The following is a 55,367-nucleotide window of genomic DNA, read 5'->3' as shown; positions in this document are numbered from 1 at the left end:
TGTTGGCCACGAGCGTCTTGTCATCCAGCCCGTAAGCATCGATTTTGTAGGCCTTCCTGTTCAGGGTCATAGAGGTGAAGTGAATAATGACGCCATCGCCTGAGAGCTTCGCGCCTTCAGGCGCCTTAAGCACCGCCCCTGTATACGGACCCGTTTTAATACAGCCCAGCACCGGCGTGGCGCCGTTATCTGAGTCAACACCCGTACAGATTTCCCCGGGCCCTCGCCAGTAAGGTTCCACTACCACGGATGCCGGCGGAGCATTCAGAGTGTCCTGCCGGCTGCGCGCGGCGGCCAGCTGAACTTCGCTTTCGGGCAGCGAATCGCGCCAGGCGGCCCAGCTGCTTTCCTTTCCACCAAGTAACTCCGCCCCCGGCAGCTCGCCCGTTTCAGGCGGCTGCTGCATTTTCGCCAGCAGTGTGCCCAGCGCTTTCTGCCGGGCTTCTGCCAGCGCCTTCTGCTGCTCCTGCGTGCGGCCAATGCCTGTATTTTGCGGTGGCGGTATAACCTTCGGTTTATCCTGAGCCGGCCTCACCTTAACTTCCGCAGGTTTTATAACGTCCTGCTCCAGCGGAATGCTGCTAATAAAGCTCTGATTGCTCGCTGAGGCGTCATGCGCACCCCTCGCATTGTTTTCACGGATAAGATCGCGATAGGCCTGCTGCTCCTGCGCATTATTCTGAGCTGTGGCACCGAGGTTGTTCATGTCTATGCTGGATGGCGCGGGCGGAGGCGCTGCAAGCCATGTCCATAACAGGTAACCTCCACCTATCAGCACAACTGCGCCAAGCGCTATCATCCCCATCATCAGGCGGACACTGCGCCCGCCGGTATTTTGTTGATCGCTCATGATTACTCCAGGGCAATGCTGAGGGCCTCAGTACGCCCGTCAACGGAAAATGCGACGCGCGGCGTCAGCGGCAGTTTCCACAAATGAGTGCCATCTGCAGAGGACAGCGTGGTATCGAACTCGTCCCGGATATCTGCCCGCGAGCGGATATACAGGTCATCGCCCTGCTGCCACACCACCGTGTCCGGCACACTGCCTGTAGTCTTCAGGCGTTTTGCACCGGAAGGCGGCACCCCGTCCAGAAACGCCTGCAGAACATCATCGTGAAGCCCGATGCGTGAAGGCGATGGCGCGTCGGCCACAGCGTCCGGCCCGCGGCGGGGCACGCGCAGATCGAGCCGCGCGTCAACCGTCCAGGTCTTTTTCGCTGTGTCTGGCTCACCGCTCATCACGCTAATCTGGAGCGGAACGGAAAGCCCCTTCAGGCCCACGGTAACGAGCGTGCTCACGAAGTCGCGCTTCGCCGTGATAATCATGAAGGAGGTTCCGGGCATCCATTTCACCTTGATATCCGGCGACCCGCTGACCGGATCACCGAGCAGACTCCAGGGAGCACCGGTACTGTCAATAAAGCTGACTGTCGCGGGCCAGTTCACGGCTGTACGCACCAGAGGAAGGCTCGCACCCGGCTGCAGGCTCAAGGTTTGCGCTGTAATACGCGGCACGGCCGTGATGCCCGGCGTGGCTATTGCCCGATCCTGTTCAGCCTGCTGCGCGCGTAACTGCCGGATTTCATCAGCCGACAGTGGTGACAGCGTTGCCTGCGCCTCATCGTATGCGGCAGACGTTGGCAGCGGGAGCGCCTGCCCGGGCAGTGGCCCCGCCGTACTGCTGCCGGCCGGCGTCTCACCCGTCGTTGCAGCGCCCACGCTGCCACACAGCCCCAGACACAGAGCCAGTACCAGAGTGCGAATGTTGCTCATAAACCGTCCTTATCCTGCATTGTTGGTGATAGTCTGCGTGACCTCCAGACCGCGCGGCTTCAGTCGCACATCGGCCTGCTGAATGCGCAGCGTAAATATGTAGCGCAGCGGCGGGCTGCTGCTGTTCTGTCCCTGAAGGCGCATCGTAACCGGGTACTGGAACTCCCAGGTGTATCGGTCACCAATCACACCCCGGCGCGCTATTACACCCGGCTCAACGGTATTGGTGAGGTTCATTCGCTTGTCCCTGACGAGCGACAGAATGTTGGAGCCCGTCGTCAGCGCCTGGTTATAACCGGCAAAACCCTCCTCTGAGAAATCAGGTGAGACGGCGGTCATCTGATCGCGGTAATGCACGAAGTCGAGCGTAAAGGCTTTACTGATCGTGTCAGCACCAAACTGCCTTACGTCGCTTTCGCTCCAGACCGGTTTGTCCGTCGGGTAGAAAGGTGTAATGCGGCCGTTTTCCGTCGCGACGTAATGCTGCGGCAGATGTATGTAGGCCCAAAAGAGCAAACCGATAGTGATTGCCTGGATAACGTTGAGTACCTGACTCCAGCCTAAATTTTTCAGGCATTTGCGGGCGAACTCAGCGCCCAGCGTGCGCTCATGCTGAGCCTGAACGGCATGCTCATAAATATCCGGATTGATCTGGACAGGAGCGGAAACATCAGGCGGCTGAGCCGCTGCAGGGGTTCGCATGTGTTACTCCTTACATGCCGTAGGACTGCCACGGATCGATATTGTCCGGCAGGTAGCTGTTGATTTTGTCGGTCATTGCACTGCAGACCTTCTCTGACGCCTGATTCATGATGTCCTGCAGGCTGGGGAAGTGCGGCAGGCTCACGGAAATATCCCGAATGCCTGAAAGACAGTTCTGCATTTGATCTGACATCTGACTTTCACGTTGTGACCAGGCATCGCTGGCCTTCTTCGCGGCGTTATAGCCTGCCTCACTGCCAGCCTGTGCTGCAGTGGCAGCGCGACAGCTGGCCGCACTGGTCGTAAAAGAGGCGAAGCATAAAAAGACCGCCATAAAGGCGGTCGGGATTTTTTTCATGTGAATACTCCAGTGGGATCGATTACTGCGCCGGCCGCGGCGGCGTGACCGGTGCTGCCTGTGGTGCTGCTGCCGGCTGCTCCTTTGGGTAAACAGTTTCGGCCTTGTAACGTTCGTCATAACCCAGGCGGGCATGCAGTGCCGGCGGGATGCTGGCAGGCTCATGCAGTTTCGCAATTCGCTGCTTCTCATCCCCGGTCACGCGGAAGACCACGTGCTCACGCGGCACCGGCTTACCGTCGGACCGGTTAATGCCGTTGCCGCTGCCGATGGGCTGCGCACCGTCAGGCGTCAGAAGGTTGATAACCATCCTTGGCGCCTCTTTACTATCCGGCAGGCTGACCAGCACATGCTGATAGCTGTCGTTCTGACGCACAACGCCCTGCAGATAGTTACCGTCGCCCTGTACCAGATATAAATCTGGTTTGCCGTCATCGCCCCATGCGGTCATGACCGGCTTACCCGCATCCTCATTGTGAGGTGGTCTTGGCGCTGAAAGCGCATCGCCGGCGCTGGCGCTGCCCTGCCCGTCAGGCCGGATCCAGAAAAGGCCGTCGGCGGGTTTTGGCGGGGCGTCAATGCTGATGCCGAGCTGGCTGACCAGTGCATGCTGCACCTGCGTATAACGGTTCGCGCTGAAGGCTGAGAGCTTAATCATTTCATCGCCGCCGGTCTGTACGCGGTTTCCACGCGCAGAGGTCAGCGCCCATTGGTTCCGTTTGGTCTGTATTTCCTCATAATGGCCAGTAAAATTTCCTTGTATATCTTTTACCGGCTTATTAACCGTCACGGGCTGCTGCCCCATCCACTGCAGCGTCACCATCTGGCCCTCTCGCAGACGTGTTTCACGTATTAAACCCGCAAGTTCTTTCCCCCAAAAGGTCTGCGAGCCTTCACGGGTGCGCAACGTGATGAAAGTGCTTAATTGCTCTTCTTTCTCAAATCGGAAAGGCGCCTGTCCGCAGGCCGTGACCTTGCCCGTAACGGGCTCGCGCGCTTTTTCAGCGGGGGTGTGGATGTCAGGACGAATGGCCGGTTTTTCTGGATTCACCGGTAATGAGGATTCCGGTGCCGGCGTCATATTTCGGGAAGCGGGAGCTTCAGCCATCGCTGGCGCAGCAGCTGCCGGAGTAACAGGCGGTGCCGTGCTGGTTGCAACGGCTGCAGACGCGGTGACTGGCGCAACCGGATCCCCGCGAACTGCGTCCGGTGTTGCGACTGACTGACCCGCTGCAAGCCTTGCCTCTTCAAGTGCCAGCTGCTGACTCGGGTTTTTCATGCTCACCTGCAGCCCGTTATTCACAATAACGCTGATGGCAAACGCCTTAAATTCATCACTGCCGGTCAGCTCAATTTTGCCGTGATAGAACTTCGCAGCGGTCAGCAGTGCAGCCAAAACCTTTTCTTCGTGTGCGCTGGCGCCTTCGGCCATGACCAGACGGTTTCCGCGATCAATAAACGCCGGCTCACTATCGAGACGATAAATTACGCTTTTGCCATCAGGGTGATCTTCATGTGAGACCCGGCTCAGCAGCTTATCCTGGTCGGTTCGCGCGGCGTTTGCCGCCGGGGTATCTTCAGGCTGCGGCGCCACACGGCGGGCTTCTACCAGAATGGCATTCTCTTCTCCGAAGGCAGCTGTGAGTGGCGTTGCCGGGAGTGCCGGGCTGCTGTCCGGTTCTGTACTGCGTTCTGCTGCCGGAACTTGACTCATCAGGCGCGCTTCTGCAGCAGGAGCCGTCGGCTCTGAAGGAATCGCATCATGTACCTCTTCTGCCTGTACTGGCGACGTGGACGTCGCATCCGGTGTTGGTACAGATGTTTCAGGCTCAGCAGAAATCACAGGCTGTGCGGCAGACGCTGCTGGCGCAGCATCCTGTACCGTCTCTGCTACCGCCGGCGCGGATTCCGCGGCAGAGGTGATAACCTCCGGTGCCGGTCCGGATTTATCAGGCTCAGCAAAGCTGGCAGTCTCTTCTGGAGCTGGATCGCGCGCTGCCGGCGCGCCATCAGCGGTTGCTGCAGCCGCATTTACTGGTGCGGATTCAGCTGGCATGACGGGCTGCGCTGCTGCAGACTGAGATATTACGTCAGAGGCAGCTGCCGTCGCAGAAAACGCACTCAGGCTTGCAAAAACACCTTCTGCGGCCACTAATGCCTCTGGGCTCACTCGTCCGCTTTCTGTCTGACGCACAACTTCGTTGCGCAGAACTGCCAGATTTTCCTCAAACTGTGCGCGACTGACGTCGCCGCGGATTAGCATTGCATACTGAGCTTCAACACGCGCCGGCACTGTGGCGACATCGAGCGAGGCTGATGCCGGATAGCGCGAAGCAAAATCACCGAGTGGCGCCGCTGAATCCTGAGCAGGCATGCCTGCGAGACCGTTTTGCGTAACCCTGTCAAACGCGCCCTGAATCTCATTCAGATGGCTTTCTGCATAAACCCCTTGCGCTTTAGCCTCATCGAGTTTTGCCTGAAGCCGCGCTACATTTTCTGTCAGCAACGACGCTGACGATTCGCCGCGAGCCAGCGACACGAACCCGTCGCGTAATTCATTCTGGAGCCGGTATAACGCCGTTGAGTTCAGATCTTCCGCTGATGCCGGAGGAAGCTGAGTCATGCTGACCGCTGTTACCGCCGTAAATTGTGCCGCACGCTCGGAGCTCTGAAGCGCTGCCATGCGATCAAAGACCGCGCGGGTTTCTGCATGACGGCTGCCGGTAAAGCGCTCCGGTTCGGCCCGGGTAAATTCGCCGTAAAGCATCCGCACTTCGCGATCAAACTGCGCCCGCGTAATGTCTCCCTTGGCGAGCAAGGCATATTGCTGCGCCACCTTCGCCGGTATGGTATTAACGTCAAGGCTGCCGCTGGTAGGATGCAGTGAGTTCCATGTATCACGCTGACCTATCAGGCTACGCAGGCGGCTGACTGCACCTTTATCCATCACATCTGCGCCAGCCATCCCGCCCTGCGTCAGACGATTAAATACCTGCTGCATTTCTTTCATGTGCTCGCGTGAGTAGACGCTGGCAATCCCCGCGCTGTCTACCCGCACGCGAAGCGAGTTAATGTCCCTGAGCAACGCCGCCGGTGAAGTCTCACCCGTAGTCAGCGCAGCCAGCCGATCCCGCAATTCCGCCCCCGTCCCATAAAGTCCCATGTAGTTGTCATAGGGGCCTGAGGGAGCTGGCGACGCCTGCATAGCGGTTGATGCCGGTACGGCGATCGTTTCAGTCTCGGCCAGCTGAGGTGCAGGCTGGGAAACATTAACATCCGGCTGAACGGTAGCAGGCTCGGGATCGGCGATTGCTTTATCCGGTGCCTGAGGGGAAACGGTTTGAGGCTCAGCGGGGGGCTGTTCTGGTTCCGGCACGGCCCGGATAGCCGTTTCGCTGTTCGATACCTCCTGCACAGAAGGTGTGATTTCATCCGCTTCTGCTTTTTGCGATTTCAGAATACGGTACACACTGGTCTGCCCGATGCCGAGTTCTTTAGCTATCTGTCCGGCCTTCATTCCCTGCGCGCTCAGCGCCAGTATTTCCTCTGACTTCGCCAACGCGCTCCCCGAATTACGGACCGCTTTAGTGTCTGCACGTTCAGCGGCCAACTCCGTGCCTGCTGCATGTGTTTCCGGTGCTCTGTCAGGCTTTGCCGCAGGAGAGACGTTCGGCTCATCAACCGGTAGCGATGCCACAGCAGAATTTGCCGCCGGCTGTAATGCAGCTAAAGGTTCCGGAGTGTTTTCTTGCGCAGGGTTCATGTCGTCAGGAGTAGCCATAACTGTTTCCTTGTAGTTGAGCTTATAAAGAGCATCATTAAGTCGAGGAATAAGGGTGGCGCGTAATACTTCTGCGCCGCGGGCCTGGTGAATATCGTTAAAGTCGGTCATTCCGGCCTGCCGCTCAGCCTCAGAAAGCTCCGGCATCAGCACCATTCCGGCGGTAGTAAAGGCAGCCTGGTCGGCCATAACCTTGCCCGTGTTAACCGGTTTCTGGTGATCGTCATCCGCCATAAAGATGTGAGGACTGTTCGGATATTTGGCAAAAAGAACGTCTGCAACGTTCAGCATGTTGCCGGCATCTACTGTCATTACGACCGGAAGCCCGGTTAACTGATTAATACTCCTCGCAGTGGCATACCCCTCAGCATAAAGAACAGGTTCACCGTTGCGCAGCTCGCCCCCAACCACGTTGAAATGGCCAGCTTTGGGTGCTTCTTTGTAAAGGTATTTTTCGCCGTCTGGGGGGATGTACTGCAGTGTGCGGAATTGGCCGTCAACGTCATAAAGCGGTATGGTCAGCGCACCGTTACGCGTCTGCCGAATATCATCATCGGCTGTCACGCCCTTACGGATGAAATAAGCGTGCGCTGGATCAGCAGGCGGCAGCATGTCATAAAGCGCGTGCGCCTTCGCTGTCTGACGGGCATGCGTTGCAGCAAGCGCCCGGGCAGAGTCATCCCTGGACTGTCGGGCAACGGCTTGCATGTGGAGGCGGGCGACAGGATCTGATTCTCCCCCTGACGCTTTCCATTTTGTGATGTCCTTATGTGTTTTAGCAGTCCAGTAGTTGATAAACCAACCGCCAGGAACTTTCCCGTTAAGAAACCCTTTGTAGACGCCGTCACCGTTGCCCTTCGGTCCGTCTGTAACGGATACGCGGTGTATCTCACCATCCATAATCGGCAGACCATCGATAATCAGTCCTGCGTCGGTTAAGGCGTCCAGGAATTCGGTTTCCGGATCGCCTCCACCACTGCGTCTGGCCGGATCCGGCATCCATGCCTTTAGCCGGTCCAGGTCGGCCCCCGGGCGGGCATACCAGAGCTTATCTTCTGGGCTCCACTTTATTGCGTTTCCCCCGTCCGGATGTTTTCCGGCGTCGGCACGCGCGGCGTCACGCTGATCCGGCAGCACGGCAAGCCAGACCGGGTAATCAACGGTTTTCATACTGCCTCCTTACGATGTATCGGGAAATGGCTACTCGCCATCGGTAAAACGGCGATACCACCATGGGCGCCCGCTCAGTGACGTTCCGCGGAGCAGACGTACAAGCCGTGTGAGCATCTCTACCAGGCCCCAGCCAAACATTTTCAGCAGGCGAAAAACCGCTATAACGCCGGAGACGATATAAATCGTCTCCATACAGGGGAAACGGAACCAGAAGAGATAAAGCAGAAATAACCAGGCGGGGATGCCTATGAACGTCAGGCTTTTGCCTGAATTGCGCCAGAAACCGGGGGGATAGTCTTCTTTCCTGAGGTCATTCATGCCGCCACCTCAAATTCGCGGCGCTGGCTTGGAGACATCACCATATTGAGTTCCGCGGGAGCAATACGGCCCTCAACACAGAGCCGCCAGGCCTGATCCACGATGCGGCGTTTTTCCAGCCGGATAATGCTGTTTACGTGTGCGCCCCATTGTGGCCAGGGCATGCCGCCCAGCTTTTCACGCAGGGCATGGTCAATAACGATGTATTCACGGACGGCCGTGCGCTTTCCATCAGTCGTACGCAATAGCGTTTGCACCACCACATACTGCAGCACACCCAGCAGCGCCCACGCCATGGCATCACGACTTTCATGCGGGAACTCCATAAGCAGGCGAGCAAATACCTCGCCAGGTGAGTCGATATGAGTTGTGGAAAGGCATAAGTGACCAAGCTGTCCGGCGCGGATACCGGCATCGATAGTTTCGCGGTCGCGCATTTCCCCCACGCCCATAACCGATGGGGCGCGGCGCAGGTCAGCGCGGATACCGGTTGCAAAATCCGGAATGTCTTCACCTACCTGTGACTGCAGCGGCGGCAAAACATCGTTCGGGCGCCCGAGGATGAACTCAATCGGATCTTCTTTCGTTGTGACTTTACGGTCCGGAAAGGTGTCCAGGCAGTACCGGTACGTTGAAGCAAGCGCCGTGCTTTTTCCGGATCCGGTAATGCCACCCCATAAGGCAAGGCCTTTTTCCGGCAGAATGTGTTCCATCAGTTCCGGCTCAAGTCCCATGCCCTCAAGAGGCGGGATTTCTGACGGGATAACCCGCATCGTCCAGCCTATCGTTTTCTGACGCCCAGCCGTACCCTGCAGCAGGTTCACGCGAAAGCGGACTCGCTCACCGCGATCCAGGCCCCAGCGATTATTTGCATCGCCGTCGAACTGCAGCGCACGGTCTATTGATATTCCCCCGCGCACTTTAGGGCGCATCTCCGGAGAAAATATGTCATCCATCAGCTTGGACATAGTGTCATCAGCCACGGAAAACGGGCTTGCGCGTAGCAGCCGCCCGTAACGGCCAACCACAAAATGATTGTCGCCCTGCAGGTGAATGTCGCTTACATGATTGCGTGCGCACCAGACCATAAAGCTGCGCAACGTGTCGGCGTTCAGGCCACTACTGAAGTTAAAAGGGGTGAATTCTGCTGACATTAACGTTTCTCCGTATTAATAACCGGTTTCCATTTCGATTTGTCAGTAATGAAGCCTGCACGGGCTTCCAGACGACGCTCGCGGTCGCCGGTAGTGAGCTTGTTACTATTGCCGGTAACAGTCTGCTGTCGCTCCGTAACTACCGGCGCAGTGATGAGGTTCTGCCGGCGCAGCAGGATGTAAGTAAGCATCCCGTTATAGTCACGAGTAAGCCGGTTGACGTTGGCCTCCAGCGTCTCGTCAGCGCTCTGGCGCCCCTCCGCCCAGCCTTCATTCACTGCAGCCTGCCATATGTCCCGCTGCACACCGTTTTCAGGCACAAGCCCGCCCGTCGGTTCGTCCGGAGGAACGGTACTCAGCCCGGCCATGAGCCAGCTGCGCCACGTTGGCGGGTTACTGACAAAGCGTTCAGGCTGGATAATTTCGTACACGCGACTCGCGGTGCGTATTTGATCGGGCGTGACGTGCGCTACGTCCGTGGCTTCCGTAATAACTGGCGGAAGCCATCCGCGGCTGCTGATAAGCGGGCGAAAGTCATAAGTGGCATCGAGTTGCTTAGCGCGCGCGTCAAGATCGCGGCGCAGCTCCCACGCACGCTGCGCTTTTCCTCCACGAAAACCGGTGGTACGTCCGCCCTCTGTCAACATCTCCCTGCGGTTATCAGAGACGTCAGCCGTGTCCCGTTTTTGGGGCGACAGATAAGCCTCGGGTCCGGGCGGCGGTGCGCCGTCAGGGCCATAAGCCGGGGTCGGCTTTGACAGGTGAAATCCCGCACAACCGGCCAGCAACGCAGGCAGTAGCAGGACACAGAGTCGGGCTTTCATTGTCTGCCCCCTTTTTTATGGCGGGCCGGTTCAGAAGGAAGTGAAGGCATAAACTGCAGAACCATCTGACCGGGATAGGTCACCAGCTCCGCGCGCCAGGCAGTCTGCATCTGAATGATGCGCAGCAGGTTTGCGTAAGTGATGCTTTGCACATCAATGTCGAGCGGGAGCGGCAGTCGCACGCCGGTGTAGCTGAATGTCTGCCCACGAGCGCGGGCCAGCGCACTCAGCAGCTCTACCGCGTCGCCGTTCCAGCTAAGCGTTATGCGATCGCTGTCGGCACGGATAGCAGCAAAAGGCAGCGATGAGGCACCATTCATATCGCCTTCAAGCCATAATTGTTGCAGCTGGAGATTAACCCGTTTTTTTGCATCAGCATCCGGATGAGGCTGTTCCGCTTGCTTAACATCTCTGCCATTGTAATTACCGGTAGCGGACTGACAGCCAGACAACAAAAAAGCGCACAGGCAGGCTGAGAAAATTGATAATTTCATGTTGATTCCGGAGAGGTTAGATTTGCGCGAGGCGCATTCGCCGTAGTAGAACTCAGCGGCAGTGCAGGAAATGATTTAGATGAATGCCAGGAAGGCATGTCAGTTGGCCGATTTACTCACAAATGGCATAACTGGTTGAACGAATCATTTGCTCTTTTGTGGAGTCACAATATGCAAACCAGGACGCGTCACCCGATGGTATCGATGTTACAAGCCACACGGTTCCCTGATTGGTAATGCTTTCGCAATTTCCGCCGCCACCCACAACTTTCTTTGGTGCCGGACATGTTGCTGTTGCCGCTGAAAATCGTTTGGTTATGGTTGATGCTGAGACAATATCTTTTGAAGTGACTGAGCTCTGCCAGATACCCGACTGGCAGGCCAGAAGCGCACCCGTTGCATCATGACTTATTGCCCCTAACTGCCCACAGCCCGCCCCCACTGTATTCACCTGATCCTGACTCAGGACGCCACCTGCAGAAACATCGCCGTCGGAGCGCAGACTGCCGGCCCTCATCTGTCCGCCGGTGTAAATATTTTTGTTATTTACCGACCTAACCCAATCGTTGTCGGACATATAAAACCCGCCGCCATGGGACTCGTTAAGCCAGCCTTTATCTCCACGAGTGATTATCCAGCCGTTATTGCTCCGAATGTCGTTATTGGCATTTATGCCATTGTTGGCATTAACGTTATTTCCAGCATTAACATCGCCGTTAGCGATGACATTTCCACTGGCGGTTACCGAGCCGCCAGCGGTCACGTTGCTGCCTGCAGATACCTGCCCGGTAAAGGCACCTGTTGCCGCATTCACTGTGCCGCCGCTGTTAATGTTGTTGCCATTCATATCGATGGCAGTATGCATGCGGTTCAGATCCGGACGACCTGTCACCTGATAACGGTATAGCCTGTCGCTTTCGTCAGCGTCAGTACCCAGAGCATCAGCCGAGAGGAATGCAGCGAGACGCCCTTGCTGCGCGCTCAACCCGTAGTCACCGAGTTTTGCCTGCCAGCCACCGTCAGCACCAACCGCGTTGTTTGCCGGCCATACATAGCCGCCCATGCCATCAGCATCTGTTGCTATCTGACGCAGACCTTTATAAGGGATTTCGCTGCCGCCAGTTGTCAGCACAAACGCGACCAGTTGGCCTGCCTGCCCTGGGTCTCTCGCCACTGCCAATTGGTAAGTCTGGCCGCTGTCATTTGTCAGCGAAAATCCAGCAGGCAGATAACCTTGCGAGCGTAATGTGGCGCCACTAACGATGACCGGGCCGCCAGCGACCTGCGTCAGCAGCTTGTCGCGGTTATCGCGCACGTAGCGCTTGCCAGCCTGCGCCACGAAACTCAGGTGAGAGGCCGTCCCGGTCCAGATTTTTTCCTGCTGCATGCCGGCATAGCGATCCATGGCACCCGGTGCGATAAAAAGGATGATGGCCATCACGATGCCGAGCTGAAGCAGCATGTTGCCGCGGTGTACCGCGCGCGGCTTACGTTTCAGTAATTTCATCAGAGCACTCCCGCCAGTTGTTGGGGAAAGAAAAGGCTAATGCCACACAGGTAACCAAACAGTGCCGGTGCAAATGGTTTTGATGTCTGGCGAGTCAGCGCGGCACACAGACAACACAGCAGCAGTCCGCCGGCAGCGGCGTAACACGCGCTCCGCCAGGGCAGCCAGGCACAAAGACCGGCCATCAGGTAAACATCACCCAGCCCCATACGTTCCTCATCCTGACGGAAGTTGGCCATCCAGCGTACGACGCTGGAAAATGCAAACGCTAACAGACTGGCCGACACTGCATCCCTAAGCGATAGCACCGCATCAGGCAGCGCGGCAGAGGCCAGCCCGCCGAGCCAGAACATCACCGTGTAGCGCATCGGGAGCCACTGGCAGCGCAGGTCTGTGAGGGTGAGCGGCACCGCCAGCACAAGCAGTGCGACACTTCTAAGTACGGAGCTGAAAGGCAAACCTGGAGGAAGCGCCAGCAGCCAGCCAGCTGTAAGCAGGTAAATCAGGGCAACCGGCGCCAGAAGCTGCCAGGTTAGGGGCGGACCATCGTGCATCCGCAGAAAGCGGCTGGCCTGATGTGCCTGCAGGGAAAACAGCCCAGCGCAGCAGGCAAGCCACACAGCAGTAGCCGGACCGTCAGTAAAAGAAGTCATGAATTATTCCGTGTAGGAGGTCAGCGGCGCGCCATGTAATCGGCGTAAACCTTGCGCGCATAGAGCATGCGGCGGGCGGTGTTGTCGTCGGCAAAGCCGGCGTTATAGCTGCCGAGACACTCCCATGTCACACCGCAAACCTGAAGGTGCTTGGCCAGAATCCAGGCTCCGACCATAACGTTCAGGCAGGGTTTGGTCAGCAGGTCCTGCTCGCTCTGCAGCACGCCCATGGCACGCAGCTGCGGCACGTGCGTGGAGTTAATCTGCATCAGGCCAAAATCCCGGCTGGTAACCAGTCCCTTTTTATTGCGGTTATAACCGATTGCACCGGCATTAAAGCCACTTTCCACCTTGCTGATGGAGCGCAGCAGCTGTGGATCAACGTGGTAACGCGCGCCCGCCTCGTTGTAACAATATGCCAGCGCAGAGCGGGAGGCGCACAGCATCAATCCGCTGGCCAGCAGCAGGGTGAAAAGTTTCTTCATGATGCATACCGTGAAAAGAACAAATATCAGTAAGAAGGCGCAGGCCGGGGTTTCCCCCGGCCTTCCTGTCATGTGCTGCTGGTAAAGACCAGCGTGTTGGTGCCGGTTGAGCCACTGTCAGCCTTACATTGTGCGGCAGCTACCGACGCGCTGACCGCACCGCTTGTCGCGCTTCCGTTGATGCTGGTTGACGCTACGTTATTAGCGCCACTCATTTTCTGAGCCAGCTGCGCGCAGGCTTCCTGCGGCACCTGCGTATAGGTCAGGGAAAAGGCGGTATTCTGCCCGCCGGAGGTTGCGACCGGCTGCACCGTGACGCTGCCACCCCAGCGATTATTCAGTGATGCACTGCCGGATGATTTGGTCCCGATCACCGCCATGCTGCCCGGCGCACCGCCGAACTGCACCAGTGCGCCGGTCATGGTGGCGGCCGAGCTGAACTGATACGTGCCGCTGGTTTTGAGCATGCCGCGGGTGTTTGTCATCAGCTCACCGGCGTTTGACATCTCCTCCGTGTAGTCAGACCGGCTGAACAATCCGTTACCGGATGCCAGCACATATACAAGTACGAGAAGCGCAGCAATGCCCACAATCACCGCTTCCTGCAGGTTAAGGGCGCCGCGGTGGACGGCAGATCGTTTTAAAGGTTGTGACATGATAAAGACCTCATTGGATGAAAAGTTAACGGTTGCCGATTAGCGAGCCCAGATCCTGGGTTGCAATAAACGTGAGCATAAGATAACCGGCGGTGACGAGCATGCCGAGAAGCTGCAAAAGCCGGGAAATCCGCTTGATGCGGTTGATAGATTTGGTGAGCCACATGCGCGCGAAGTTCTCGATATTATCTTCGCCACCCTGATTGGAGGTAAGCAGTAGCAGCCTGTCGATAGCCTCGCGCGAAGGAAACGCATAGCCACTGTCGGCCAGCGCCTGGCCGAGATGTTTGCCTCGGGCCACCTGACGCCGTGTCGCTGTCAGCCGTTCATACAGCCAGGGCGTCGCGTTGCGGCTGAGCATATCGAGCGCCTCCTCCGTGCGCACGTTCGCACGCAGCAGTGCGCTGAGATTTAGCAGAAACGATACACCCTGCATCTCCCGGTAAAGACTCCACGGAAGCAGCCTGTCCAGCACGTGTTGTCTGATTTTCCCGGTAAGCCGGGGCAGCGACCAGATAACCCATATGCAAAAGGCCGCAAGACCCGCTGCAAGCACGTACCTGTTACCGATAAAGAAGTGGGTAATGGCGCCAAGCCACCACAGCGGGCCGGTCCAGAGATTGGGCGGAGCAAGCTGTTCCAGCCGCGGCAGAAAGCGATCGTAAACCATCTGCATCATGTAAAACGTTCCGGCCAGCAGCATCACCGGATAGGTCAGGTTTACTACCGCCGTGGCTTTCATCTCGCCAATGCCTTTCACTACCTCAATTGCCCGCAGCAGGGCCCCGCGCAGGTCTTTCGCCGCGCGACCTGCGCGCAGGATGGTTGCCTCCTGAGAAGGGATCCAGCCGGCAAGCCCCACATCAAGACCGCGGCCGCGGGTAAGCGCGTGCCTGATGTCAGCCAGACAAAGTGATACGGCATCGTTACGCCGGCGCCGGGTGCGCTGCATACCCGCAATTGCGTCCTCCGTCTTCTGGTTGTTCTCCAGAAGAAATGCCAGGTCTTCATACAGCGTCATGCGGTCAGCTGTGCTGAAGGTTTTCTGTCCTATCCAGCGGCCCAGCCCTTCAGAACGCGCGCTGCCTTTCGCAAACGACCCCTGAAGCCGCTCACACCACTGGCGAATAAAGTCATTCATGACCACCTCCGGCCCCGTAAAGCGCCAGGGCTTCCGGCGGTAGAAGGTTCAGGGCGTCTTCATCGAGCGGACTGAGCTTATCTGCATCGATGGGGTCAGCCTCCCCGGCCGCGATATAACGCATAAGGTGTGCTCCGCGCGTAATACCGCCCATGTGATGTACCCAATAGCTTCGCGCCGCGAGCTTGCCATGATCGCGATAGAGCTGCATAAAGCGGGCGTCAGGACGGATGACTTCCGCAATAACTTTGCGCCCGGTGATTCCGCGCCAGCAGCCCGGTGCGCTACAGCCTTCATGGTTGCGAAACGCAACGGTTTCAGTGTCGCATTGGGTCTCAACCAGCTCGCGATCGTCTTCGGAAAGGGTATCTCTGACGTCTGCCCACCCTTTTTTGCAGGATGGGCAAAGCATCTGTACCAGGCGCTGCGCGATGAGGCCAATAACTACCTGTGGATCCAAGACCATCCCCGGCGCTATGCCCAGCGTATCGGTCAGGCGATCAATGATGCCGGTTCCGTCATTGGCGTGCGTCGTTGTCTTGACCAGCGTTCCACTCTTTGCTTCGCTGATGCTGGCATTAGCAGACCAGGTATCACGTATCTCCCCGATCACCGCAGCGTTGTAGTCCAGTCGCTTTAGTGCAGAAAGGCGACGCTGCCAGGCGCGGGTTACAGATTCAGGATCGTTACGGTCGGCTATGATCGTTGTCTGTATAGCTCCCGGCACCTTACCTTCAACCGGGTCTTCCACAGTTATCAGCCTGCGCTTGCCACCGGTCATCTCTACATACATCTGACAAAAGGTTCGCATTGTGGTGCTTTTGCCTGATCCAGTGGGGCCAGCCGTGATGATGATGCCCTCAGGACGCTTAAGCATTCGACGGATCAGCTTCTGCTGTTCTGGCAGGTAGCCCAGCGTATCCAGCGAGGGAATGTCCTGACTTTCATCAAGAATGACGCGCAACACGACGTAAAGCCCGGACTCTGTAGGCACAGCTGAGTAGCGCGCCGCATAAAGGTCCAGAGCCGACACGAACTCATTACGCAGGCGTCCGTCCTGTTCATCGGTTTCACTGAAAGCCTGAGGCGCAACGTCACACATAGACATGACAATGGTTGAGGCAAGGCTCATGCCCTCCTCAACGTCCAGCTCAGCTTGCAGTTCAAGATCACCGTGGATGCGGAATACTACCGACGTGATGTTATCGGCTCCGATGAGGATATGGATGTCAGAAGCGTGAAGTTCCCCTGCGCGACGCATGAAACTCACCACTTGTCTCTGCTCCGGCGACCAGTCGCCTGCGGTGGCGGTGCCAGCGCGACCAGTCTGCTGTCGGCGCAACTCGCTCAGGTGAACAGGTTGTATATCGAGACCCGGGATCTGGCGCCGGGCGCGGGCAATTTCTGACTGCACAGCCGGACTGGCGCGGTGTTCGGTTGAAACGTACAGTCTCGCCTGCTCCGGATTTCTGTCGTCCAGGTGAAGCAGATTCACAGTTTCTTCGCTGAATTCCATGCGCTACCCCGCGAATGCCAGTGACACGAGGCCTTTGTCAGGGCTGCTGACCGTCACCTCACCGAATGTGATTTTAGCTACCGTCCAGGCAGTACCAGGAATGCGGCTGCCTGCCTGCACGCGAACCTGATTTCCGCCGTCAAGCTGAAGTGTCGCGGAAAGCAGCTGTCCGCCGGATATCTCCACAATCAGCGGCAGCGCGCGACTTTCCTCCGCCGGTTTTGCAGCGGCACTATCCTTCGTCGGTGTTGCCGGCTGCGGATTGAAGGGTCCACCCAGCACCGCGTCATAACCGTTTTTTTGTAGTTCATTGAGCGCCTTAGCCTGTGCAAGCTGGAACTCATACAGCACCGTTTTGGTCTGAATATCCTCAAGACGTCCGAAGCTGTTGTCCTGCGCCACGGGATCAGCTGGCCTCACGGCTTCAGCTGGGGATGCAGGAATGCCAGCACCGGTCAGGGCATTCTCCTTTTTAACCTCATTCTGCGCGGCCGGCGGCACTGATACCGTCGGGCTGGCAGCAGCCAGCTGGCTGATGAAAACCGCGGGCAGCAGCAGTGGGTGCCACTTATTTCTCTGCATAGAGCATTCCTTCCAGGGTATAGGTCAGCCGGCTGCTGTGCAGCTCGGCCTTTACGGAACTCAGCCGCAGTCCGTTGCCCGGGAAACGCGAGGCGTCAAACAGCCGGTCCGGCGGGATATCGGTAATGAACGTAAAGCTGTAACGCTTCCAGGGCAGCGGGATCTGGTCCTGGCCGACAGTCTGAGTCAGCAGGGTTGGTTCACTGAAGCGCAGGTTCGCCCGCAGGCGTTGCGCATAGCTGGTCATGCGTCGCAGCTGCTCGTCACCAGGCAACAGCGCCTCAGGCAAGACCGGAGTGAAACGCACAGATTCTTTGAAGGAAGCGTCATCAGAGGGGCCGGGCATGTTGAAAATAGCCTGCATACCTGGACCGTAAAGTTGTGGCAGCCGGGCGGCAAAGTCACCGACCGTTCCGCCATCCGGCAGAGCATAGTGAAGCGTGAGCTGTCCCGTTGACTCGCAGATAACCTGGCTGAATACCCAGCCGGCAATCGACAGCGGCGCCTGGCGCCACTGCTTCACGCACCCGCTGAGCATGCCTGAGAAGTCCGGCTGACCGCCCCAAGGCTTAGCCAAGGTGGCGGGCTTGAGTGCTGCCGCCTCACGGGCGCGGGTCAGTTCAGCCTGTACCCACGCGTCATGCTGCGCTTTCTTTCTGACTTCAAGCCAGTGGTTGCCATACCAGGCTGCCACCACACACACCACGCCCAGTAGCAGTAAACGGGATGTTGTACGACTGTCAGTTTTATTCAGCAGTGCTCGGGACGGCACAGTTGCTGGAAGCAGAGCTGCAAGCGGATCACGGCGCGCATCCGGCATCTCCAGCATTGAATCCGGGTCGAATACTACCCAGCCCGCAGAAGGCGCTGGCGCCGCGTCTCGGAATTGTTCAGCTGCCCGGAGAACGGTTGCAGCATCGCCCGTCACATCGCCATAGGGCGAGGGGTGACCGCCGGTAACTGCCATAAACCAGTAATTTCCGCCGGGAAGCAGAAAAATGCCCCAGCAGTCGGCAGGTATGCTCCCGAGCACCGCTGCCGTAAGCGAGGCCGGGCGTTTACCCTTTGGCAGGCCCGCCGCGTCGTCGGCAAGCGCGCCGAGCCAGGTCGCCGGCTCATCAGCCGTACCCGCAGGTAGAGCCAGCCAGTAGCTCGCCAGTTGATCCCGGGCCTCAATTCTCATGCGCCGGCTACCCCGCGCAGCTACCCACTGCCAGTGCAGGCCAGCAATCAGCGCGTATTTCCCCGACGGGACTACGCTGATCGTCGGCTGCGTTAGTTCAGAAGCCATAACGTCTCCTTATCCCAGCACCACAGGCGTCACGAGAATGATGAACATGCGTCGCCCGCCGTCGCCGCGCGCGCCGCCGCCCAGGCCAAAGAAGCTGTAGCTGCCTGCTCCCTGCCGGTTAGCGGAGTCACTTAACTGTTCATAGCCACTCAGTACCAGCGTCTGGCCGGACTGAATGATCACTCGCTGAACAATGGTTTTAGGGGTTGTTTTGGCCAGCTGCGCGTTCTGGCCACCGGAAGTAAATGCCGTGAATGTCGGGTCGTCCGACATGCTGATGGAGAATTCCAGCTGCATCTTCGGTGAGTTAGGGAACAACAACGGCAATGCGGTCATGTTAAAGCCGGTGGTGATCGTTGCTGTGGTAATTGAGGTACTGGTCCCGACGTTCGCTGTCTGGCTTGTGCTGATATTTGGTACGTAATCCTGTTGAATGGCGTTCTGTACCGGCACGGCAGACAGGTTAGTGGTCAGCGCCGAGGCGGAGGTAACCACGCTGAGCTTTGCCTGCTCGTCGAGGGCTTTAAGAAACGTCTGCGTGCCCTGGCCTTTGCCGTCCAGAATGGCCACACCGCCGCTCAGCGCATCCGCTGCAGCACCGGTAAACGGGCTGGTCAGTGACATTCCGACACTGCCGGTGTTCAGTACCGCATTCCAGTCAATGCCCAGCTGGTTCTGATGACGATTCTCGATGCTGAAGACCTTCACCGAAATCATCACCTGGCGGTTAAGCTCGCGGTTGCGATCGTCTATGTAGCGGCCAATGGCATCGAGCACGCGCGGCGTATCGGTAACAGTAAGGACGCCGGCTGACAAGTTGAGACGCCCGGAGCCCGGCGTCAGCATCGACTTCACCGTATTTTCCACATCCTTAAAGATGTTAGATTTGATGGTCGCCGTAGTAGTCTGACTGGTGCTGTTGTCTCCTGTGTTACCGCCACCTCCGCCGCTGGTCCCAGTAGACGTCGTTGTGCCGCTCACCGTTTTCGACACGAAACTCGCGTCGCTGTCCATAAAGTTGATGGCGAAGTTTCGGGTATCAAGCCAGAAGATAGCGATATGTCCGTACTCGTAGCGCCAGGACAGACCGAGACGCGTGGTTACGTTGTCCAGCAGGCCGCTGAGCGAGCCATTCCAGCTGACGCCACGCAGACCGCCCTCGCCCTGAGGCACAGCAACCGGCTGACTGCTGGTCTGTCCCATAGATGCCAGCGGCACCATGCCGCTGGCATCTGGAGCCGGCAACGGGCCGGAAATTTTTTCTGTTTTGCCGCCACTTCCACTGCCAGCCATCGCTGCCTGGGCGTCTGGCGTTACAACAACAGGAATGCGGCACTGGTCAGTAATGAAGGAGCTGACGTAGGCAAGTGACACCATGCCAGGGCGGTTGATTTTGATCGCGCACGGAGGGAGCTCAGAGCGCTGCCCGGCAACTCCGCTGATGGGGACCGGATTAATCCACTGTGATGTCAGATCGCGCACAACCTGCCCGCTTTCAAGCGCGCGTTTATGGGCATCGGCCTGCGCCTCGGCGGCGCCCGCCCGTTTTTCAGTGGCATCCACGCGATCAAGCGTGCTGCAGCCGCTGGCCAGCAGGCAGAGCGCCGCCGCCGCGGTCAGCCGGTGAGGTAATTTCATTGCTGTGTCCTGTAAGAAAGGGAAAGTCAGTTAACCCATACCACGCTGCCGTCGGGGATGACGGAGGGAACGGTCAGCTGCATATCGGTGCCACTATTGTCGAGAAGGCGGCGAGAGACTACGTGTCCTGCGAGGGCGGATTGACGGGTCTGCGTCAGCAGCGCCGCCATCAGCCCGGGTTCTCCGGCGCGCCACACGTATGTTCTGCCGCCGGCGATCACGTTACTGAGGCCCGAAACGCTCTTCCAGCCTGTGAGCTGCGCATCACTGACGCTGACGTTATCCGCCGTGGGGTTAAGATAGCGCCAGTCGTTGATGCGGTTCATATAGCGCACCATCTGTGTAGCCTGGAGACTTTGCGTCTGGTCCTGCAGCTGCCCTGCCTCATGCACGGCCCGCTGGTCAGTGGAAAGTCCGTCCAGCAGCAATCCTGCAAAGATAACCAGCAGCCAGTACATGAACATTACTGAACCTCCTTATCGTCCACCGACACCACGCACTGTGCGGCACGTACGCCGGCATAGAGAGGCACCTTTGCCGTACCGTAGAGGGTGAAAAGTCGGTTCAGCATTTCCCGGAAACTGCCGTCAAAAGTGAGAGGTGCATCAATCCGGTAGTTGGTCGGCGTCAGCCAGGCGACGGTCCAGTTTTTAATACCGGGCACGGTACACGTCTCTGTAGCGGCCTGACTGTAAAGCCAGTCCTTCACTGTGCTGCCGGTTTCAATGCGCCAGTGTCGCACCTGAACTACTGGTAACGGGGTAACCGGCACGACGGGAGCGCGTATTGCGGCAGGTAAAACCGGCACGCTCGCGGCGCCGGCGGCTTTTGCGGTGGCATCGTCGCGGAACGGGTTACGTCCGGTTCCCGTCCGGGTAGCTGTTTTTGCTGGCGCCGACGTGGCCGGATTATTGGGCACAGTAGCTGGCACTGGCTTAATGGGCCCCACCGCTGGCACGGGCGATGATGTTCCCTGACCGGGTGCGCGCGTTTTCTGCGCGCGCTGCGCAGGCTCAACGGTAACCGTTCCCGTTTTCTCGTTCACAGTCGCTTTCATGCCGCGCGTGGCCAGCAGCTTATTGATGACGAACGGCCAGCGATCGTTACCCGTCCATTGCCATAACTCCGGCGCGTCTGCTGAAACAGCCTTATCAAACACGACGGTATGCCCGGGTGGGACGATTTTGCGTAGAGCTGCCCGGAGCGTTGGCGCCACGCCACTCTGCCGCACAAAGCCGTCTGCAGGCCCCGCTCCAACAGCTGACGATGGCGAAAGCGTGCCCGATGTTTTCAGAAGTGAAGCATGGGCGACAGCCGGACGTGATAACAATGGAACAGGTGATTTCACACTTGCCTGCGACACGGGGCGCTGAGCTGAGGGGCTGCTCTGGTGTATGCGGTACTGCATGGCGCTGATGTCGGCCGCGCTACGCGAGAGCATGCCGTCCACCACACCGCCCGACGGCGGCCCTGTGATGACCGCCTGCTGAGCACAGCCAGTCAGAAACAGGGCCGGAAACAGCCCTGCCCGTTCAATAAGTGACATAGAGAAGACTCCGGATAGCTCATGGCCGGCACTGTCTGCCCGGTGGCCTCAGGCTGCCCGGCATTGACTGTGCAAAAAGCGGGATACCCGCCATTCAGAAGGGATGTTGCGGCGCCGGGTGCCTCCCGGTGCTCTGGCCAGACTGACAGACGCCAGAGCGGCGTTATTTAGACTCTACGCATCGTATTAAAAAAATTTAAGCCGATGTCAGTCTGACCGCGTGCGCTGGCCGCAGGTCCGCCGCAACGAAAAGCGCACTGGCCGGTCAGGGCAAGTGCGCTTTTCAATGGGGCGTCATGTTTAGAAGTGACAATGCCGGTTGTGCGCCCGGCATCATCAGGTTCATTTTCCGGACTGTATGAGCCAGATAATGCTCCCCGCGGTGTTGTGCTGTACCAGCAGTAATGCACCGCCTGAAGGCAATCTAACCCGCCCTGGGTTAAAGGATTTATCATCAAGCGATTTACTTTCACGTAGAGGCGTCGCGGAGCTCAGCTCATAACTAACTATGCGAGGGCCATTTTCTTTGAACTGAGGATAAGGGATAACCACAGCGTTCAATTCTTCGGAAGCATTATTTACGCTTACCGGCAGCGGCTGCATATCTTTAGTCCATGCGGTTGACGATGTTATGAATTCAGCCCGTTTATTCAGTAGCACCTTGGTTGCATCTACCTGACTGGGCCTGATGACGCGTAAAGATCCTGAATTCAGCGACGGAATGACAGAATCTGAAGGTATTTTCAGTAACTCTTCAGGACTGGTGCTCTGCGATGAGGTGAAGCGCCATGCACTCACGCTAATGTTAACGCCGCTGCCACACTGCTTGCTGCAGGACGATTTTTCTGGCTGCGACACATCTTTTTGAACGCATGAAGTTAAAACCAAAGGAGAGACAAGTGCGAGAACAATGCAGGTGCGCTGAAGAGAATTCATAATCATGTTTTCCCGGGTTTGAGTAAAGCGCTGAGGTTAGGCCAGCGGGCTGTTAAGGAAGGCAGAGGCTGTATAAGGGTGCGTAGTCATAGATTGTGATCTCTGCTGACGTTCAAACCAGAACTGCACCGGCTCTTTAACCTTACAGACCAGGCCAAAGCGTAAAGCTGTGCGAAAGTTGATGCTGCTGCGCTGCGCCCGTTCAACCTGCTCTGCCAGGATGGCTCTGAAAGCCTCAGGTGTTGCATTGCCTTTGGTAACACGGCAGTCTCGGCAAACCGCTGCAAGCCCGCCGCTGATATATTCCTCGCCAATAAGTTCTGCATGCCAGCCTCGATCGGGCAGCTGTTCACCGCAATAAGCGCAGCAGCCACCAAACTGGTTCCTCAGAGCTTCGCGTTTGTTTTTAGATAGATTCACGATTCACCCCAAAATTCTGCCCGTAATCCGGGCATCAGCTATCAACAAAAATTCAGTAGTTCCGGACTTGCCCACTCATTTGAGTGGGCAAGCACAGACTTCTAAGTGTCACTGTGCGTTATGTGGATTGATACCGTCAGGGATGCCCGTTCACGACCGCACTCTGGTGCAGGGCTAATCTTCTCCAGATACAGGGAGCCCGACGGATCGCCCCGGGGCCTGAAATGAATACATCGCATTTGTACGTAGGGGTATAACGGTAACGCGCCACAATTCCGACTTTGCACTGTCCCGGCCAGTGAAATGAGTACAGTAGCTCCTTTCACTGCCCCGCCTCCCGGCAGGTTCCCCTGATGTGTTGCAGGCCATGACGTAGCCTCCGGACATCTTCCGCGCACCTGTATTGCATGCCGGCAAGAGAGGACCTTGAGATCAGGGTAATAACGGGCACGTTGTTAAAGAGCTGGACCCCGAAAAAAGATAATGGGATGCCCTGCGCGATTGCGCATAATTGACAAAATAAGAGAGCCGGTATTAAAGATACCGGCAGGATTACTTATTTAATCTTTGCCGTTATCTTCGGCAGTAAAACGTTGCCCTGGTGAGGCGAGTGAATCATAAAGCTTCAGATGATCTTCCAGCCGAAATAGTGCTTCTGTTGTTTTTGCTCGACCTGACCTTTTAGCAGAGGCTGTCAGAAGATCATTAAGTTCAGACGGCATGTACAGCATCATAGCGATGCCTTTCTGAGGTTTGCTTGCCGCCATATGTACTCCGAGTTCGAATTTTGTAAGGATTAAGTAAGTGATGCGTATTAGATAAGATTGGTCCTAAAATTCAAACTACCTTAAAAGATACTGGATAGACAAACAGTATCAATGAGGGTAGTCATAAAGAATAAAAAACGTTAATTATCAGATATTTAATCAAAAAAAAGGCGCAAAAATTAATTTGCACCCTGAATTAAAAAACCTTACAGAAGCTTAACTGTCCTTAACTAACACAAATCCAGAATAAACCGGCTTGTAATTAACATCCTGAGCAGGATCTCGGATGCAACCCCCATAGCTGCCATTGCTTCAGCAAGAAGTTGCTCAATCTGAGCAACAGAGAAACGACCTTTGACAGCTATCTCAGCTGCAGGAAACCCAACTGAGTAGAGAATCGCACCCAGCATTTGGTTTTTGTTAAGCTCGGGGAAAAACGGTTTAAGAGAGGTAAGGGCTTCAGTGCGTAATGAAGTAAACACTTCATCACAGTTAATACTGTACTTTGCGCAAATCTGCCGGAAAGTGAAGCCAGCCCAAAACACAGTTTTGAGCTCAGGAAGGGAATCAGTATTGAAATGCTTCTGTACAGACTCCAGAGACTTTTTGACGGTGACAGGAGCAGTTTCAAGAAGGCTTGAGATGTCCTGATGGTTTGCCCCCATAGAATAGAAACAAACGTTTGTAGCCTGCTTTGGGGTTAACGCAGGAAAATACTTGCACAATTGTGCATATACAATAGGATCCACGGCAGCCATAGCAGCCTCCTAGTCAGGTTGATGTGGTTAGCTGGTTGTACAGGGGTCCAGCCTGTGCAATCAGCGACATAGAACTTTAATTTGAGTTATGTCTTAGTTTTTAATCTCCTCACGGTCGTGGTAAATCTATATTCACAGGGCGCAATTCATCATCGTTGCTGAACTTAACCTGAGCCTGTTTCTGCTCTGGCTGCACTCCAGATTGGCTTAAACTCATCTCGGTAGAGCGCACGCTGGCCATCTGTTCTGGATCGCTGACTTTGAATATTTTACCGTCTCGCTTATTCAGGTTCCTTAATACACCAGAATACAGCACACGATTTACAGCCTTCTGCTCACCGCTAAGCGTTGTACTATCACCACTGCGCCATGCGGTAAGCTCAGCGGCTAAATCATTATTATAACGATCAGATTTACTATCAGGCGCTGCATAGACTTCTACTCTGTCACCAAAATCAGTCACAGCAGGTTTACCGTCTCGCAGATAGCTCACAGTGCCGTTACACAGCAGACGCGTCTCATGCTCGCTTGATTTAAAGGTTGGGACATCGTCACTAGGCCCATAATGAATAACGGCAACAGGTTCAGGCCAGACTTTACTGTGCTGCGCATCCTTACGTTTTTCACGATAGGCCCAGCCACGCATCTGGCTAATGGCCGCAACGTTGCCCTGAAGTGCTTCACGTTCTACCCATGACTTCCAGCTGAGAGGTCGATTCGTACCGGCATCACTTAGCGCCTGACGTTCTGAGCGCAGCTGAATACGCAACTCCGCAACAGCTTTCATCTTCTCGAACTCTGCAACGCGGTACATCAGTTTGCGCATCAGCGGATCACGAACTGTTTCCCGCACATGCGCTTTCATAGCAATGCAATGGGCAGAGATCTGACGGAAACGCTCACCGGCACGCAGGTCTGGCTTCTCCCAGCCGGCACGGTAAGCATCATATCGTGCACGAAGAATTTCACGTGCAATTGCGCGCGCCTCTCGACGCTCGCGACGTGCTTCCTGATCGCGTACATGCATCTGCGGCATGTAAAATTTATCAATTAGCAGAATACCATCTTCATCGCTATCAGGATTGGTTACAGGAGGAGCGGGCTGGAATGAACCATGCTGAGATTTCATTGCCTGCAGACTGATTGCCGGATGAATGTCAGAAGCCTTAACGCCAACACCATCAGGATTAAGCAGGTCAAACACGGCAAGGCCACCGTTCTGCTCACGCACACCAAGTCCGCGGGTATACATCAGGTTGTGCAGTAATGGCCAGTCGAGACATTCCTGCTCATGAAAGTCGTTTATCATCTGACGGGTTTCACGAACAGCATAGCCATGGAGGCTTTCTTTATCCGAGAATATTTCTCGCTTGGCCGCGCCGCGTGGAACTGCAGGCATGTCACGGCGAGTGCGGTGCAGCTCGCCATCATTATCCATTTCCCAGCTGCCGTTATCGACTTTGAAGCCCAGCTTCCGTTCAAGCACACGGCAGGATTTCTGCAGGGTATCTGCATCGTTCCAGATGTTCTGTGCACGGAACGTTTCAGGATGAACACGATTAGCTGAGACGTGGCAATGCACATTATCAGTATCGCGATGAATAGCAGCAACGTACTGATGATCCGCCATCCCCAGCTCCTTAAGCGTGTGGTGCACTGAAGTAAAGATGGCATCAGGAGTTGGATCTTCATCAGCTTGCCAGGAAAGGATGTAGTGATAAACCGCATCTTTACAGCGACGGTTCTGCATCGCCGTCATGTTCATCTCAGATGCAGCGGAATCAAGTGAAAAGCAGTTGGTTTCACACAGTACTTCACCAGAAAGCACGCGCTGAATGCCCTCTGGTGAAATGCTGACGATCTGATTTGAGCTCTCAGAATTTTTGCGACCAACGTAATCAACCAGCTGACCAAATCCGGGAGTTGATACATTGGCAGCTGATGAAGTATGCGCTTCATTATCAGACATGACCACCTCAGTAGCTTTCTTATCATCGCGCGTACTCAGGTAGTTAACCAGCTTCTTAAAGCTGGTTTTCTTATCGCGGCGCTTTGGTGGAATGATGACGTTCATCAGTCTTTGATTTCCTTTGCATCTACTGGCGTCATATCCAGTGCGTTAAGTGCTCTTGCAATCTCTACAAGCACCTCCGAAAACTGACGGCTTAGTTCAGTCGTCATGCCTTCCTGCATCTGCGTGTAGAGGTGCTTTTGTAAACCGCCGAGGCATTTAATCTCATTCATCATTCGGATGTCTGTACGCACCTGAATGCGGCGGTTGAGTGCGGTACGCCTGAGATACTCTGACGTCGTCAGCCCGGCCACTATCGCTTTATTCTTGATGGCCTCTGCTTCAGCTTCAGTACAGCGAAGCTGAATGAGTGTGTTCTTCTGACGCTTCTCGCTTTTTGACATAACTCAACCTTGGCACATTACCCGGGTCTCGGGGCGGAGCCCTGAGCAGGTCGTTTTGGCGTTACCGTCTGCGTGCAGGCGGTAATGACAAAACATTTCCTGTCCCTTTATTTAATCAACGTTCGTTATTTTGCCATTTAGCTGTTTAGAAGTAAACCGACGTCATGTAGGAATGGGTATGGAAATTGCCACTGAAATCGAGCAAAATCATGCTTTCACCAATATGAGAGAATGAATGACATGGCGACAGGTAATTTTTTTACACAAGAGCAACTTGATGAGGCTCGCAGGAAGCTTGAAAATCTTCCAGATTTGACACCTCAGCGCATTACACGAGATGGTGCACTGGAAAATCTGAAAGATACCATTCTTGTACTGGCAAAAGAGAAGGGTTACACAGTGGCGGATATTAAATCGGCATTGGATGCGATGGAGTTCCGATTCAGTGAAAAAGCGATCTCCGGTGTGATAAACGAAGGTGGTGGTAAGAAAAGGCGACAACCTCGCAAGGCAGAACCGGCCCAGATTAAAACTAGTTCGCATGACAGCCAGACAGCATAAAGAAAATATCCGGCAGGAATTATATTTCCTTGCCGGATAGTTTTATATCAGTAAGTAGGCGGGTTTTTATTCAGCCTATCAAAGTGTCAGTCGAAGACCTTTCGGTTATAAACAACTTTAAAATCGCTGTACTCCGGTCCATCACGCAGCGGTTCCAGCCGCACAACATTTTCCGCAATGCCGTTCATGGTCAGAACACGTTCGATTCCTGTATGCCAGTCTTCTGCATCGTTTAGGGGAAACCAGAGGTTATTGTTGATCCCGCTCAATAATGGGTCACAACAGATATGAATGCCGCGCCCGTGGCGGGCATTACCGCTGCATGTAACAATCAGTTCGCCACGCACTTCACGCGTTAGTGATGTGTTAACTAATTTTTCTACCACATCATTCCAGTTCCAATCCTCATCGTCAGGCACCGGAAGTTCGACGAATCGCAGTGATTTACATCCCGCACGCGCCATGCTCTTCGCGAGATCTAAAACTGAAGGTTCACCACATGAAGCATCTGCGCCGCTGATCCAGTTACCGTGATGGAAAAAGGCTTCATCGCCATTATCCAGACGAATAAACGTGTACTCGCCCAGCACACGAATGATGTCATTCTGTGTCACGCGTGACGGTGTGACGGAAAAGTTTAGAGGGGTTGTACTACTCATGCATTTTTCTCCAGAGCAGCATTAACGGTCGTGATAAATTGCTGCCACATAGCAAACGGCATCGCCGGAACGTGGGCCATCTGACCAGAGCGTAAAGCATTTACAAACAGCATTGCATGTGCGACGATTTGCGGATCAAAAATCATATAACTCTCCTGAGAGTCTGGTTTTGATAAGGCAACCAGGTAGGACTGATTGCCGTGGAATAAGCAGGGGTAACCCTGCTTTTTTTACGCCTGTATGTTGCCGTTCTGCTCCAGTTCTGAGGTCAGCCATTGACTGGCGCTGAACCATGCTTTTTCATCCTTAAGCCCGAAATGTGCCAGCGCGATACGCCCCGCATCTGCCCAAACTTCTGACACGTCAGCCGGAAGCACAACCGAATTTTCAGGAACTCGCTGCACGACCGCACTGGCTAAGTCATTCAGGATTTGAGCCATTAAATCCCGGCGCTGTGTAAGCGTCATCGGAACTTCATTGAGATCCGTCAGTGCCTTTAGCTGCTGATTCAGCGGCTGACATACGCCACGGCTGTTGATGTACTTACGCAGCCTGTAGCCCGCATCATGTTCAAAGCTGAATGCACGCCAGATAAGTGCACCCGACGACTCACGCACGACCAGGCGAAAGTGACTGCCCTGATCGTCTTCAATGAAGACGTTGCTGAAAGCAGCCGTAATGTTAACAGCCTGTTCGCGTGTAAACGCGCCGTCGCCCAGCGCCGCTACGCAGCGCATTTCGGTAGTGGTGCCCGTCGGGGTTGAAGTCATGATGTGCTCCTGTCTGAAATTAATGATCCGGCTGACCGCCGCGCGGTGCCCGAAAAGCCCTTCTCTGACGCGGTCTTTTTCTTTCCGGTCTGGCCTTTCGCGGCAAGGGCAAAGGAGCAACGACGAAGTGAAGGCATAAAGGGGCGACGGCAAAAAGTTTTTGAGGCCTTTCGCAAAAAGTTTTTGTCGGCGTGTACTTCACCCCTTTTTGCCTGAACCGGCGGTGCTACGACCAGCCCTCCGCGCAAGGGCTGGCCGGAAGGCAGGGAAGCGTCAGAAGGGAAGTTTCAGACCGCCCCGCGGGCTGGCCTTAAAGTCCCGGCAGGGTTTGCCGGGACGGTGAAAGCGTCGGCGCAGCCGGCAGCGGCTTTTGACTCTGGACATCAGCCCGAAACCGCTTGCGGCCGAAACCCGCAGGGGTTCGGTGGCGCTTGCCGGCTTGCCGGTTAGCGACATAGGGCTCGACGACCCGGCTTGCCGGGGAGCCGAAGGGGGCCCACGTTGTTGCTGTTGCTGTTGCTGTTGCTGTTGCTGTTAATGCGACTTTATTGACGACGGAAAGAAATAGTTGATCTCAGAATTAGCGGTACAGATTGGGGGAGACGTACGAGGGATATAAGCAGCCTGACGGGAACGGCCGGTGCGGCAGCACCGCCTATTCCCTGCCCGCAGGGCGGCGGTGTTGCCGTTCCGATGCCGGCATACAATGCATAGAAAAACCGCGCCATAAGGCGCGGTCTATGAGTTGCGTTGCGGTGTTTACTTGCCCGGCCGTTCTTCTGCGTAAGCGGCCAGCACGCCCGGATGCAGATGCACGCCGGAAACGTCCGTATTTTCACGGGCTTTGTGCAGATCGCAGGCAGCCTGCATGGATAACCAGAGGCGCGCCGCAATACCTAGCCCCGCCTCCAGTCTCACCGCCATTTCCGGGCTGACCGATGCCTTACCGCTGGCGACCTTGCTAAGCGCCGAAGCTGATACGCCCAGCTCTTTCGCCAGCACGCGCAGACCAATGTTATTATCTTCTATGTACTCGGTGATCAGGCCGCCGGGATGCGGCGGATTAAACATGGCCATCAGTGATAGTCCTCCAGGTTGAGAATGTAAGCATCACCGTCTTTAAATTCGAACGTAATGCGCCAGTTAGCTCTTACCGTAATTGAATAAAGATTCTTTCGATCCCCTTTCAGAGGATGGAAGTGAAAGCCCGGATAGTTTTTAAATTCATCCGTCGATACCGCTTCATCAATCACCAGCAGGCGAAGCCTGATGCGTTCAGCATCTTTCGACTGTACACCGCTCACATCACCTTTCTCAAAAAGTTTCTGTAAACCCTTATGCTTCCAGCTCTTTATCACGATAGTGCTCCGTGTTTCGTCTTGAGAAACATTATAGCATGCGTTTCGCATGAGGAAACAGTTTTATCTTCATTTTTCGCACTTGGTCGTTGTAATTTGTTTGGTATCAGCCATCGATTTAATTCGTGCTGCATGGTGCCGATATGCGGCACACGCTGTTGTATCTCCCAGGCTACGTCACATGCTGCATCCGGAGAGTACAACTGAAGAGTTTCAAGTCCGACAAGTGATGGAAACCGGCGCGACCAGACCCTGATCATATTTTTCAGATCGTGTTCTGGCACGAAGTTACACCAGGCGGTAAACCAGCCGCGCAGCGTATCAGGCGTGCGGAAAGCCAACTCTATTTCTGCCTGGCAGATGCGATTTTCCAGCTGGCGCGCCCGGTAGTCCTCCGCCTGCCTTTCACGCCGCACTATACGGCTCACACTTTTTTGTGCTGCATGTTCAGCACGTTCTGAGCGGCGGAAAGCGGCTTCAGGAAACAATATCGTCGCAAGTTCTCCCGGCAGTGGCAGCGGACATACATCACCTGCCGTTCTGAGAAACGTATCCAGGGCGCTTTCCCATTCCGGCAGCGGCGCACGCTTCTCACGCGACCGCAGATAAATTCCTCTGATACGGTTCAGCCCCTGAACGCTGATGCGGCTCACGCCGCTCAGCTGCTTCATAAACGCGGCCGCGTAGGGATGGCGGGCAAGTCGTGTCCCCCGCTGCTGTGCGTGCTCAACGATTGCGATTGCCTTAAGTGCGGCCTGTCGTTCTGGTAACAGCGGCACCAGGGCCAGAGAGGATGGGATCATGCGGCGTGTCCTCCCATCTTCATCGCGGCAACAAGCTCACCAGCGCCGGTAAAGCCTGCCCGCGTGTACTCAGCAATTACTGACAGTTTTTCCTGTAGTGCCATCGGATCAAGCTGGTCGCTGACGTACAGGCGCAGACGGCTGCGGGTGCGACTGTCTGCCACTACCGCACACCATGCGGGCCAGCAAGCTGACGGGCTGACCAGCTCAACGGCGATCTCTTCCATTTCAGGCTGCGTCAGTCGCAGATGGATGGGATAGGCTCCGCCCCATTCGCCGCGCATCTCGCAATCCATGCGCCAGTTGTCTGGCAGCTTCAGCGCGCTGTGTACCAGGCCGCACATGCGAAGGCGCGCGGCTTCTCCGTGTTCGCTCAGTTCTTCAAGATCGCAGCCTGAAAACGTCCGCAACGCATTCAGGGTAAATTGTTCATCTCGGATCATTATATTTTGCTCTGTTTCGCGGTTCGTGGCTCCGGCCCGGTTATCGGGCCGGAGAGGTATCCGGCAGGGGTCCACCCTGCCAGCCGGGCTGGATGGTTATTCCGGCTTGTACGCCATCAGGCGAACCACACGAACCCCGGTTCCCGCAAACATGCCCTCAATCGGCGCAGACCAGTTGCAGTCCCAGCCTGGCAGCAGGTCTTTGCGGTCACTGCCTGCGGGCAGAATGGCCGCCAGGCGCCCGCCGTCCTTGACCAGTGCCGCCGCTGCGTTAAGGTGCGCTACTGCCCTGCCTTCGCTATATGGCGGATTCATCACTACTACGTCAAAACGTTGCGGGGTCATCTGAGACCATTGCAGGAAATCGGCTTCGATCACGTTGTGTCCTTTTGCCTCCAGTACGCGGCAGTGCAGCGGCGAAATCTCTACGCAGGCGGTCTGCATTTTCGGCATCAGGTCGGCAAGTCCGCCCATACCCGCGCTCGGTTCCAGGCAGGTTTCCCCCTCGCGGATATCCGCCTCGTTAAGCAGCTGCGCGGCGAGTTCGCCCGTGGTCGGGTAAAACTGGTGTGTTTTCTGGTCCGGCAGCGCGCCGGAAAGCTGGACATCTTCAAGCGCCGTTGTCGGGTCGTAATCAAACTCGAACCAGGTAGAAGCATTGATATTCATTTTTACTCCGCCCAGGCTCATAAGCACTTTTTCTGCTTCTGCGCGTGCGGCCTTGTTCTCATCCGAATAACCTTTTAAACGGCGGTTAAAGGGGTTCGTAGTGACAGGCGGGCGCGGTTCTTCCCAGCGGTTGCGCTTTAAGGGTTCGGTGCGTTCTGTTTCCAGCTCACTGAGTACGCTCAGGACAGAAAAAGGCAGCAGATTCGAATGCAGATCAAAACTTTTTACCTTTGTGCGCGGCTTCTGACGGTGCTCCGCAGGGATAGCCGCCGGATGCAAGAAGGCCAGAATGTCATTAAGGCGCCAGGCCATGTCCGGATGTATTTCAAGGTGAATAGTGCCTTTCATAAAGGCTTTTACGCGCAGTGCTCCGCCGTCGATAGCAACCCACTCACCCGAACGGGCGCGCGCGATGTTCAGAATTTTATTAGTCGTGTTCAGGCCGGTAGCATCACGGCCCATGAACTTCGCAATGACTTTGCGCAGGTCATCTACGTAGCCGGTGCGCTCGTAATTGCACATTCCCCACTGATCGAACATGCATTCGATAATCATGCGTTTGCTGAAGCCTTCCGGGCGGTTGGTCACGTGGCTGCGTGACAGGCTGCGGAAAATACCGTCAACGCGCTCGGAGAAAAATTTCTGACGTGAGAAAAGCAGCTCGGAAAGCGTTGCGCGCACGGCATTTTCCTCAAAATCCGGTGCTTTCATCTCATGGATCTGATTGTTCCACTCGTTGCGGCGATCGTTGGGCATATACTCGTAAACGTCAGTCAGGTTTAGCGCCTGTTGCCAGAAATCAGCGTTAAGGGAAGCTATCGCACCAGGCAAGTCAAACACCACGCGCACAGGCGGCATGTGCAGTCGGGAATTACGCACATTGCCACGCATGAAATACTCAACCGCATCGGCATTCTCACCTTCGCGTACAGTGGCCGAAATATTTTTTAATTTTACGTACATCAAGCCATAGCGGCCTAACAGGCCGTCAATAACGTCAGTTTCAACGGGTGCAAAAAAGGTATCTGAAATGACTTCCCCGGCGTTGATTGGGGCGCGGTCGGTTGTCGCATCAGGGGTGACGTTTACGAGTGTGTTTTGCATGGCATAGCTCCTTAAATCCGGCTGAGTGGGTGCAGCACGCGCTGCGGACCCGAAAAAGACCTTCTCTGACGCGGGTTTTATCTTTCCGGTCTGGCCTTTCGCGGCGAAGGGCAAAGGAGCAACGGCAGACGACCGGAGTATGGGCGTCACCGGAGGCCGCAGCGCAAGCGAGCCGGGTTTATGGCGAGTGCGAACGGGCGAGGAACGGCGAAGCGAACCTATACGGCAGGGCGGATGACGGTGCTACGAAAAGCCCTCCGCGAAAGACCGGGCCGGAAGGCAGTAAAAGCCGTCAGGGACCGCCCGGCGGTCCTCCCTGGAGCCGCGGCGGCCCCTCTGCCGGGGCGGTAAAAGCACCGGCGCTAGCCGGTTGCAGGGGTTGATCTTAGCCATCAGACTCTAGCCGTCAGGCACGAAACCGCTCGCGGGTTCGGCGGAGCTTACCGGCTTTGCCGGTTAGCGGAGTGAGGCTAGACGAGCCGGCGAAGCCGGGGAGCCGAAGGGGGCCTCTTCAGGAATTAACTGGATATTTATTTTTTTAATTTCTTTACCTTCCATAGCATCAGTCTTAAAAATGTAATAACCATTACTAAGCTGATGATTTTCTATTTTTTTTGCAAGAATATTATCTGCCGAATAATTCACTATCGCGAAGTAATCTTTATCGAAAAAAACCTCATAAACTATTTTATTATGATAAGTAATGTATGACATAACAAATGCAGCAGGAAAAACAGCAATCAAAATTAAAACAGTGAAGAAAACCCTGTAATGTATAATCACATCGATAATTCCACGGCCATTATCTTCATCATAATGCCATGATTTCCCATTAAAAACATCAGAATAGTGCTTTCTCTTTTTTACAATAAAAGTAATTTCAGCCCATAAAATTAACACCGAAAAAACCACTGCATAAGTTTTGTTAAAACCCATAACCAAATAGTATGCAATAGCAGGGAAGTATATAAAAATCCCTATCATAAGGAGCCTTAAAAGGTTACGACTTCTTTTTCTTTTAAATAAATAGTAGAACCATGAAAAAAGAGCAAGCACTATAAAGCCTGATACAAAATACAATGATGCCCATGCAACCCTCATAACATCTAAAGTCATTAACTCAAGAGGTATTTGGTAAAAATTAGCCTGTGCAAGTATCCCTATAAATGCCTGAAAATATAACGATCCGGTTACGGCTGCTAATATGTAAGTATCTTTATTAAGTATTTTCATTTTAATCACATGAAATGTAATAGTATCTTTATTTTACATGATTGGAATAAAAGACGCAGGATTTGCTTTTAGATTTGCCGTCCTAGGTAGCTAAGTTTTCGTCCGGCAAAATCGTCTCCGGGCATCCCTGCCCTGCTCTCCTTTCTTTACTCGTTAATAGAGAGGTATATGCGCCTGAGTACTCTCTGAACCGCGCCCACGTCCCCGCTACCGCTTGTCGCCGGCATTCTGCCCGCCGCCTGCACCAGTATTTCAAGACCGCCGGTTGAAAGGGTCACCAGCCGGTTACGCTGTCCGGCGGCGTAGCGGATATTATCAGCCAGTACGCGGATAGTTTCGGCTCCCACGCCAGCCTCATGCTGCGCATCCCTGTCCCACGTGGCGAGGTCGCAGACGATTTCGGCGGCGGTTTCCGACGTTACGTGCTCACCCCCCATTACCCTCATCACATCTTCTTTACGCCAGATAATCAGCGTGATCTTCTGCTCGCCCTGAAACTGCGCTTTCAGGCGGTTACACAGTTGGCTTACGGTTCCGTACATGGCTTTCTCCTTACCGGGGCGGCCCTGCCGCTCCGTGCTGTCAGATTCGTGTTTATTCGCCGCTCTGCTCTCTCAGCAGCGCGCTAATCCGAAAGAGTGCCGCCGTTTCCGCCGGGAAGCGGCGGGCAGATGCGCCTTCACCGTTCTGCGCATCCTCAAGCCGCATAAAGTCCCACGCTACTTTAAGCGCCGACTCAAGCGCGGCGGCGGGCACGGTCGCCACGCGGGCCTGTTTTTCCTCCTCGCGGATGTTCTCCAGCACAGCCTGAAGGGTTTCCAGGCTCACGCCATAATCGTGCTGCGCGTCCAGCCCGCTGATTTGCTGCACAATATCAGCGGCGGTTTCTTCCGTTACGCTTTCGTCGTCGAGAACAGCCAGCACGTCCTCTTTTGTCCAGATAATCAGCGTCATAAGCTCGTCAGATTTGTAACGCTGTAATAATCGGGCGCAGAGTTCATTAACGGTTCCGTACATGGTTTTTTTCCTTTTAAACAGGGGCGGTCTCGCCGCCCCGCTGGTTATCAGTTAAGGGCGCAGAAAATAGCGGCGGATTCGGGATGGGTTTTCACACATTCCATCAGCTGGCGGTGCCGCTGGCAGAAGTGCGCACTCAGTTCTTCGTCGTCGTGGCGGTCGTACAGCCAGCTGCGATGGTTAAGAACCAGCGCCGTGATGATGATCCCCGCAGCGTCGGCGCTAATTTCCAGCTCCGTCCAGTGATACGGATTGGAATACATGTATCGTTCCTCACCTTCGCTTCATATATCCGCCGCCGCCCGGCAGCGGTACGAAATCCCAGACCGTGCCGTCATAGTTCGCCAGGTAGCGGCTGGCGTAGAGGTACACGTTGTTTTCGGCCTGCACGTAATCGTGACCAAACAGGGAAGGCAGAAAACGCAGGCTGACAAAATCGGCCAGAACAGACGCTGGCTGTAAAACGTAGGGTTGTGTATTCATCAGACATCTCCGCAGTCAGAGGGGGTTAAAGTTCCGGCCTGTGCCGTGACTGAATGACAGCCCGGCGGAAAGCGGAGTGTTCAGGAGCGACACCGCAGGCCGCAGCGCAAGCGAGCGGGAGACGGGATTACGCACGGCGCTGGCGCGAATATTTGAGCGGTGGCGCGACGGAAGTAAGCACGGCGGAGCGAGTGCGAACGGGCGAGGATGGCGAGCGAAGCGATCTCTTGAACACGCAGCGGCCGGGCTAAAGTGAAGTCACGGCACCGGCTGCAGTCCGCACGGACCGGGTTTTATGCCCTGTCCCGCCGTATGGCGGAATATAGCGGCGCGCAGCAACTTCCTTATTTCATTCTGTCCACAACCCGGGTGCATAGCCTGGCTATAACCCTGTGGACAAAAGCGCGGCGGCCGCAGTATCTGCATATAAACAGAAGGCGGTCATAAAATGACCGCCCTTTCCGTTATTTCAGATGACCGCGCATTTCGGCAGCGCGCCGGTACAGCGCCACCAGTTCTGTATCAATCTGTTCGATCAGTATCCCGGCCATTTTCTGGGCCGGCGCCGCGCCGCGGAAAAGATGGCGTTTTGTCATGTCCCGTAACCGCAGGTGAAACTCGTAAAGCGATTCTTCCAGGTCGTTAATGTCGTCGGTAAGCTGCGTGTTTTCGGTCGTTTGTATCTGGTCTGTCATGGTGCTGTCCTTATGGTCTGGTTACGGAAAATACGTTATGCGGCACGGGCGGCACGCAGCTCACCCAGGCGGCGCAGGCCGGCCGTGTGGTACTGCTCAAGCAGTTCGATACCGATCCAGCGGCGGCCGCACTGGTCCGCAGCGACACAGGTCGAGCCGGAGCCTGCAAACGGGTCTAAAACGAGATCGCCGGGCTTCGTGAAGGTTTCGATAAGCGGCTGTAATACGCTCACCGGCTTTTCGGTCGGGTGGTGCCGGTTGCCCGTGTACTGCCAGGGCATCACGTCGGGTAAAGGCTTTGCCGGCAGTGGCGGGCGCCCTTTGGCCAGCAGGTAGGCGCTTTCATGCTGATACCCGACAAATGCCGATTTCGATGCATAGGTTTTGGTGAACACAAGGTGCCCGACAACGCGGAAGCCCGCCGCTTTCCATGCCTGCATGAAGACGTCCACACGGTTCCAGCCGTAGAAACTCACTGCCAGGCTGTTGTTTTTGAGCACGCGGAACATTTCACGGCTGGCCGGCAACACCCACTCGTCACTCACGTCGTTAGCGATTGAACGGCCGGACCGGTCCTTAAAGCCGACGAGGTACGGGGGATCTGTCAGAATAAAGTCGATGCTGTTATCCGGAAAGCCGGCCATGATCTCTACACTGTCGCCACGCATGAATCGGGACATAGTTATGCTCCTAAGTGTCGGGGGGCACCCCTGTGGTGCCGTGACCACCACAAAGACGGGCGTAAAGCGGAGCAGGCAGGGGCGGACGCGCAAGCCGCACGCGCCGCCGGAGCGGACTGAATGTCCCGCGCACGGCGGGGAACGGGTGAGCAGGACGGCGAAGCTTCCCTTGAATGCGAAGCGGCCCGGCTACCGTGAGGGCACGGCACTTTATCCCTGCCGGTTTCCGGCCGCAGGACGGGAAGCGGCAAAAGGAACGGAGCGAAGCGACATCCTTGTATTGTCGGCCACACAGAATAAATTGATTCTGTACGTTAACGCCAATGTTCAGGGCAAAGCAGGCCGGCGACATCCTGCGGCGAAAAGCCTGATGATAAGATGACTACCGCTTTGCCTTTTCAATGTCAGACCGAAGGGTATCTGAGGCCCCGTACATGGTGAGCCTGTATTTGCAAGGTTGGTCAGTATTGAACTCATGAGGATATGACATGACTGTTTATCTCGGAATTGATATTGCCAGTAAGAAGTTTGATGCGGCGCTGCTCTGTGACGGCTCTTATAAATGTAAAGCGTTCGCTAATACTCCAGTAGGTTTTTCAGAACTGATCAAATGGACTCAAGGAACCGATGCCACTGAAATACATGCTTGTCTGGAAGCTACCGGTGATTACGGTACAGCTCTCGCTACATTTCTGTACGAGAGGAAAATGAAAGTAAGTGTGGTAAATCCAACCCGAATTAAGGGGTTTGGTGCAGCCGAACTGTCACGGACGAAAACAGATAAAGCTGATTCAAAACTGATTGCCCGGTTCTGCAAAGCAACTGAGCCCACACAGTGGAAACCCATACCGGCACCCGTCCGAAAACTTCGGGCTATGGTTCGACGGGTAGATGCCCTGAACGGTATGTTACGAATGGAACGTAATCGCAGTGAGAATGCCGAAGCAAGCATCCGGGACTCACTGAAACGTATTGCAGAACATTTAAAAGAAGAAATCGAAATAATCCGCCAGGAAATAAGAAAGCACATCAGCAACGATGTCGAGCTTCAAAACCAGGATGCACTTATTTGTTCAATTCCGGGCATCGGAAGCGTGACATCCGCAGTAATTTTGTCATTCATGGCGGGTAGAAAATTCAGTAAGGCTAAAGAAGTTGCTGCTTTTCTCGGGCTTAATCCACGACAGCATCAGTCCGGAAGCTCGGTGCGTGGCAAAACGCGGCTGTCCAAGACAGGAAATGCCTTCCTGCGGAGTGCATTGTATATGCCGGCACTAACTTCCCTGAAACATAATCCAGATATAAGGGCATTCGGGCAACGCCTCCGGCTCGCGGGAAAACCTGGCATGGTCGTTGTTGCAGCAGTTATGAGAAAGCTCATTCATGTTATTTTTGGAGTGCTTCATTCCCGTACCGTCTATAGCCCCCAGACAGCAGGTGGATCGCTTAACATCTGAATTATTTGATCTGTAGACAGTCAGTTTTCCGGGCAGCTTTCTAATCCTGTGAGAGACTATATGGCCAGCGGGAGGAAAACTCGTTGTCCCAAATAAACCAGCTGGATGACCCCTAGGGTTCATTGTCCGCTTTGTGCCAAAAGCGGACGTTGCTAACATCGGGATGTACTAATCTGCGGGGAGCAGGCCAATACCTCCCTGTTAATTCATTCTTAATGACCAGCCGTTGTGAAGCATCCTCATTTTCTACTCATTTGAGGGTAAGGTCCGCAACGATCTTACCCGGTGGATGGCCGGTACGGTTGCGCTCAATCGCTAAGGGCAAATCGCCGAGACTAATCACCTCTGCAATTGTTGACCGTATTGTTCCGGCGGCGACATGCTTAGCAATTAAAGCCAGGCGTGCGGTGTCCGGCTTGTTCGACAAAAAGACACTCCGGCGGCCTGGCGGGGCGCGAGAAGTTACGTCCGGAGCAGCAATGCTTACTAAAAGTCCGCCAGGAGTCAGTAGGTCCCAGCACTGATCTAGTACCACGCCGCCGACCAAGTCGATAACTAGGTCGATCTGGCAAGTCAGATGTTCAAGGGTTTGCTGCCGATAATCAATAACGTCATCTGCACCCAGTGCTCGTACGTGCTGAAGGCTCGTGGTCGATGCTGTAGCGTAAACAGCTGCGCCGGCCATTTTCGCGAACTGAACCGCAAAGCCACCCACACCGCCAGCCGCGCCCTGAATCAAAACCCGACGTCCGGACAGGTTAAAATCTGCTGCCTGAGTGACATGCCAGGCCGTCATTGCGGCTACAGGAATAGCTGCCGCCTCGACATCTGACAGCCCTTCCGGCGTCAGGACGAGCTTCCCGGCGTCAATAATCAGAAAGTCTGTGTAGGCTCCCAGGTCACCAAGTGCCGCCATAACACGATCTCCCGGTTTGACGTTCGTGACTTCGTGGCCAGTACGAAGCACAACGCCAGCCATTTCGATGCCAAGCGTCGCAGGCAGGGACAATTTGAAGCGATTACTCAAGTGGCCTTCGCGAATTTTCCAGTCGATTCCGTTTACCCCAGCGGCCTTGACGGACACCAGTACCTCGCCCGGGCCCGGTTCACGCGAGGTAATTCGCTCAACCCTGAGAGCTTCCGGTCCGCCGTAAGTATGCAACATTAAGGCACGGCCACTGTGTTGCGATTTACTAACATTGTCATTCATTCCCGTATCCTTATGGCCAGACGCTGATGCAGTGTGCGGTCCGGCTGACATATAGTGTTTTATTAAACAATGGAGTTTTATCGCGACATTGCTTGATTTGTGTCCCTGCGTTTTAGGTAATGAGCTGCTGATTACGTGCCCATCGAGTGATCGCTTCGTGTGCTGTCGGAGCAGGTCCAAAAAAGCGCTCGTGCCCGGATGTCTCTGAGACATAGAGCCCTGTTCTGAAGAACAGGAACATCTGGATTAGATCGTAACCCAATTCTGAAAATAGCCTGACCGGACGAGCGGCCACCCGAACCACCCACCAAGGAATGATTTGGATCTTCAGGCGCTTGTTGATGACATTAGAGATGATATCGGCCAGTTCCTGCTGATTCTTCGGACCGTCACTCCAGCCAACATCGATTGTCTGATTGACTATATCAGTGCCGCTATAGGTCGCCGCCTTAGCAAGATAGGATGCAAGGTCATCCGTCAGTACGTAGGACCATCGTGTTGCCTTGTCGCCAATGCCCTGAAACTTTCCGGCTTTCACTGCCTTTGCGATAAAGTCTGTACTCTGGTCTAAAAAAGAAGGCGCGCGGACAAATACGTAGGGTACGCCTGACTTTTTGATCAGATCCTCAGCCACTTTTTTGGCGTGGAAATGAGGTACAGCGGACGCAGCTTCGCAGTTCACGATACTGAGAAAAACAAATCTGCTCACTTTTGCCCGCGCTGCGGCCTCAATCAGGTTCTTATTCCCTTGAAAGTCGGTATCAAGGCTGCCCTTCATGTAACTGTTTGCCGTGCTGACAACGACGTCAACGCCCTGCAATACCCGATCCAGCGAAGCCGGATCCATCATATCGCCGCGAACCCATTCTATGATGGCGTCCCCACCTGAGGGGGAGCCCTTTCGCGACATGGCTACGACGGACGCGTCTTTCTCGAGCGCGAGGTTGTGCAGAACCTTTGCCCCGAGGAAGCCTGTTGCGCCGACGACCACGATTTTCGTTCTCGCCGGGGTGATGGTATTCGCAATAGTCGAAAGTTGCGGTGATTGGACCATTATCTGATTTCCTTTAATGAGCGGGGTAGGGTTCAGAGGTCAAGGGCAGGATAATCGGTATAGCCCTCTGCCGTGCCGCCATAGTAGGTTTTGGAGTCTGCGGCGTTCATCCCTGCGTTCGTCTTAACGCGCGCGACGAAGTCAGGATTTGCGAGCACGAACTGACCGTAGGCTTCCAGATCGGCCAGTCCCGTCGCTACGTCGGTGCCAATCTGCTCACGCGGACGGCCTGGACGGTTGACGGTTAATGACTGATGCCAGAGCTGACGGATATCAGTGAGGAGTGCTTCGTTGCCCTGGTGCATGATGTGGAGATAGGCAAGGCCGAGCTTGTCGAGTTCGGCAACGAGGTAACGATAGAGCTCTGGCCCTTCGGCCCCCTCATCGATTCCCCATATCGCCGTACCGGGAGACAGGCGGATCGCAGTGCGGTCTGCGCCGATTTCCCCGGCAATTGCTGAAGCCACTTCGATGGCAAAGCGTGCACGATTCTCAATAGAGCCACCATACTCGTCCGTCCGCGTGTTGGCGCTTGGCGCGATGAACTGTTGGACGAGATAAGCGTTAGCCCCATGAATTTCGACACCATCGGCACCGGCTTCAATCGCAGAGCGCGCCGCATTGCGGAAATCAGCGACGGTCCGGCGCACCTCTTCGGCCGTCAAAGCGCGCGGTGTGGGAATGTCCTGCATCCCGGACATGGTAAACATACCCGTACCCGGCGCGATTGCAGAGGGTGCCACGCCCTGCCGATGGTGCGGAGTGTTGTCTGGGTGGTTCATGCGCCCGGCATGCATGAGCTGGATAAAGATTTTTCCGCCCTTGTCGTGGACAGCTGATGTGACCTTCTTCCAACCAGCGACGTGCTGGGGCGTATAGATGCCCGGCGTCATCAGGTAGCCCTGGGCGTCATCGGAAGGCTGAGTGCCTTCGGTGACGATCAGGCCGAGGCTGGCGCGCTGTGCATAATATTCGGTGGACAGCTCTCCGGGCGTACCGTCGAAGTCTGCCCGGCTGCGGGTCATAGGCGCCATGACAAGCCGGTTGGTCAGGGTGTAGCGTCCAACCTGGACAGGTGAGAATACTGGATTCATTTAGGTTCTCCATTCATGAAATCTCAGTCCACTATCCGCTATTCCGATTACGGGATAAATCCCCTATATTTGAAAACAGTATTCCATTTATGGGGCAATAAGATGGATCATCTGAACGACATGGCTCTGTTCGTGGAGGTCGCAAGGGTCAGGAGTTTCCGAAGGGCCGCGGAAACTCTGGGCATTCCTAACTCCACCCTGTCTCGCCGGATCAGTGAGCTGGAAAAGGCAATTGGTCTTAGGCTGTTGCATCGCACCACGCGTAAGATTGAGCTGACAGAGGCGGGCCAGCTTTACTACGCGCAAAGCAAACATATCGTTGATGAGGCCCGGCTCATGCATGAGCGGCTCGGCGAGATGCTTGAGCAGCCGAGTGGGATCTTAAGGGTTTCGCTACCTGTCGATTTTGCCACGCTTTACCTTGCATCTATCATCGTCGATTTTTCCGTGCACTATCCCGGGATCACGTTTGAGTTCGACCTAACTCCACGCCGTGTCGATCTTGTGACGGAACCCTTCGATGTCGCGATTCGTATGGGTAAACTTAAAGAGTCGGGTCTGATCGCTCGTCTTATAGGACGGCACTCACGCCACCTTTATGCATCCCCGGGCTATATCGAAGCATCAGGTAGACCTGCTACACCTGAGGATCTGGCTGCACATGAATGCATCTGTATGACAAGGGTATCGACCTGGAATTTGCATCAACGGATAAACAAAGTAGATGTCGAGGTGGGCGTTCGTGGCAGATTCACGCTCAACAGTGTTGGGATGATCCGCACTCTCGCCATCAAAAATCAGGGAATTGCAATGCTTCCGGAGGAGATTGTTGCAGATGATCTGGCTGCTGGCAGGCTCATGCGCGTTCTTCCTGAGTGGAAAGGCTCGGACGTCAGCATTTATGCCGTGACAGAAACGCGTCTTACGCCGGCTAAAACCCAACGCTTTATTGAATTTCTGTCTTCCAAACTAATGCAATCCTGAGGAGCTATTGTTAAGGTCCGCCTGTAAAACGGAAAAACTTACTACCCTATGACTGTATTTTGTATAGACCGTTTCAATACTGGACAGTAAGTGATGGTGGTAAGTGGACCTCATTTGACTCGTTATCGAACACTATGAGTTGGAGCGTTTAAGTATAAATATGACTGGCGTTTCCTGCGTGACTTTAAGTCCGCTTTTCGCTCATAGCGGACATTCTTATTTTGACTCATCAATGCAGCTAGTAGCGTTCGATTGTGTTAGAAAATTGTTTCAAGACAGCTGTGTCTGAAACCTGATGGAGCAGAAATGAGAACGCAAAAACGATGCATGGGTTATGTGGCCATCGTGGTCGACGACTATGACCGCGCAATTGAGTACTACACCGACAAGCTGGGCTTTACGCTGGTAGAAGACACGCCGCAACCGGGTAAGCGCTGGGTTGTTGTGACGCCGAATCCGGAAAGCGACTGTAATCTTCTCCTGGCCCGTGCTTCAAACGAGCGGCAGGAAGGCTTTATCGGCAACCAGTGCGGCGGGCGGGTATTCCTGTTCCTGCAGACTGACGACTTCTGGCGCGACTATAACGCCATGAAGGCGAAGGGCGTCCACTTCTGCCAGGAGCCGCGAGAGGAGGAGTACGGGATGGTCGTTGTGTTTGAGGACATCTACGGCAACCGTTGGGATCTTTACCAGAACAAGTAAAATTAAATCTCTGAGGGTCAGGTTACCAATGCGTAATCGGTCCCAATACCAGGTCCGCTTTTCGCTCTATGGCGGACATCACCTACGCACAGTCCGATTTGTGCCAGAAGCGGACATTTTAAGGAATCTCAAAAGACAGGAGAAGTGGCCGTCGCTTAATGTGCAAATCTGCGCGAGCCGATTACACAAAGGATCACGCCAAGCGTTATCATAATCATCACCGGGCTAACTGTTTCAGAAAGCAGCGTTGCCGAAAGTCCGAGACCGAAGAATGGCTGCAGCAACTGTAATTGCCCTACAGCGGCGATGCCCCCAGCGGCCAGCCCCCTGTACCAGAAAATAAAACCGATCAGCATACTGAACAGCGATACATATCCCAGCGCAAGCCATACCGGCAGGCTTATATCACTAATGCCCTCCGGTATCGTCTCAATGGTGGCAACCAACATCACAGGCAGCGCAATGATCAGCGCCCAGCAGATAACCTGCCATCCCCCCAGCTCACGCGAAAGCTTCGCGCCTTCGGCATAGCCGAGGCCACATACAACGACCGAGGCAAGCATTAGCAGATCGCCGGTTGCAGATATAGCCCCACCCTGGAATAAGGCGAATCCCATCACCAGCAGGCTGCCAGTTCCAGAAAATATCCAGAAAGCCAGCCTGGGCCTTTCGCCTCCTCTGACAACGCCAAAAATAGCGGTTGCCATGGGCAAAAGCCCTAGAATCACAATGGAGTGAGCCGAGGAAACATGTCGCAGCGCCATTGCTGTTAGAAGAGGAAAACCAACTACTACGCCCAGGGCAACGATAATCAGGGAAATCAGCTGGCTCCACTGCGGGCGTGTTTGTCTCAAAAAAAGAATCAGCATAATGGCTAGCACACCGGCAACTGAAGCACGTAAAAAAGTCAGGAAAAAGGGATCCATTTCCTGGACTGCTATGCGGGTTGCGGGCAAAGAACCACTGAAAATGACCACTCCCGCCAGCCCGCTTAACCAGCCTGACTTCAGACCTGAATTGGTTTTACTTACCATATGTTTTGCCACACCAGACCTCTTTCAGTTCATACAACGTTTTTAATAAAGTTGACATCTCCCATGCTAAGTTCCAGCATTCATTACAATCAAATAATTGTCATAGATACAATTTATGAAAGCGCGATACAAAGTCATCGTGGATGAGTTCGCATCCGCTATCCGAGCCGGCACGTTTCTGCCAGGCACACGTCTGCCTACTCATAGAGCGCTGTCGACTGAAAAACATGTGTCTCTGGCAACAGCTACCCGCGTTTACGCTGAGCTGGAAGCCATGGGTCTTGTGAGCGGAGAAACTGGAAGAGGGACTTTCGTCAGAGAGATTTCTCTGCCTGCGGGGCTGGGGTTAGATCAGCACGCAGTGGCGTCAGATGTGCTCGATCTGAACTTCAACTATCCTTCCCTGCCGGAGCAGGTAGAACGATTACGCGACGCAATGCGACAGCTGACCACATCAGGCGATCTGGCTTCCCTGATGCGATACCAGCCTCATGCGGGCAGACAAAGCGACAGAGAGACAATCGCGACATGGCTTCATGGCACCGGCCTGAATACTTCAGCCGATGATGTTTTAATCGTCAATGGCGCGCAACACGGTCTTAGCGTTGCCGTGATGGGGCTGCTGAAACCCGGCGATGTAGTGGCTGTTGACGCGCTGACCTATCCCGGCTTCAAAGCTTTGGCCAGCCTGTACCACCTTGAACTTGTGGCGATACCCGCCAGTGCCAGAGGACCGGATCTGACTGCACTCAGGCATATCTGCCAGCGCAGGCGCCTCCGTGCGGTTTATACGATGCCGACGCTGCATAACCCGCTTGGCTGGGTTATGAATAATGCCCAGCGCAGGGAGCTGGCCCTGATTGCCAGAACGTTCGATCTGCTCATCATAGAAGATGCGGCCTATGCTTTTCTTATCCGCCGTCCCCCTCCGCCACTTGCCACTTATGCGCCCGAAAGAACGGTTTACGTAACCGGTTTTGCCAAGAGCATTGCCACAGGCCTGCGTGTAGGTGCCGTAGTATGCCCCGCTGGCATGCGTATCGCCCTGGAGCGGGCCATCAGGGCAACGACCTGGAATACCCCCTCTCTCATGGTTTCGATTGTCTGCGGCTGGATTAAAAATGGCACTATAAAGCGCTTTGAGTCGCTGAAAAGACGCGACGCCCGCCAGCGTCAGGCGCTGGCCCGAAAAATACTTACGAATAGTGAATGGGTAAGCCATGAAAACTCTTACTTTATCTGGTTACTGCTACCTCAGGAGGTAAGGTCTGACAGACTTGTCTATCGGTTGATGCAGCAAAGCATCTCCGTTTCTACAGCAGAACCGTTCAGTACCTCAGATAGCGTGCCGCATGCTATTCGCCTCGCTCTTGGCTCAGTCACAATGACACAGCTGAGCGAGGCACTCACTACGATTAAAGAGGCTATTGAGTATGAAAAAGATTTCTGAAAGAGTGTCCGCTTCTCGCTCATAGCGGACATGGGCCAACGTGTAAGTCCGCTTTGTGCCAGAAGCTGACTTTTGCGGAGGCATTCAAAAAAGAATAGAGTTTACCTATCGCCCCCAGTATAAGAAGCCTTGATATTAACGTCATTGAGGTGGCGAGTACGTGCAACCTCAATGATCTGACCATGGGAAGTAATTAATTATCTCGCCGCTTTAATCAGGCCATCCAGCCATTCCTGATGACCATTCAGCATGGGGTTTGGGCGCGTATTTGCCAGCTCTTTCGCGGGGTTCCCATTCTGGGTTTCCTGAGTCAGGATTCGAACCCGATTATCGGTAAGATCTTCCAATAACCAGGCATGATGCACATCGAGGCGTTCAGCGGTATTTTGCTCTCCGGACCATCCGTGCCATGCCAGGCGAGCAGGTTGGTTTTCTGCGGGCGGAATAAACTCCACGACCTGAGCTTCAACAGGAAAACCAAAGGTGCTGAAATAGAAGCGCACTCCCTCTTCCAGTTCCGGTCCTTTATTGTCATAAAAACGTACATCGGCGGAGTTTTTATAGTAGTCCGGCCATAGCAATGGCTGAATCAGGAACGGCCAAACCTCCTTGACGCTCAGACCAGAGATGATCATTTCATTAGAGACAAAATTATCGGTAAAACCCGGAACAAAAGCTTGTGGCCAGTTAATCGCGTTCATAAATTTCTCCAGTTACGATAATTGATTGCACTGTATGTGCCGTTACGGCGGCAACGTGATGACAGTCATTATTGGCGCAATGGAGTTATAAGACGAATTATAATTAATTATGATATTAATAAGTTAACTTATATCAAGACTCGGAATATTGGCTGACTTCTACGCATAAAGCACGAACCCACTGATGACCGGGGTCACGATGGGTGCGTTCATGCCAGGCCATGCTCTTAGTAAAGCCAGGTACTTTCAGGGGCAAAGGGAGTATGACCAGGTCGTTGTTAGTCAGGATCATGCGATGAGGCACAACGGCAATCATATTGGTCAGTCGCAATATGTCAGGTATCACCAGAAAACTATTAACCGACATACCCACTCGTCGTGTCAGGCTAAGCTTAGCCAGTGCTTCATCTGTTACACCGGTGAAGTGACCTTCTGTAGACACCAGAATATGTTCCTGTTTGCAGAATTGTTCGAGCGTCATTTCCGAATTCGCTGCCAGAGGGTGATGGCTTCGTGCTACGCAAACATAATCTTCTTCATAGAGCGCTCTACCGTGCAGGTCGTCGGGAGTTGTTTGCGGTGTAATCAAAGCCAAATCAACTTCGCCTTGGGACAACTGCTGATACATTCGCTCATTATCCACCGACCGCACGGCGATTTTGATATTCGGTGCACGTTGTTTCAGCGCAGCCATCAACGGAACGACAACGGCGTTCAGTGCATAGTCCGTTGCGGCGAGGGTATAAGTCAGTTCCGCCGTCATGGGGTCAAATTGCGTCGGCTTCAGCAGAATGGCGATATCGGTGAGGATTTGTTTTACCGGTATAGAAAGTTCGTTGGCCCGCAGTGTAGGGACCATACCGTGACTGGTGCGAACAAAAAGTGGATCGCCAAAATAATCACGCAAGCGAATAAGCATGCCACTGACGGCGGGCTGCGTCAGAGAGAGGCGCTGAGCAGCCCGAGTCACGCTTCCTTCATCCAGTAACGCATCAAGAGCCTTAAGAAGGTTAAGGTCGAGGGTTCTGATATCATTTTTCATAATGAAGCAGCCTGATAGATATAACAATTTTAATTGAGGCTAAATGCTCAGGAAAAGGCTGTCTATAAGGTTTAAGGTTATTTTTCTTTTGCCTGCACTTCCGTTTCAGGATGATAGTCCTAGTACTGTTCAGTTCGCTCCTCGCTCAAAGCAGACCTTCACTTTGCCTGTCCTTCGAAAATGGCCCTTTTAATCCTGTTCTCCGCTTGCAAGTTAAGAGGGTATCTTATCGTTAACCTGAGAGATGCCGCCGGTCGGGGCGGCATCGGGTGAAAATATCAGGGCCGGTAATCTTCCTACCCGCAGTCGCTGCGGTCACAGATGACGGGCGCAGACGGCGAGCCGCTCACCGTCCACTCATCGAGGAACCGCAGTCCGGCTATCTGATATAGGTTGTTTAGTGCAAAAGAAAGGCCCGTGATATCATCAGCCAAAACAACATCTAAAAGTGAAAAAAATGGATAGGCTGTACGAGCTGGGGAAAAGATTTGATCGATTATTATACATGAGCATCATTGTGGTTGTTTCTAGTTTTCTTACTTGCTCCTTATTAATCACATTAAGCAGCCAAAACCTGTTCGCATTAATAAATTCATACAAAGATATAAAGCATCAAATTGAGATGAATAAAAGCGAAATAGAATCAATTGAAAAACAAATATCAGCTATCAATGAAAACGTTTCGTACATACTAGGCTTGCAGGAAGGAATGGAAAAGGTAGGGATCAAAGCAGGGAAGAGTAAATCAACGATAGAGAATGAGTATTTCTCCATCAGGAAAGATTCAATAAATAAGAGTTTAGCTAAGCTGGATCTTGATGAAGTAAAATCAACCAGTGAACTAAATGATTTCATGTACAATGTATTAAAGAAAGAGATTATAAAATCAAGTACGGGGTATGTTGCGCGCAATGAAATAGAGTCGGGGCTTCCTGAAAAGAATAAAATCTCCAATTATCATGAAGCAATAGACTGGTTAGACAAAAAAATAAAGGATGAGAGCAATTCAAAAATAGAGATAGTTAACATAGAATCAACACTAACTATCCCATTTAAAATAGGTGACATGGCGTCTAGCGTATCGTTGATAGGTATAGCGACAATAGCGAGTTATGCCATGCCTGTATTCATGGTTATTTGGTTAGGCTCGCTATTCGTTACACGAAGAATCGAGATTATGAATCTGAATAAAACAAAGGATATATCGATGGTATACCCACATATATTCAATTTATTCATAGTGGAAACAACCAAGTCACAAGATTTAAACCTTTATCTTTTGGGTGATAAAAAAGTAAAAGAGCAGATAAACTCTTCTATATCCATGATAAAAGTAATAAAAGGGTTTGTTTTTTTGTCGCTAGCATTTGCAATGTGTGGCCCGTTGTATTACGGGGAGTTCGTTTACTTAACAAATTACAACTCATCGTCTTTATCTCTATTCTTAGTCACAATGTTTTGCATAATAGTCAATGCTATACAAATAATTGGATATGTTTATTTTGAATCAATTTCTTCAAACGTAATTTATGGAGTAAAAAATGGTATAGTTAGTGAGTATGAAAATAAGATTTAAGATCTTGTAAATAATTCTGTGTAACTGCTACCACGTCAACGGTGATCGCTCAGGCGGTCACCGAACTCGATAATAAAGCGGCTCATCGCCAGCCGCCAGGTCTGGATCGGCATACTCCATTTTTTCGATGCCGACTGGATTGCCAGATAAATTACCTTTCGCACTGAGTCATCTGTCGGGAACACCTTGAGTTTTTTAATGGCGGCTCGGATCACGCTGTTCAGCGATTCGATGGCATTCGTGGTGTAGATAGCTTTTCGGATGTCAGGCGGATACCCTCTCCTTCCGCCCGCGCATATGCAGGACGCACCTCTCCCCGCACCTGAATCACGTTCTCCGCCAGGCCGGTCACATGCAGCCTGTTTGCACACCAGTTAGGCATGATTTGCTCTTCAGTCAATGGATTGCACGGCGCTGCCCGACGGCAAGGAGCGTGATACTCCGGAATTTGAATGGCTATAACAGCTGTCAGGCGACCCGAATTAATTACTTGCAGAACCGATAAAGAAAATCGGCGGCAAAAAGTGAGTATAGAAATGAATTTTTGATTTAAAAAAAGTGCAGTTTCTGCACTTTTCGAGAATAATACTTTTTCACTTAACGGGGGGTATTTAATGACAGGCTGGCAGCTTAAACTCTGGCGCAAGAGTCTGCTTTGGAAAAGGGAACGTGCAGCAGCTGAACTTGGCGTCAGCCTGCGTACTTACAAAGATTATGAAAATGCGGATACGGTAAAACGTTCGATAGCACTGGCAACCGTTACGCTGTCACTAATTAACGTGTTGCCATCAATACAAAGTCAGGAGATCAGCAGTGAAAGCATGGTGCATTTAATTAACCAGATGATCAGCACTGTAGACGAAAAATAAAATTCCATTATTTTCATGCACATGCCTAGCTAAAGCATGATAGCTGTTTCGCTTTGCTTGTCACATAAATTTGCCTCCATAATACTGTATAAATAAACAGTAACCAAAGGGAGGGAATTTTCTATGCATTATTTATTTAAACAGGTTCTGACCGCGTCTTATCACGTCAGGAATACGGGACTATGAAACCGGCAATCTATGCTGAGGGCCTGACGGTTTTGTGGCCAGCCCTTTTCACGCCGCCTGTGAAAATCCCTTTATATGGGGAATACTGCCCCGCAGGCTTCCCTTCCCCTGCCCAGGATTACGTTGAAAAAGAACTCGATCTCAATGAGCTCTGTATTCGCAGAAGGGCGTCGACCTTCTTCGTCCGTGCCAGTGGTAACAGTATGCAGGATCTTGGCCTTTGTGATGGCGATGTCATGGTGGTTGATCGCGCCGAACAGGCCTCTCACGGTGATATCGTTATAGCTGAGGTTAACGGTGAATTCACTGTTAAGCGGCTGCAGCTTCGCCCGCGCCTTGCGCTGCTGCCCATGAATCCTGCTTATGCCGTTATCTATCCGGAAGATCTGCAGCTGCTCGGCGTCGTTACCTGGTTCTTCAGCAGCACGCGTGCACGCGGGAGGTAACCCTTGCACATGTTCGGACTGGCCGACGTCAACTCGTTTTACGCGAGCTGCGAGGCATTATTCCGTCCCGATCTGCGTGGTAAGCCAGTCATCGTACTCAGCAATAATGACGGCTGCGTCATCGCGCGCAGTGCTGGGGCCAAAAAACTCGGTATAAAAATGGGCGCGCCCTGGTTTCAGATTAAGGCGCAGGATTATGCAGAGCGGGTGCATGTCTTCAGTTCAAATTACGCGCTGTACCACAGTCTCAGCCAGCGGGTTATGACGGCTTTGGAAGAAATGACACCCCGCGTGGAGCAGTATTCCATCGACGAGATGTTTCTGGACCTGACCGGTATCGACGGCTGCGAAGACTTTGAACATTTTGGTCGGCGCCTGCGCGAGCATGTGCTGGCTACGACCGGCCTGACAGTAGGCGTGGGTATGGGTCCAACCAAGACGCTAGCAAAAAGTGCTCAATGGGCGAGTAAGGAATGGCCACAGTTCCGTGGCGTACTGGCGCTGACTCAGGGCAATATCAGGCGTACTGAAACGCTTCTATCAAAACAGCCAGTGGAGGAAGTCTGGGGAGTCGGCAGACGTATCGGTAAACGGCTTAACCTGATAGGCATCAGTAATGCTCTGCAGCTGGCGCACGCGCACCCTGCCCTTATCAGGAAAAATTTCAGTGTTGTGCTTGAGCGGACCGTGCGTGAGCTGAACGGTGAATCCTGTATCCCACTTGAGGAGCTGCCGCCTGCTAAGCAGCAGATTTGTTGTTCAAGGTCTTTTGGAGAGCGCATTACCTCTAAGATACTCATGCAGCAGGCGATTTGTCAGTATGCGACCCGCGCTGCAGAGAAGCTAAGAGGAGAACGTCAGTTCTGCAGGCGCATCAGCGTTTTCATCCGGACATCACCTCACGCAGAGAATGAGATTTTCTATGGTAACAGTGCCGGCGAGAAGCTCAGCCTGCCGACTCAGGATACACGCGATATTATTGAGGCCGCTATACGATCGCTTGATCGTATCTGGTTAGAAGACCGCCGGTACATGAAAGCCGGCATTATGCTCGATGACTTCACCCCGAATGGCGTCAGTCAGCTGAATCTCTTTGATGATGTGCAGCCACGGGCCAATAGTGCACAGCTGATGAAGGTGCTGGACGGTATCAATCAGTCCGGGCTGGGTAATGTATGGTTTGCAGGACAGGGAGTGAGTACAGAGTGGAAGATGAAGCGGGAGATGCTTTCGCCGGCCTGGACCACACGGTGGGATGACATCCCTATTGCTCGCGTCTTGTGAGAATGAGAAAGCAAAGATTTTGGGTTGTTCGCTTTATCCGGCATGCTCTGCCGGATATTCTCTTGCGGTAAAACTGGCTACAGAAGCAGCGTTAAACCCATTGCAGATTTCGCATGCGAAATTAGACTTGTCGTCTCAACAGGGTTTTCACTGAGTCAGTCAGGCTGTAATGCTGTTTTGACCAACGTCCGCGGGAAACTCTGCCCATTACAATAGCCTCGTTTTCCGGGTCTCTATCGTCATAATATTGGATTTCAATGATGCCTGATTCCTTCAAAGCGGCGGCAACTGAACGAATGTTTGTACGGATATACCCACTTTGATTCTCAAACTCATCAAGATTCAGGCCACTTAGATTTTTATCAAGCCCATCAGCAAGCGCAAACACAAGCCGTGAAGCCAGTGAGCGTCTTCCGGTATCAGCTAAAGCGTTATCAAGTTCAGTGAAAGTCATTCTGGTTTCACAGCCATTTTCTTACGTACCCGATAATGCTGGTCTTCCTCGATGGCTGCAGCTACCCAGCCCGAAGCAATTTTCAGGTCGATATCTGCAGGCAGACTCTCTGACAGTCTGTCCAGATTCACACCAGATGACAGCTTTAAAATAAGGGACGCAAAGCCGGCCCATTCCTCATTACTTACGGGGCGCCATCCTCGTTTGAGCATCAGGTCAAACGCGGCCAAAGCTGCCCACAAAGGAGGCTGTTTGCGTTTATTCCACTCACTCAGAGCAGCACCAGGTACAGCAAGTTCTCGCGAAATGATATTCAGATGTCGCGCATGTTCGGTCAATGTTCTGGCTGCTTCAGCTGCACTTTGATCTTCGTCTTTTGCCCATATTTGCACGATGCTCCCGCGGAAACTGGGCAGATAGCTGCTGAAAAGGTGTTGAGGAGTATGCTGGCATTATTCAGACCTCAGGCCTATGAGCTCTACATCGCTGGCGGGCACATACAGCTCACCTTCAGCGGTTTTAAGCCATATAAAACCAAACTCATCGGGCATCTTATGAAGCAGGACAGTCACTTCAGTACCGTTGAACTTCACTACTGGAATTAAAGAGCACGGTACATCAGCGGCCTGATACTGGTTTTTTTTATCACTCGGAGAAGTATTACCAGATTCAGTAGTGAGAGCTTTCGCATGCGAAATCTTAGTTTCATTATCTGGCTGGAGAACATCATCACCGCTTTGAGATTTCGCATGCGAAACCTTAGTCGATGCTCTACTGACATCACGCCCTTTCAACCGATCCAGTTCCTTTTTAACCTGGGCCCGGGTCAAGGTGCTGCCAGCGTTATGCTTTTCAATCAGCCGGTCTGACGCACCTGAATCTATGTTGTCGATCTGAATCAACGTGTAAGCAAGATCTACATCAGAGATGGATTTATTTTTCAGCAGGGCCTTTATCTTTTCAGGTGCCGAGCCAATACGGATATGTTTGCTGACAAAAGCTGTAGGCTTGCCGAGTGAGCGGGCGATTTCCTCCCCTGTCATATTGAAGTCTGTTTTCAGCTGTTCAAAAGCCAGCGCGGTCGCCAAAGGCTTGAGCCCCGATTGCTGCAGGTTCTCGATAAGCTGCCCCATGATGCGCTGCTTTTCATCTTTCGGCGGCCGACCAACATAGATATCAATAAATTCATCACCGCGCTTTTTCATTGAACGGATACGCGTAGCGCCAAACCATACGCGGTAGCCCTTACGGTCTTTAGGAAAACAGCGGGGGGGCGTCAGGTTACCGAACTCACTGAACGAATCAACCATGCCGGAAATGACCTCCTCATCAAAATCATCTTCCGGACGAACCTGCTCGACCTCATAAATTTCATCAGCTCTGACGCGCACGATCTGCCCCTCAGGCTCCAAACCAGGGCGGGCAATTTCTGCCCGAATCCTTGATGCTTCTGGCGTTCCAACCGGAGCAGGTGCATTACGGGCTGCTACACTTGCGGCGACTTCAGGCATGGCGCTTACAGCCGGACCGGAAGTTTTGAGCGCGTTTAATTTCTTCTGAAACTTACTCGCAGCCATCAGTGAACTCCCTGTGTCAGTTGAACAATCTTCTTACTCAGTTCCTGATACTGCAGCGCAGGCTTACTTGATGGGGAGTACTCTTTAATGGTCATGCCAAGCTCAATAGCTTCTTTGGCAAGATTTTTTACCCATGAGATATAAGCAAGCACCGTTTCCGGTCCATAGTTTTTCTCCTGCAGGATGTCAAAAAGACGCTGCAGGTTTTCTGTCTCTACCGCGGTCAGATAGCCATCAAGGAGAGGCTGATTGTAGTTCTGAACATTCGCCTGGGTGATATAGGTTCCCAGGTATTTAAGTTCCGGGTTGTAATTTTTACGAATACGTTGCATGTACGACAGCTGCTTTCCGACGCCAATACGTGATGATTTCTCCAGAAGAGTTGGGATCAGCAGATAATCAGCAACAAGATGAGAGGCAATCAGAAGGTTGTTATATTCTGGCGCCGAGTCGATAAAAATGTAGTCGTAGTGCTTACGCAGCTCACTGATGCGTTCTTTAAAATCGAAGATACAGTCCTGCGGACGATAGTTAATTTCATGCAATTCGTTGGTCGAACCGATGATGTGGCGTCCATCTGGCAGCACATGAGGATTAACTTCTGTATCAGGGAAGAATAACTGGAAGGCATTTGCTTCGCCGGGTGTAAAGGTGTTACCCAGCGGGTCTTTATCGATAGAGAGCGGCAGCGCATCTGGAAATGTCCTTTCCGTCAGCCCGGATGTGGTATCGAAATCAATCATGCAGGTCTGCATTCCCATGACCTGCAGGTTGTATGTCAGCTCATTGGTTGACTGAGATTTGACGACGCCACCTTTTTGATTTCCAACAATGATGACAATTCCTGCTTTTGCTTCCATAGCTACATCCTCAAGATTTCGCAT

Annotated in this window: 56 protein-coding genes and 4 pseudogenes (1 of these 60 running past the window's edge); 9 read left to right on the top strand and 51 right to left on the bottom strand. The window is 53.8% G+C overall.

The window, feature by feature from the left end; genetic code table 11:
- From traO to mobA, 25 genes are all read right to left on the bottom strand, one after another.
- Positions 1–850, bottom strand: partial view of a conjugal transfer protein TraO gene (gene traO, locus AC6I8J_RS22245; protein ID WP_497825932.1) — the 5' portion only. Its footprint begins 470 nt before the window's first position; only the first 850 of its 1,320 coding nucleotides appear in the window; its start codon is at positions 848–850; the stop codon falls past the left edge of the window.
- A 2-nt stretch (positions 851–852) separates the two neighbouring features.
- On the bottom strand, positions 853–1,773 hold the full coding sequence (locus AC6I8J_RS22240; RefSeq protein ID WP_497825931.1) for a DotH/IcmK family type IV secretion protein: 921 nt from the start codon (positions 1,771–1,773) through the stop codon (positions 853–855).
- Positions 1,774–1,782: 9 nt separating this feature from the next.
- Positions 1,783–2,475 carry a DotI/IcmL/TraM family protein gene (locus AC6I8J_RS22235; RefSeq protein WP_497825930.1) on the bottom strand — a complete coding sequence of 231 codons (693 nt, stop codon included), beginning with the start codon at positions 2,473–2,475 and terminating at the stop codon, positions 1,783–1,785.
- Between the two features lie 10 nt (positions 2,476–2,485).
- The gene (locus tag AC6I8J_RS22230; protein WP_497825929.1) at positions 2,486–2,833 is read right to left on the bottom strand and encodes a conjugal transfer protein; all 348 of its coding nucleotides are present in this window, start codon (positions 2,831–2,833) and stop codon (positions 2,486–2,488) included.
- Between the two features lie 22 nt (positions 2,834–2,855).
- Positions 2,856–7,784, bottom strand: a complete 4,929-nt coding sequence (locus AC6I8J_RS22225; RefSeq protein ID WP_497825928.1) for an LPD7 domain-containing protein — start codon at positions 7,782–7,784, stop codon at positions 2,856–2,858.
- Between the two features lie 30 nt (positions 7,785–7,814).
- Positions 7,815–8,105, bottom strand: a complete 291-nt coding sequence (gene icmT, locus AC6I8J_RS22220; RefSeq protein WP_497825927.1) for an IcmT/TraK family protein — start codon at positions 8,103–8,105, stop codon at positions 7,815–7,817.
- Complete coding sequence (traJ, locus tag AC6I8J_RS22215; protein WP_497825926.1) at positions 8,102–9,259, bottom strand: plasmid transfer ATPase TraJ; 1,158 nt, start codon at positions 9,257–9,259, stop codon at positions 8,102–8,104. The genes icmT and traJ overlap by 4 nt, the downstream gene beginning before the upstream one ends.
- A complete protein-coding gene (locus AC6I8J_RS22210; RefSeq protein ID WP_497825925.1) occupies positions 9,259–10,083 on the bottom strand; it encodes a type IV secretory system conjugative DNA transfer family protein in 825 nt (274 codons plus the stop codon). The genes traJ and AC6I8J_RS22210 overlap by 1 nt, the downstream gene beginning before the upstream one ends.
- On the bottom strand, positions 10,080–10,577 hold the full coding sequence (locus AC6I8J_RS22205; protein ID WP_497825924.1) for a DotD/TraH family lipoprotein: 498 nt from the start codon (positions 10,575–10,577) through the stop codon (positions 10,080–10,082). The genes AC6I8J_RS22210 and AC6I8J_RS22205 overlap by 4 nt, the downstream gene beginning before the upstream one ends.
- Positions 10,578–10,689: 112 nt before the next feature.
- A complete protein-coding gene (gene pilV / locus AC6I8J_RS22200) occupies positions 10,690–12,084 on the bottom strand; it encodes a shufflon system plasmid conjugative transfer pilus tip adhesin PilV (protein WP_497825923.1) in 1,395 nt (464 codons plus the stop codon).
- Positions 12,084–12,737, bottom strand: a complete 654-nt coding sequence (locus tag AC6I8J_RS22195) for a prepilin peptidase (RefSeq protein ID WP_497825922.1) — start codon at positions 12,735–12,737, stop codon at positions 12,084–12,086. Before AC6I8J_RS22195 ends, pilV begins: the two co-directional genes overlap by 1 nt.
- Positions 12,738–12,757: 20 nt before the next feature.
- A complete protein-coding gene (locus AC6I8J_RS22190) occupies positions 12,758–13,222 on the bottom strand; it encodes a lytic transglycosylase domain-containing protein (RefSeq protein WP_497825921.1) in 465 nt (154 codons plus the stop codon).
- 68 nt (positions 13,223–13,290) lie between these two features.
- A complete protein-coding gene (locus AC6I8J_RS22185; protein WP_497825920.1) occupies positions 13,291–13,878 on the bottom strand; it encodes a type 4 pilus major pilin in 588 nt (195 codons plus the stop codon).
- A 25-nt stretch (positions 13,879–13,903) separates the two neighbouring features.
- Positions 13,904–15,019: a type II secretion system F family protein gene (locus tag AC6I8J_RS22180; RefSeq protein ID WP_497825919.1), complete on the bottom strand. Its 1,116-nt coding sequence runs from the start codon at positions 15,017–15,019 to the stop codon at positions 13,904–13,906.
- The gene (locus tag AC6I8J_RS22175) at positions 15,012–16,535 is read right to left on the bottom strand and encodes a GspE/PulE family protein (protein WP_497825918.1); all 1,524 of its coding nucleotides are present in this window, start codon (positions 16,533–16,535) and stop codon (positions 15,012–15,014) included. The genes AC6I8J_RS22180 and AC6I8J_RS22175 overlap by 8 nt, the downstream gene beginning before the upstream one ends.
- A gap of 3 nt (positions 16,536–16,538) precedes the next feature.
- Entirely contained in the window at positions 16,539–17,117 is a 579-nt protein-coding gene (pilP, locus tag AC6I8J_RS22170; protein ID WP_497825917.1) for a type IV pilus biogenesis protein PilP, read from the bottom strand.
- Positions 17,104–18,408, bottom strand: coding sequence for a type 4b pilus protein PilO2 (pilO2, locus tag AC6I8J_RS22165; protein WP_497825916.1), 1,305 nt, complete (start codon positions 18,406–18,408; stop codon positions 17,104–17,106). Before pilO2 ends, pilP begins: the two co-directional genes overlap by 14 nt.
- Before the next feature lie 9 nt (positions 18,409–18,417).
- Positions 18,418–20,046: a PilN family type IVB pilus formation outer membrane protein gene (gene pilN / locus AC6I8J_RS22160; protein WP_497825915.1), complete on the bottom strand. Its 1,629-nt coding sequence runs from the start codon at positions 20,044–20,046 to the stop codon at positions 18,418–18,420.
- A gap of 26 nt (positions 20,047–20,072) precedes the next feature.
- Positions 20,073–20,510 (bottom strand): type IV pilus biogenesis protein PilM, encoded by a 438-nt coding sequence (gene pilM, locus AC6I8J_RS22155; RefSeq protein WP_497825914.1) that lies wholly within the window; start codon positions 20,508–20,510, stop codon positions 20,073–20,075.
- A complete protein-coding gene (locus AC6I8J_RS22150) occupies positions 20,510–21,592 on the bottom strand; it encodes a TcpQ domain-containing protein (RefSeq protein ID WP_497825913.1) in 1,083 nt (360 codons plus the stop codon). The genes pilM and AC6I8J_RS22150 overlap by 1 nt, the downstream gene beginning before the upstream one ends.
- 342 nt (positions 21,593–21,934) lie before the next feature.
- Positions 21,935–22,528: a hypothetical protein gene (locus tag AC6I8J_RS22145; protein WP_497825912.1), complete on the bottom strand. Its 594-nt coding sequence runs from the start codon at positions 22,526–22,528 to the stop codon at positions 21,935–21,937.
- 980 nt (positions 22,529–23,508) lie between these two features.
- Positions 23,509–23,715, bottom strand: coding sequence for a TraY domain-containing protein (locus AC6I8J_RS22140; RefSeq protein ID WP_497825911.1), 207 nt, complete (start codon positions 23,713–23,715; stop codon positions 23,509–23,511).
- Between the two features lie 230 nt (positions 23,716–23,945).
- The gene (locus tag AC6I8J_RS22135) at positions 23,946–24,473 is read right to left on the bottom strand and encodes a hypothetical protein (protein ID WP_497825910.1); all 528 of its coding nucleotides are present in this window, start codon (positions 24,471–24,473) and stop codon (positions 23,946–23,948) included.
- Positions 24,474–24,582: 109 nt separating this feature from the next.
- Positions 24,583–26,547, bottom strand: coding sequence for a TraI/MobA(P) family conjugative relaxase (traI, locus tag AC6I8J_RS22130; protein ID WP_497825909.1), 1,965 nt, complete (start codon positions 26,545–26,547; stop codon positions 24,583–24,585).
- Complete coding sequence (gene mobA / locus AC6I8J_RS22125; RefSeq protein WP_497825908.1) at positions 26,547–26,888, bottom strand: plasmid mobilization protein MobA; 342 nt, start codon at positions 26,886–26,888, stop codon at positions 26,547–26,549. Before mobA ends, traI begins: the two co-directional genes overlap by 1 nt.
- Before the next feature lie 240 nt (positions 26,889–27,128).
- Between mobA and AC6I8J_RS22120 the strand changes: the two genes are divergently transcribed.
- On the top strand, positions 27,129–27,449 hold the full coding sequence (locus AC6I8J_RS22120; RefSeq protein ID WP_429323799.1) for a hypothetical protein: 321 nt from the start codon (positions 27,129–27,131) through the stop codon (positions 27,447–27,449).
- Between the two features lie 86 nt (positions 27,450–27,535).
- On the opposite strand, the gene AC6I8J_RS22115 is transcribed toward AC6I8J_RS22120, so the two are convergent.
- From AC6I8J_RS22115 to AC6I8J_RS22050, 14 genes and pseudogenes are all read right to left on the bottom strand, one after another.
- Positions 27,536–28,108: a hypothetical protein gene (locus AC6I8J_RS22115; RefSeq protein WP_497825907.1), complete on the bottom strand. Its 573-nt coding sequence runs from the start codon at positions 28,106–28,108 to the stop codon at positions 27,536–27,538.
- The gene (locus tag AC6I8J_RS22110) at positions 28,105–28,254 is read right to left on the bottom strand and encodes a succinate dehydrogenase flavoprotein subunit (protein WP_094106193.1); all 150 of its coding nucleotides are present in this window, start codon (positions 28,252–28,254) and stop codon (positions 28,105–28,107) included. Before AC6I8J_RS22110 ends, AC6I8J_RS22115 begins: the two co-directional genes overlap by 4 nt.
- 375 nt (positions 28,255–28,629) lie before the next feature.
- A pseudogene (locus AC6I8J_RS22105) lies at positions 28,630–28,845 on the bottom strand (DUF905 family protein); the annotation flags it as partial.
- 792 nt (positions 28,846–29,637) lie between these two features.
- The gene (locus AC6I8J_RS22100) at positions 29,638–29,955 is read right to left on the bottom strand and encodes a HigA family addiction module antitoxin (RefSeq protein ID WP_497825906.1); all 318 of its coding nucleotides are present in this window, start codon (positions 29,953–29,955) and stop codon (positions 29,638–29,640) included.
- Positions 29,955–30,236 carry a type II toxin-antitoxin system RelE/ParE family toxin gene (locus tag AC6I8J_RS22095; RefSeq protein ID WP_094106190.1) on the bottom strand — a complete coding sequence of 94 codons (282 nt, stop codon included), beginning with the start codon at positions 30,234–30,236 and terminating at the stop codon, positions 29,955–29,957. The genes AC6I8J_RS22100 and AC6I8J_RS22095 overlap by 1 nt, the downstream gene beginning before the upstream one ends.
- Complete coding sequence (locus AC6I8J_RS22090; RefSeq protein WP_497825905.1) at positions 30,233–31,039, bottom strand: plasmid SOS inhibition protein A; 807 nt, start codon at positions 31,037–31,039, stop codon at positions 30,233–30,235. Before AC6I8J_RS22090 ends, AC6I8J_RS22095 begins: the two co-directional genes overlap by 4 nt.
- The gene (locus tag AC6I8J_RS22085; RefSeq protein WP_497825904.1) at positions 31,036–31,482 is read right to left on the bottom strand and encodes a conjugation system SOS inhibitor PsiB family protein; all 447 of its coding nucleotides are present in this window, start codon (positions 31,480–31,482) and stop codon (positions 31,036–31,038) included. The genes AC6I8J_RS22090 and AC6I8J_RS22085 overlap by 4 nt, the downstream gene beginning before the upstream one ends.
- Positions 31,483–31,578: 96 nt before the next feature.
- A complete protein-coding gene (locus tag AC6I8J_RS22080; protein ID WP_497825903.1) occupies positions 31,579–33,255 on the bottom strand; it encodes a DUF4942 domain-containing protein in 1,677 nt (558 codons plus the stop codon).
- A 456-nt stretch (positions 33,256–33,711) separates the two neighbouring features.
- Positions 33,712–34,488, bottom strand: coding sequence for a hypothetical protein (locus AC6I8J_RS22075; protein ID WP_497825902.1), 777 nt, complete (start codon positions 34,486–34,488; stop codon positions 33,712–33,714).
- Between the two features lie 146 nt (positions 34,489–34,634).
- The gene (locus tag AC6I8J_RS22070) at positions 34,635–35,030 is read right to left on the bottom strand and encodes a DUF1380 family protein (RefSeq protein ID WP_497825901.1); all 396 of its coding nucleotides are present in this window, start codon (positions 35,028–35,030) and stop codon (positions 34,635–34,637) included.
- A gap of 52 nt (positions 35,031–35,082) precedes the next feature.
- The gene (locus AC6I8J_RS22065) at positions 35,083–35,505 is read right to left on the bottom strand and encodes a DUF1380 family protein (protein ID WP_497825900.1); all 423 of its coding nucleotides are present in this window, start codon (positions 35,503–35,505) and stop codon (positions 35,083–35,085) included.
- Positions 35,506–35,552: 47 nt separating this feature from the next.
- Positions 35,553–35,988, bottom strand: a pseudogene (locus tag AC6I8J_RS22060) (antirestriction protein).
- Positions 35,989–36,452: 464 nt separating this feature from the next.
- Positions 36,453–36,683: a YubE family protein gene (locus tag AC6I8J_RS22055; protein ID WP_497825899.1), complete on the bottom strand. Its 231-nt coding sequence runs from the start codon at positions 36,681–36,683 to the stop codon at positions 36,453–36,455.
- 35 nt (positions 36,684–36,718) lie between these two features.
- Positions 36,719–37,363: a DNA methyltransferase gene (locus AC6I8J_RS22050; RefSeq protein ID WP_497825898.1), complete on the bottom strand. Its 645-nt coding sequence runs from the start codon at positions 37,361–37,363 to the stop codon at positions 36,719–36,721.
- 488 nt (positions 37,364–37,851) lie between these two features.
- Between AC6I8J_RS22050 and AC6I8J_RS22045 the strand changes: the two genes are divergently transcribed.
- Positions 37,852–38,820, top strand: coding sequence for an IS110 family RNA-guided transposase (locus AC6I8J_RS22045; RefSeq protein WP_497825897.1), 969 nt, complete (start codon positions 37,852–37,854; stop codon positions 38,818–38,820).
- Between the two features lie 250 nt (positions 38,821–39,070).
- Here the strand turns inward: AC6I8J_RS22045 and AC6I8J_RS22040 are convergent, their stop codons facing one another.
- The 3 genes from AC6I8J_RS22040 to AC6I8J_RS22030 all read right to left on the bottom strand — a co-directional run bounded on the left by AC6I8J_RS22040 (position 39,071) and on the right by AC6I8J_RS22030 (position 42,178).
- Positions 39,071–40,030 carry an NADP-dependent oxidoreductase gene (locus AC6I8J_RS22040; RefSeq protein WP_425031131.1) on the bottom strand — a complete coding sequence of 320 codons (960 nt, stop codon included), beginning with the start codon at positions 40,028–40,030 and terminating at the stop codon, positions 39,071–39,073.
- 112 nt (positions 40,031–40,142) lie between these two features.
- Positions 40,143–41,084: an SDR family oxidoreductase gene (locus AC6I8J_RS22035; protein WP_425031132.1), complete on the bottom strand. Its 942-nt coding sequence runs from the start codon at positions 41,082–41,084 to the stop codon at positions 40,143–40,145.
- Between the two features lie 32 nt (positions 41,085–41,116).
- The gene (locus AC6I8J_RS22030; protein WP_425031133.1) at positions 41,117–42,178 is read right to left on the bottom strand and encodes an alkene reductase; all 1,062 of its coding nucleotides are present in this window, start codon (positions 42,176–42,178) and stop codon (positions 41,117–41,119) included.
- 102 nt (positions 42,179–42,280) lie between these two features.
- Here AC6I8J_RS22030 and AC6I8J_RS22025 point away from each other — a divergent pair, with 102 nt between their 5' ends.
- Together AC6I8J_RS22025 and AC6I8J_RS22020 are read left to right on the top strand one after the other, a co-directional pair.
- Positions 42,281–43,162 (top strand): LysR family transcriptional regulator, encoded by an 882-nt coding sequence (locus AC6I8J_RS22025; protein ID WP_425031134.1) that lies wholly within the window; start codon positions 42,281–42,283, stop codon positions 43,160–43,162.
- A 306-nt stretch (positions 43,163–43,468) separates the two neighbouring features.
- Complete coding sequence (locus AC6I8J_RS22020) at positions 43,469–43,864, top strand: VOC family protein (RefSeq protein WP_497825896.1); 396 nt, start codon at positions 43,469–43,471, stop codon at positions 43,862–43,864.
- Between the two features lie 155 nt (positions 43,865–44,019).
- Here the strand turns inward: AC6I8J_RS22020 and AC6I8J_RS22015 are convergent, their stop codons facing one another.
- A complete protein-coding gene (locus tag AC6I8J_RS22015; RefSeq protein ID WP_497825968.1) occupies positions 44,020–44,898 on the bottom strand; it encodes a DMT family transporter in 879 nt (292 codons plus the stop codon).
- Between the two features lie 115 nt (positions 44,899–45,013).
- Here AC6I8J_RS22015 and AC6I8J_RS22010 point away from each other — a divergent pair, with 115 nt between their 5' ends.
- Entirely contained in the window at positions 45,014–46,348 is a 1,335-nt protein-coding gene (locus AC6I8J_RS22010) for an aminotransferase-like domain-containing protein (RefSeq protein WP_497825895.1), read from the top strand.
- A 197-nt stretch (positions 46,349–46,545) separates the two neighbouring features.
- Here the strand turns inward: AC6I8J_RS22010 and AC6I8J_RS22005 are convergent, their stop codons facing one another.
- Together AC6I8J_RS22005 and AC6I8J_RS22000 are read right to left on the bottom strand one after the other, a co-directional pair.
- Complete coding sequence (locus tag AC6I8J_RS22005; RefSeq protein ID WP_497825894.1) at positions 46,546–47,049, bottom strand: SRPBCC family protein; 504 nt, start codon at positions 47,047–47,049, stop codon at positions 46,546–46,548.
- Positions 47,050–47,182: 133 nt separating this feature from the next.
- A complete protein-coding gene (locus tag AC6I8J_RS22000) occupies positions 47,183–48,091 on the bottom strand; it encodes a LysR family transcriptional regulator (protein ID WP_497825893.1) in 909 nt (302 codons plus the stop codon).
- Between the two features lie 622 nt (positions 48,092–48,713).
- Here AC6I8J_RS22000 and AC6I8J_RS21995 point away from each other — a divergent pair.
- Positions 48,714–49,667, top strand: a complete 954-nt coding sequence (locus AC6I8J_RS21995; RefSeq protein ID WP_497825892.1) for a hypothetical protein — start codon at positions 48,714–48,716, stop codon at positions 49,665–49,667.
- A gap of 35 nt (positions 49,668–49,702) precedes the next feature.
- On the opposite strand, the pseudogene AC6I8J_RS21990 reads toward AC6I8J_RS21995, so the two are convergent.
- Both AC6I8J_RS21990 and AC6I8J_RS21985 read right to left on the bottom strand, forming a co-directional pair.
- Positions 49,703–49,942 (bottom strand): annotated as a pseudogene (locus AC6I8J_RS21990) (transposase); the annotation flags it as partial.
- Positions 49,933–50,049: pseudogene (locus tag AC6I8J_RS21985) on the bottom strand (DUF1281 domain-containing protein); the annotation flags it as partial. The pseudogenes AC6I8J_RS21985 and AC6I8J_RS21990, both read right to left, overlap by 10 nt.
- Before the next feature lie 232 nt (positions 50,050–50,281).
- On the opposite strand from AC6I8J_RS21985, the gene AC6I8J_RS21980 reads away from it, so the two are divergent.
- The 3 genes from AC6I8J_RS21980 (at position 50,282) to umuC (ending at position 52,452) form a co-directional block, all read left to right on the top strand.
- Positions 50,282–50,536 carry a helix-turn-helix domain-containing protein gene (locus AC6I8J_RS21980; RefSeq protein WP_497825891.1) on the top strand — a complete coding sequence of 85 codons (255 nt, stop codon included), beginning with the start codon at positions 50,282–50,284 and terminating at the stop codon, positions 50,534–50,536.
- Positions 50,537–50,718: 182 nt separating this feature from the next.
- On the top strand, positions 50,719–51,168 hold the full coding sequence (gene umuD, locus AC6I8J_RS21975) for a translesion error-prone DNA polymerase V autoproteolytic subunit (protein WP_128085881.1): 450 nt from the start codon (positions 50,719–50,721) through the stop codon (positions 51,166–51,168).
- A gap of 9 nt (positions 51,169–51,177) precedes the next feature.
- Positions 51,178–52,452 (top strand): translesion error-prone DNA polymerase V subunit UmuC, encoded by a 1,275-nt coding sequence (gene umuC / locus AC6I8J_RS21970; RefSeq protein ID WP_497825890.1) that lies wholly within the window; start codon positions 51,178–51,180, stop codon positions 52,450–52,452.
- Positions 52,453–52,573: 121 nt separating this feature from the next.
- On the opposite strand, the gene AC6I8J_RS21965 is transcribed toward umuC, so the two are convergent.
- From AC6I8J_RS21965 to AC6I8J_RS21950, 4 genes are read right to left on the bottom strand one after another with little or no spacing between them, the layout of a single operon-like run.
- Positions 52,574–52,906 (bottom strand): hypothetical protein, encoded by a 333-nt coding sequence (locus AC6I8J_RS21965; protein WP_497825889.1) that lies wholly within the window; start codon positions 52,904–52,906, stop codon positions 52,574–52,576.
- Complete coding sequence (locus AC6I8J_RS21960) at positions 52,903–53,298, bottom strand: hypothetical protein (protein WP_497825888.1); 396 nt, start codon at positions 53,296–53,298, stop codon at positions 52,903–52,905. The genes AC6I8J_RS21965 and AC6I8J_RS21960 overlap by 4 nt, the downstream gene beginning before the upstream one ends.
- 60 nt (positions 53,299–53,358) lie before the next feature.
- Positions 53,359–54,483, bottom strand: coding sequence for a ParB/RepB/Spo0J family partition protein (locus tag AC6I8J_RS21955; RefSeq protein ID WP_497825887.1), 1,125 nt, complete (start codon positions 54,481–54,483; stop codon positions 53,359–53,361).
- Positions 54,483–55,367 carry a ParA family protein gene (locus AC6I8J_RS21950; RefSeq protein ID WP_497825886.1) on the bottom strand — a complete coding sequence of 295 codons (885 nt, stop codon included), beginning with the start codon at positions 55,365–55,367 and terminating at the stop codon, positions 54,483–54,485. The genes AC6I8J_RS21955 and AC6I8J_RS21950 overlap by 1 nt, the downstream gene beginning before the upstream one ends.

It is taken from the genome of Pantoea sp. X-Soil-ISGK-355, assembly GCF_059730805.1.
The sequence above is the reverse complement of the archived record's forward strand: the minus strand, read 5'-3'. Positions and strand labels throughout refer to the sequence as shown.

What these genes read in the sequence shown, in the direction of transcription:
- AC6I8J_RS22150 (WP_497825913.1), bottom strand. Translation starts at nt 21,592, where the DNA reads ATGTCACTTATTGAACGGGCAGGGCTGTTTCCGGCCCTGTTTCTGACT.
- AC6I8J_RS22100 (WP_497825906.1), bottom strand. Translation starts at nt 29,955, where the DNA reads ATGGCCATGTTTAATCCGCCGCATCCCGGCGGCCTGATCACCGAGTAC.
- AC6I8J_RS22010 (WP_497825895.1), top strand. Translation starts at nt 45,014, where the DNA reads ATGAAAGCGCGATACAAAGTCATCGTGGATGAGTTCGCATCCGCTATC.
- AC6I8J_RS22235 (WP_497825930.1), bottom strand. Translation starts at nt 2,475, where the DNA reads ATGCGAACCCCTGCAGCGGCTCAGCCGCCTGATGTTTCCGCTCCTGTC.
- AC6I8J_RS22195 (WP_497825922.1), bottom strand. Translation starts at nt 12,737, where the DNA reads ATGACTTCTTTTACTGACGGTCCGGCTACTGCTGTGTGGCTTGCCTGC.
- AC6I8J_RS22115 (WP_497825907.1), bottom strand. Translation starts at nt 28,108, where the DNA reads ATGAGTAGTACAACCCCTCTAAACTTTTCCGTCACACCGTCACGCGTG.
- AC6I8J_RS22015 (WP_497825968.1), bottom strand. Translation starts at nt 44,898, where the DNA reads ATGGTAAGTAAAACCAATTCAGGTCTGAAGTCAGGCTGGTTAAGCGGG.
- umuC (WP_497825890.1), top strand. Translation starts at nt 51,178, where the DNA reads ATGTTCGGACTGGCCGACGTCAACTCGTTTTACGCGAGCTGCGAGGCA.
- AC6I8J_RS22005 (WP_497825894.1), bottom strand. Translation starts at nt 47,049, where the DNA reads ATGAACGCGATTAACTGGCCACAAGCTTTTGTTCCGGGTTTTACCGAT.
- AC6I8J_RS21995 (WP_497825892.1), top strand. Translation starts at nt 48,714, where the DNA reads ATGAATAAAAGCGAAATAGAATCAATTGAAAAACAAATATCAGCTATC.
- AC6I8J_RS22030 (WP_425031133.1), bottom strand. Translation starts at nt 42,178, where the DNA reads ATGAATCCAGTATTCTCACCTGTCCAGGTTGGACGCTACACCCTGACC.
- pilN (WP_497825915.1), bottom strand. Translation starts at nt 20,046, where the DNA reads ATGAAATTACCTCACCGGCTGACCGCGGCGGCGGCGCTCTGCCTGCTG.
- AC6I8J_RS21965 (WP_497825889.1), bottom strand. Translation starts at nt 52,906, where the DNA reads ATGACTTTCACTGAACTTGATAACGCTTTAGCTGATACCGGAAGACGC.
- AC6I8J_RS22120 (WP_429323799.1), top strand. Translation starts at nt 27,129, where the DNA reads ATGGCGACAGGTAATTTTTTTACACAAGAGCAACTTGATGAGGCTCGC.
- AC6I8J_RS22035 (WP_425031132.1), bottom strand. Translation starts at nt 41,084, where the DNA reads ATGGTCCAATCACCGCAACTTTCGACTATTGCGAATACCATCACCCCG.
- AC6I8J_RS22090 (WP_497825905.1), bottom strand. Translation starts at nt 31,039, where the DNA reads ATGATCCCATCCTCTCTGGCCCTGGTGCCGCTGTTACCAGAACGACAG.
- pilP (WP_497825917.1), bottom strand. Translation starts at nt 17,117, where the DNA reads ATGCAGAGAAATAAGTGGCACCCACTGCTGCTGCCCGCGGTTTTCATC.
- AC6I8J_RS21950 (WP_497825886.1), bottom strand. Translation starts at nt 55,367, where the DNA reads ATGCGAAATCTTGAGGATGTAGCTATGGAAGCAAAAGCAGGAATTGTC.
- AC6I8J_RS22020 (WP_497825896.1), top strand. Translation starts at nt 43,469, where the DNA reads ATGAGAACGCAAAAACGATGCATGGGTTATGTGGCCATCGTGGTCGAC.
- AC6I8J_RS22045 (WP_497825897.1), top strand. Translation starts at nt 37,852, where the DNA reads ATGACTGTTTATCTCGGAATTGATATTGCCAGTAAGAAGTTTGATGCG.
- AC6I8J_RS22055 (WP_497825899.1), bottom strand. Translation starts at nt 36,683, where the DNA reads ATGACAGACCAGATACAAACGACCGAAAACACGCAGCTTACCGACGAC.
- AC6I8J_RS22070 (WP_497825901.1), bottom strand. Translation starts at nt 35,030, where the DNA reads ATGTACGGAACCGTAAGCCAACTGTGTAACCGCCTGAAAGCGCAGTTT.
- AC6I8J_RS22145 (WP_497825912.1), bottom strand. Translation starts at nt 22,528, where the DNA reads ATGAATTCTCTTCAGCGCACCTGCATTGTTCTCGCACTTGTCTCTCCT.
- AC6I8J_RS22240 (WP_497825931.1), bottom strand. Translation starts at nt 1,773, where the DNA reads ATGAGCAACATTCGCACTCTGGTACTGGCTCTGTGTCTGGGGCTGTGT.
- AC6I8J_RS22225 (WP_497825928.1), bottom strand. Translation starts at nt 7,784, where the DNA reads ATGAAAACCGTTGATTACCCGGTCTGGCTTGCCGTGCTGCCGGATCAG.
- AC6I8J_RS22230 (WP_497825929.1), bottom strand. Translation starts at nt 2,833, where the DNA reads ATGAAAAAAATCCCGACCGCCTTTATGGCGGTCTTTTTATGCTTCGCC.
- icmT (WP_497825927.1), bottom strand. Translation starts at nt 8,105, where the DNA reads ATGAATGACCTCAGGAAAGAAGACTATCCCCCCGGTTTCTGGCGCAAT.
- AC6I8J_RS21980 (WP_497825891.1), top strand. Translation starts at nt 50,282, where the DNA reads ATGACAGGCTGGCAGCTTAAACTCTGGCGCAAGAGTCTGCTTTGGAAA.
- AC6I8J_RS22190 (WP_497825921.1), bottom strand. Translation starts at nt 13,222, where the DNA reads ATGAAGAAACTTTTCACCCTGCTGCTGGCCAGCGGATTGATGCTGTGC.
- pilO2 (WP_497825916.1), bottom strand. Translation starts at nt 18,408, where the DNA reads ATGGCTTCTGAACTAACGCAGCCGACGATCAGCGTAGTCCCGTCGGGG.
- AC6I8J_RS22080 (WP_497825903.1), bottom strand. Translation starts at nt 33,255, where the DNA reads ATGCAAAACACACTCGTAAACGTCACCCCTGATGCGACAACCGACCGC.
- AC6I8J_RS22180 (WP_497825919.1), bottom strand. Translation starts at nt 15,019, where the DNA reads ATGAATGACTTTATTCGCCAGTGGTGTGAGCGGCTTCAGGGGTCGTTT.
- AC6I8J_RS22000 (WP_497825893.1), bottom strand. Translation starts at nt 48,091, where the DNA reads ATGAAAAATGATATCAGAACCCTCGACCTTAACCTTCTTAAGGCTCTT.
- mobA (WP_497825908.1), bottom strand. Translation starts at nt 26,888, where the DNA reads ATGTCAAAAAGCGAGAAGCGTCAGAAGAACACACTCATTCAGCTTCGC.
- AC6I8J_RS22210 (WP_497825925.1), bottom strand. Translation starts at nt 10,083, where the DNA reads ATGAAAGCCCGACTCTGTGTCCTGCTACTGCCTGCGTTGCTGGCCGGT.
- pilM (WP_497825914.1), bottom strand. Translation starts at nt 20,510, where the DNA reads ATGTTCATGTACTGGCTGCTGGTTATCTTTGCAGGATTGCTGCTGGAC.
- AC6I8J_RS22185 (WP_497825920.1), bottom strand. Translation starts at nt 13,878, where the DNA reads ATGTCACAACCTTTAAAACGATCTGCCGTCCACCGCGGCGCCCTTAAC.
- AC6I8J_RS21955 (WP_497825887.1), bottom strand. Translation starts at nt 54,483, where the DNA reads ATGGCTGCGAGTAAGTTTCAGAAGAAATTAAACGCGCTCAAAACTTCC.
- AC6I8J_RS22135 (WP_497825910.1), bottom strand. Translation starts at nt 24,473, where the DNA reads ATGGCTGCCGTGGATCCTATTGTATATGCACAATTGTGCAAGTATTTT.
- pilV (WP_497825923.1), bottom strand. Translation starts at nt 12,084, where the DNA reads ATGAAATTACTGAAACGTAAGCCGCGCGCGGTACACCGCGGCAACATG.
- AC6I8J_RS22205 (WP_497825924.1), bottom strand. Translation starts at nt 10,577, where the DNA reads ATGAAATTATCAATTTTCTCAGCCTGCCTGTGCGCTTTTTTGTTGTCT.
- traJ (WP_497825926.1), bottom strand. Translation starts at nt 9,259, where the DNA reads ATGTCAGCAGAATTCACCCCTTTTAACTTCAGTAGTGGCCTGAACGCC.
- AC6I8J_RS22025 (WP_425031134.1), top strand. Translation starts at nt 42,281, where the DNA reads ATGGATCATCTGAACGACATGGCTCTGTTCGTGGAGGTCGCAAGGGTC.
- AC6I8J_RS22040 (WP_425031131.1), bottom strand. Translation starts at nt 40,030, where the DNA reads ATGAATGACAATGTTAGTAAATCGCAACACAGTGGCCGTGCCTTAATG.
- AC6I8J_RS22175 (WP_497825918.1), bottom strand. Translation starts at nt 16,535, where the DNA reads ATGGAATTCAGCGAAGAAACTGTGAATCTGCTTCACCTGGACGACAGA.
- AC6I8J_RS22050 (WP_497825898.1), bottom strand. Translation starts at nt 37,363, where the DNA reads ATGTCCCGATTCATGCGTGGCGACAGTGTAGAGATCATGGCCGGCTTT.
- traI (WP_497825909.1), bottom strand. Translation starts at nt 26,547, where the DNA reads ATGAACGTCATCATTCCACCAAAGCGCCGCGATAAGAAAACCAGCTTT.
- AC6I8J_RS22075 (WP_497825902.1), bottom strand. Translation starts at nt 34,488, where the DNA reads ATGAAAATACTTAATAAAGATACTTACATATTAGCAGCCGTAACCGGA.
- AC6I8J_RS22110 (WP_094106193.1), bottom strand. Translation starts at nt 28,254, where the DNA reads ATGATTTTTGATCCGCAAATCGTCGCACATGCAATGCTGTTTGTAAAT.
- AC6I8J_RS22085 (WP_497825904.1), bottom strand. Translation starts at nt 31,482, where the DNA reads ATGATCCGAGATGAACAATTTACCCTGAATGCGTTGCGGACGTTTTCA.
- AC6I8J_RS22140 (WP_497825911.1), bottom strand. Translation starts at nt 23,715, where the DNA reads ATGGCGGCAAGCAAACCTCAGAAAGGCATCGCTATGATGCTGTACATG.
- AC6I8J_RS22065 (WP_497825900.1), bottom strand. Translation starts at nt 35,505, where the DNA reads ATGTACGGAACCGTTAATGAACTCTGCGCCCGATTATTACAGCGTTAC.
- umuD (WP_128085881.1), top strand. Translation starts at nt 50,719, where the DNA reads ATGAAACCGGCAATCTATGCTGAGGGCCTGACGGTTTTGTGGCCAGCC.